This window comes from Catellatospora sp. NPDC049111, from assembly GCF_040648615.1.
In the GTDB taxonomy this organism is placed as follows: Bacteria; Actinomycetota; Actinomycetes; order Mycobacteriales; family Micromonosporaceae; genus Catellatospora; species Catellatospora aurea.
In genome coordinates this window covers 1-57,671 of sequence record NZ_JBEZEB010000014.1, presented here as the reverse complement: position 1 = coordinate 57,671, position 57,671 = coordinate 1, and the positions used below count along the sequence as shown (strand labels likewise).

At 70.5% G+C, this 57,671-nt stretch carries 51 protein-coding genes and 1 pseudogene (1 of these 52 running past the window's edge); 31 read left to right on the top strand and 21 right to left on the bottom strand.

Annotated features, from left to right (window positions below; translation table 11 throughout):
• The 5 genes from AB0B66_RS20835 to AB0B66_RS20815 form a co-directional block, all read right to left on the bottom strand.
• On the bottom strand, positions 1-1,146 hold the 5' portion of the coding sequence (locus AB0B66_RS20835; protein WP_360532057.1) for a right-handed parallel beta-helix repeat-containing protein. Its footprint begins 885 nt before the window's first position; the window shows 1,146 of its 2,031 coding nt (coding positions 1-1,146); it begins with the start codon at positions 1,144-1,146; its stop codon lies off the left edge, out of view.
• A 223-nt stretch (positions 1,147-1,369) separates the two neighbouring features.
• A complete protein-coding gene (locus tag AB0B66_RS20830) occupies positions 1,370-1,924 on the bottom strand; it encodes a DUF624 domain-containing protein (RefSeq protein WP_360532054.1) in 555 nt (184 codons plus the stop codon).
• Positions 1,925-2,068: 144 nt separating this feature from the next.
• A complete protein-coding gene (locus tag AB0B66_RS20825) occupies positions 2,069-3,022 on the bottom strand; it encodes a carbohydrate ABC transporter permease (protein WP_360532051.1) in 954 nt (317 codons plus the stop codon).
• Positions 3,023-3,031: 9 nt separating this feature from the next.
• On the bottom strand, positions 3,032-4,084 hold the full coding sequence (locus AB0B66_RS20820) for an ABC transporter permease subunit (protein ID WP_360532048.1): 1,053 nt from the start codon (positions 4,082-4,084) through the stop codon (positions 3,032-3,034).
• Positions 4,085-4,173: 89 nt separating this feature from the next.
• Entirely contained in the window at positions 4,174-5,868 is a 1,695-nt protein-coding gene (locus AB0B66_RS20815; RefSeq protein WP_360532045.1) for an extracellular solute-binding protein, read from the bottom strand.
• 701 nt (positions 5,869-6,569) lie between these two features.
• Between AB0B66_RS20815 and AB0B66_RS20810 the strand changes: the two genes are divergently transcribed.
• The 5 genes from AB0B66_RS20810 (at position 6,570) to AB0B66_RS20790 (ending at position 12,950) form a co-directional block, all read left to right on the top strand.
• Positions 6,570-7,667 carry a LacI family DNA-binding transcriptional regulator gene (locus tag AB0B66_RS20810; protein ID WP_360532042.1) on the top strand — a complete coding sequence of 366 codons (1,098 nt, stop codon included), beginning with the start codon at positions 6,570-6,572 and terminating at the stop codon, positions 7,665-7,667.
• Between the two features lie 67 nt (positions 7,668-7,734).
• A complete protein-coding gene (locus AB0B66_RS20805) occupies positions 7,735-8,022 on the top strand; it encodes a hypothetical protein (protein WP_360532039.1) in 288 nt (95 codons plus the stop codon).
• Positions 8,023-8,048: 26 nt separating this feature from the next.
• Positions 8,049-9,575: an alpha-L-arabinofuranosidase C-terminal domain-containing protein gene (locus AB0B66_RS20800; protein WP_360532036.1), complete on the top strand. Its 1,527-nt coding sequence runs from the start codon at positions 8,049-8,051 to the stop codon at positions 9,573-9,575.
• Positions 9,575-11,263, top strand: coding sequence for a glycoside hydrolase 43 family protein (locus AB0B66_RS20795; RefSeq protein WP_360532033.1), 1,689 nt, complete (start codon positions 9,575-9,577; stop codon positions 11,261-11,263). Before AB0B66_RS20800 ends, AB0B66_RS20795 begins: the two co-directional genes overlap by 1 nt.
• Positions 11,256-12,950: a hypothetical protein gene (locus AB0B66_RS20790; RefSeq protein ID WP_360532030.1), complete on the top strand. Its 1,695-nt coding sequence runs from the start codon at positions 11,256-11,258 to the stop codon at positions 12,948-12,950. Before AB0B66_RS20795 ends, AB0B66_RS20790 begins: the two co-directional genes overlap by 8 nt.
• A gap of 207 nt (positions 12,951-13,157) precedes the next feature.
• Here the strand turns inward: AB0B66_RS20790 and AB0B66_RS20785 are convergent, their stop codons facing one another.
• Positions 13,158-13,745 carry a hypothetical protein gene (locus tag AB0B66_RS20785; RefSeq protein ID WP_360532027.1) on the bottom strand — a complete coding sequence of 196 codons (588 nt, stop codon included), beginning with the start codon at positions 13,743-13,745 and terminating at the stop codon, positions 13,158-13,160.
• A 645-nt stretch (positions 13,746-14,390) separates the two neighbouring features.
• Here AB0B66_RS20785 and AB0B66_RS20780 point away from each other — a divergent pair.
• Together AB0B66_RS20780 and AB0B66_RS20775 are read left to right on the top strand one after the other, a co-directional pair.
• Positions 14,391-14,657: a hypothetical protein gene (locus AB0B66_RS20780; RefSeq protein WP_360532024.1), complete on the top strand. Its 267-nt coding sequence runs from the start codon at positions 14,391-14,393 to the stop codon at positions 14,655-14,657.
• Positions 14,658-14,865: 208 nt separating this feature from the next.
• Complete coding sequence (locus tag AB0B66_RS20775; protein ID WP_360532021.1) at positions 14,866-15,051, top strand: hypothetical protein; 186 nt, start codon at positions 14,866-14,868, stop codon at positions 15,049-15,051.
• A gap of 434 nt (positions 15,052-15,485) precedes the next feature.
• Here the strand turns inward: AB0B66_RS20775 and AB0B66_RS20770 are convergent, their stop codons facing one another.
• Positions 15,486-15,713: a hypothetical protein gene (locus AB0B66_RS20770; protein ID WP_360532019.1), complete on the bottom strand. Its 228-nt coding sequence runs from the start codon at positions 15,711-15,713 to the stop codon at positions 15,486-15,488.
• A 159-nt stretch (positions 15,714-15,872) separates the two neighbouring features.
• On the opposite strand from AB0B66_RS20770, the gene AB0B66_RS20765 reads away from it, so the two are divergent.
• Genes AB0B66_RS20765 through AB0B66_RS20755 form a run of 3 tightly spaced genes read left to right on the top strand, consistent with a single transcriptional unit; the run spans position 15,873 to position 18,654 of the window.
• Positions 15,873-16,571: a helix-turn-helix transcriptional regulator gene (locus AB0B66_RS20765; protein WP_360532016.1), complete on the top strand. Its 699-nt coding sequence runs from the start codon at positions 15,873-15,875 to the stop codon at positions 16,569-16,571.
• Positions 16,571-17,701, top strand: coding sequence for a DSD1 family PLP-dependent enzyme (locus tag AB0B66_RS20760; protein ID WP_360532013.1), 1,131 nt, complete (start codon positions 16,571-16,573; stop codon positions 17,699-17,701). Before AB0B66_RS20765 ends, AB0B66_RS20760 begins: the two co-directional genes overlap by 1 nt.
• Before the next feature lie 5 nt (positions 17,702-17,706).
• Positions 17,707-18,654, top strand: coding sequence for an ornithine cyclodeaminase family protein (locus AB0B66_RS20755; RefSeq protein WP_360532372.1), 948 nt, complete (start codon positions 17,707-17,709; stop codon positions 18,652-18,654).
• Between the two features lie 84 nt (positions 18,655-18,738).
• Here the strand turns inward: AB0B66_RS20755 and AB0B66_RS20750 are convergent, their stop codons facing one another.
• Together AB0B66_RS20750 and AB0B66_RS20745 are read right to left on the bottom strand one after the other, a co-directional pair.
• Positions 18,739-19,257: a phage tail protein gene (locus AB0B66_RS20750; RefSeq protein WP_360532010.1), complete on the bottom strand. Its 519-nt coding sequence runs from the start codon at positions 19,255-19,257 to the stop codon at positions 18,739-18,741.
• A complete protein-coding gene (locus tag AB0B66_RS20745) occupies positions 19,254-21,167 on the bottom strand; it encodes a putative baseplate assembly protein (RefSeq protein ID WP_360532007.1) in 1,914 nt (637 codons plus the stop codon). The genes AB0B66_RS20750 and AB0B66_RS20745 overlap by 4 nt, the downstream gene beginning before the upstream one ends.
• 108 nt (positions 21,168-21,275) lie before the next feature.
• Between AB0B66_RS20745 and AB0B66_RS20740 the strand changes: the two genes are divergently transcribed.
• The 6 genes from AB0B66_RS20740 (at position 21,276) to AB0B66_RS20715 (ending at position 28,385) form a co-directional block, all read left to right on the top strand.
• Positions 21,276-21,653 (top strand): hypothetical protein, encoded by a 378-nt coding sequence (locus AB0B66_RS20740; protein WP_360532004.1) that lies wholly within the window; start codon positions 21,276-21,278, stop codon positions 21,651-21,653.
• Complete coding sequence (locus AB0B66_RS20735; RefSeq protein ID WP_360532001.1) at positions 21,646-23,070, top strand: caspase family protein; 1,425 nt, start codon at positions 21,646-21,648, stop codon at positions 23,068-23,070. The genes AB0B66_RS20740 and AB0B66_RS20735 overlap by 8 nt, the downstream gene beginning before the upstream one ends.
• A 110-nt stretch (positions 23,071-23,180) precedes the next feature.
• The gene (locus AB0B66_RS20730) at positions 23,181-24,965 is read left to right on the top strand and encodes a hypothetical protein (RefSeq protein WP_360531998.1); all 1,785 of its coding nucleotides are present in this window, start codon (positions 23,181-23,183) and stop codon (positions 24,963-24,965) included.
• Positions 24,962-26,194, top strand: coding sequence for a hypothetical protein (locus tag AB0B66_RS20725; RefSeq protein WP_360531995.1), 1,233 nt, complete (start codon positions 24,962-24,964; stop codon positions 26,192-26,194). The genes AB0B66_RS20730 and AB0B66_RS20725 overlap by 4 nt, the downstream gene beginning before the upstream one ends.
• Positions 26,191-28,014 carry a vWA domain-containing protein gene (locus AB0B66_RS20720; protein WP_360531992.1) on the top strand — a complete coding sequence of 608 codons (1,824 nt, stop codon included), beginning with the start codon at positions 26,191-26,193 and terminating at the stop codon, positions 28,012-28,014. The genes AB0B66_RS20725 and AB0B66_RS20720 overlap by 4 nt, the downstream gene beginning before the upstream one ends.
• 71 nt (positions 28,015-28,085) lie before the next feature.
• Positions 28,086-28,385 carry a hypothetical protein gene (locus AB0B66_RS20715; protein WP_360531989.1) on the top strand — a complete coding sequence of 100 codons (300 nt, stop codon included), beginning with the start codon at positions 28,086-28,088 and terminating at the stop codon, positions 28,383-28,385.
• Between the two features lie 45 nt (positions 28,386-28,430).
• Here AB0B66_RS20715 and AB0B66_RS20710 read toward each other — a convergent pair whose 3' ends face one another.
• On the bottom strand, positions 28,431-29,174 hold the full coding sequence (locus tag AB0B66_RS20710) for an alpha/beta hydrolase (RefSeq protein ID WP_360532369.1): 744 nt from the start codon (positions 29,172-29,174) through the stop codon (positions 28,431-28,433).
• 739 nt (positions 29,175-29,913) lie between these two features.
• Between AB0B66_RS20710 and AB0B66_RS20705 the strand changes: the two genes are divergently transcribed.
• The 4 genes from AB0B66_RS20705 (at position 29,914) to AB0B66_RS20690 (ending at position 32,759) form a co-directional block, all read left to right on the top strand.
• Positions 29,914-30,417: a hemerythrin domain-containing protein gene (locus tag AB0B66_RS20705; protein WP_360531986.1), complete on the top strand. Its 504-nt coding sequence runs from the start codon at positions 29,914-29,916 to the stop codon at positions 30,415-30,417.
• Positions 30,418-30,502: 85 nt separating this feature from the next.
• A complete protein-coding gene (locus AB0B66_RS20700) occupies positions 30,503-30,886 on the top strand; it encodes a VOC family protein (RefSeq protein WP_360531983.1) in 384 nt (127 codons plus the stop codon).
• A 179-nt stretch (positions 30,887-31,065) separates the two neighbouring features.
• Complete coding sequence (locus tag AB0B66_RS20695) at positions 31,066-31,935, top strand: tetrahydrofolate dehydrogenase/cyclohydrolase catalytic domain-containing protein (RefSeq protein WP_360531980.1); 870 nt, start codon at positions 31,066-31,068, stop codon at positions 31,933-31,935.
• Complete coding sequence (locus AB0B66_RS20690; protein WP_360531977.1) at positions 31,932-32,759, top strand: MOSC domain-containing protein; 828 nt, start codon at positions 31,932-31,934, stop codon at positions 32,757-32,759. The genes AB0B66_RS20695 and AB0B66_RS20690 overlap by 4 nt, the downstream gene beginning before the upstream one ends.
• Here the strand turns inward: AB0B66_RS20690 and AB0B66_RS20685 are convergent.
• The gene (locus tag AB0B66_RS20685) at positions 32,756-33,307 is read right to left on the bottom strand and encodes a hypothetical protein (RefSeq protein WP_360531974.1); all 552 of its coding nucleotides are present in this window, start codon (positions 33,305-33,307) and stop codon (positions 32,756-32,758) included. The genes AB0B66_RS20690 and AB0B66_RS20685 overlap by 4 nt on opposite strands.
• Positions 33,308-33,546: 239 nt before the next feature.
• Positions 33,547-34,044, bottom strand: coding sequence for an HIT family protein (locus AB0B66_RS20680; RefSeq protein ID WP_360531971.1), 498 nt, complete (start codon positions 34,042-34,044; stop codon positions 33,547-33,549).
• A gap of 153 nt (positions 34,045-34,197) precedes the next feature.
• Between AB0B66_RS20680 and AB0B66_RS20675 the strand changes: the two genes are divergently transcribed.
• The 8 genes from AB0B66_RS20675 (at position 34,198) to AB0B66_RS20640 (ending at position 42,703) form a co-directional block, all read left to right on the top strand.
• Positions 34,198-34,593: a hypothetical protein gene (locus tag AB0B66_RS20675; protein WP_360531968.1), complete on the top strand. Its 396-nt coding sequence runs from the start codon at positions 34,198-34,200 to the stop codon at positions 34,591-34,593.
• A 29-nt stretch (positions 34,594-34,622) separates the two neighbouring features.
• Entirely contained in the window at positions 34,623-35,294 is a 672-nt protein-coding gene (locus AB0B66_RS20670) for a CHAP domain-containing protein (RefSeq protein WP_360531965.1), read from the top strand.
• Positions 35,295-35,419: 125 nt separating this feature from the next.
• Positions 35,420-36,934, top strand: coding sequence for a BTAD domain-containing putative transcriptional regulator (locus AB0B66_RS20665; RefSeq protein WP_360531962.1), 1,515 nt, complete (start codon positions 35,420-35,422; stop codon positions 36,932-36,934).
• Positions 36,817-38,211 (top strand): tetratricopeptide repeat protein, encoded by a 1,395-nt coding sequence (locus AB0B66_RS20660; protein ID WP_360531959.1) that lies wholly within the window; start codon positions 36,817-36,819, stop codon positions 38,209-38,211. Before AB0B66_RS20665 ends, AB0B66_RS20660 begins: the two co-directional genes overlap by 118 nt.
• Positions 38,212-38,361: 150 nt before the next feature.
• Complete coding sequence (locus AB0B66_RS20655; protein ID WP_360531956.1) at positions 38,362-39,153, top strand: SDR family oxidoreductase; 792 nt, start codon at positions 38,362-38,364, stop codon at positions 39,151-39,153.
• Between the two features lie 70 nt (positions 39,154-39,223).
• Entirely contained in the window at positions 39,224-41,164 is a 1,941-nt protein-coding gene (locus tag AB0B66_RS20650) for a BTAD domain-containing putative transcriptional regulator (protein ID WP_360531953.1), read from the top strand.
• Between the two features lie 87 nt (positions 41,165-41,251).
• Positions 41,252-41,797 (top strand): hypothetical protein, encoded by a 546-nt coding sequence (locus AB0B66_RS20645; protein ID WP_360531950.1) that lies wholly within the window; start codon positions 41,252-41,254, stop codon positions 41,795-41,797.
• Positions 41,798-41,917: 120 nt separating this feature from the next.
• Positions 41,918-42,703, top strand: a complete 786-nt coding sequence (locus AB0B66_RS20640) for a hypothetical protein (protein ID WP_360531947.1) — start codon at positions 41,918-41,920, stop codon at positions 42,701-42,703.
• A 7-nt stretch (positions 42,704-42,710) separates the two neighbouring features.
• On the opposite strand, the gene AB0B66_RS20635 is transcribed toward AB0B66_RS20640, so the two are convergent.
• The gene (locus tag AB0B66_RS20635) at positions 42,711-43,829 is read right to left on the bottom strand and encodes a hypothetical protein (RefSeq protein ID WP_360531944.1); all 1,119 of its coding nucleotides are present in this window, start codon (positions 43,827-43,829) and stop codon (positions 42,711-42,713) included.
• Between the two features lie 296 nt (positions 43,830-44,125).
• On the bottom strand, positions 44,126-44,530 hold the full coding sequence (locus AB0B66_RS20630) for a hypothetical protein (RefSeq protein ID WP_360531941.1): 405 nt from the start codon (positions 44,528-44,530) through the stop codon (positions 44,126-44,128).
• A gap of 314 nt (positions 44,531-44,844) precedes the next feature.
• On the opposite strand from AB0B66_RS20630, the gene AB0B66_RS20625 reads away from it, so the two are divergent.
• A complete protein-coding gene (locus tag AB0B66_RS20625) occupies positions 44,845-45,546 on the top strand; it encodes a hypothetical protein (protein ID WP_360531938.1) in 702 nt (233 codons plus the stop codon).
• A 5-nt stretch (positions 45,547-45,551) separates the two neighbouring features.
• Here AB0B66_RS20625 and AB0B66_RS20620 read toward each other — a convergent pair whose 3' ends face one another.
• The 5 genes from AB0B66_RS20620 to AB0B66_RS20600 form a co-directional block, all read right to left on the bottom strand.
• Positions 45,552-46,343, bottom strand: a complete 792-nt coding sequence (locus AB0B66_RS20620; RefSeq protein WP_360531935.1) for a DUF1295 domain-containing protein — start codon at positions 46,341-46,343, stop codon at positions 45,552-45,554.
• 229 nt (positions 46,344-46,572) lie between these two features.
• Positions 46,573-48,819 (bottom strand): heavy metal translocating P-type ATPase, encoded by a 2,247-nt coding sequence (locus tag AB0B66_RS20615; protein WP_360531932.1) that lies wholly within the window; start codon positions 48,817-48,819, stop codon positions 46,573-46,575.
• Positions 48,819-49,778, bottom strand: coding sequence for a hypothetical protein (locus tag AB0B66_RS20610; protein WP_360531929.1), 960 nt, complete (start codon positions 49,776-49,778; stop codon positions 48,819-48,821). The genes AB0B66_RS20615 and AB0B66_RS20610 overlap by 1 nt, the downstream gene beginning before the upstream one ends.
• Positions 49,775-49,987 carry a cation transporter gene (locus AB0B66_RS20605; RefSeq protein WP_360531926.1) on the bottom strand — a complete coding sequence of 71 codons (213 nt, stop codon included), beginning with the start codon at positions 49,985-49,987 and terminating at the stop codon, positions 49,775-49,777. Before AB0B66_RS20605 ends, AB0B66_RS20610 begins: the two co-directional genes overlap by 4 nt.
• A 179-nt stretch (positions 49,988-50,166) precedes the next feature.
• Positions 50,167-50,490: a metal-sensitive transcriptional regulator gene (locus AB0B66_RS20600; protein ID WP_360531923.1), complete on the bottom strand. Its 324-nt coding sequence runs from the start codon at positions 50,488-50,490 to the stop codon at positions 50,167-50,169.
• A 172-nt stretch (positions 50,491-50,662) separates the two neighbouring features.
• Between AB0B66_RS20600 and AB0B66_RS20595 the strand changes: the two genes are divergently transcribed.
• Positions 50,663-53,179: a copper-translocating P-type ATPase gene (locus AB0B66_RS20595; RefSeq protein WP_360531920.1), complete on the top strand. Its 2,517-nt coding sequence runs from the start codon at positions 50,663-50,665 to the stop codon at positions 53,177-53,179.
• Positions 53,180-53,536: 357 nt separating this feature from the next.
• On the opposite strand, the pseudogene AB0B66_RS20590 reads toward AB0B66_RS20595, so the two are convergent.
• A pseudogene (locus AB0B66_RS20590) lies at positions 53,537-54,493 on the bottom strand (M64 family metallopeptidase); the annotation flags it as partial.
• 197 nt (positions 54,494-54,690) lie between these two features.
• On the opposite strand from AB0B66_RS20590, the gene AB0B66_RS20585 reads away from it, so the two are divergent.
• Positions 54,691-55,644, top strand: a complete 954-nt coding sequence (locus tag AB0B66_RS20585) for a LysR family transcriptional regulator (protein ID WP_360531917.1) — start codon at positions 54,691-54,693, stop codon at positions 55,642-55,644.
• Positions 55,645-55,732: 88 nt separating this feature from the next.
• Here the strand turns inward: AB0B66_RS20585 and AB0B66_RS20580 are convergent, their stop codons facing one another.
• Positions 55,733-57,463 carry a cellulose binding domain-containing protein gene (locus AB0B66_RS20580; RefSeq protein WP_360531914.1) on the bottom strand — a complete coding sequence of 577 codons (1,731 nt, stop codon included), beginning with the start codon at positions 57,461-57,463 and terminating at the stop codon, positions 55,733-55,735.
• Positions 57,464-57,671: the final 208 nt, after the last annotated feature.

The window sequence follows — 57,671 nt, the reverse complement described above, 5'->3', positions numbered from 1 at the left end:
CGTGTGATGGATGGTGTTCCCGCTGATCACGGTGTCGATCGCGGCATGCAGCTTGATGCCGGCCACCTCGGCGCCATGCCACTGACGCTTCACGTGGATGCGGGAGATGTGGTTGTCGCTGATGGTCGAGAACGCCGCCCCCAGGTGCCCGACGATGCCGGCCTGCTCGCAGTCCCGGATCATGTTGCGGCGCACCGTGTGGGAGCCGACGTGATCCCGGTCCCACGGGTGCGGCTCGCCCGCGGCGGGCCCGCGCAGGGCGAGCGCCCGCTGGATCACCTCGCGCTCGCGCTGAGTGCCGCCCTTGGCGCCCTTCGGCCCCGCGGCGGCCTCGTTCTGCCCGGTGCTGGCCTCTTTGCCCAGCGAGACGCCGACGTTCTTCGAGTCGGTGATCGTGTTGTCCTCGATCACCCAGCCCTTTGACCAGTGTGGGCCGATCAGGCCCTCTTGCAGCGCCGTGGGCGGGGCCCACTGCGTGGCGGCCTTCGTCAGGGTGAAGCCGCGCACCGTGATGTAGTCAATGCCCGTGGCGGCGGGCCAGAAGACGAACTTGCGCGCGTTGATCTCGATCTGGTGCTCGGCCGGGTCGGCGTCCCCGAAGTTCGCCCAGATCGTGGTGACGTCGTCGCCTACCTCGCAGTACCAGGTCAGCAGTGAGCCCGCCTGGTCGAACGAGTCCACGGTGACCTCGGGGTGCTCGACGCCGGCCATGGTCGGCGACTCGTACAACGACTTGCCGTCGAGATACACCTCGCCCGTGTGCCAGGTGTTGACCTGGTCGAAGAACCAGTCCCCACCGATGCGCTCGAGGTAGGGGTTGCGCGACCCGAACAGGGAGTTCGGCACGGTCGCCACCCAGACCCGGCCCGCCGAGCCGGCGTGCGGATGCCAGTCGCCGATCACCTCAGCACCCGAGATCGTCACCTTCTCGAACAGGCCATCCGGGCCCAGCGCAGGCTGGTAGGTGATCGGCGCAGCAGCCGTACCGCCGCGCGGCGGGTTCACCCACTCGCGGTACACGCCTTCGTGCACGACGACGGTGTCTCCCGGCTGAGCCAGCGCCGCGGCAGCACCGATCGTGAGCAGGGGGGCTTGCGCGGTTCCGGCGGCGGTGTCGGAACCAGACTTCGCGACGTGCAGCTCCACGCCGGTAATCTCAGCCTCAGGGACGGGGAAAGTAAGAGCGCTGCCGGCCATTGATGATCTCGATTTCTGGAGTTTCTATCGGTACTTGGAGGTCTGCGTCTGAGTGCGATTACCCTGCGACCCACGGTGATCGGCGGTCCACGCCACTGACCGACATCGCCGGGCATGCTCAGCCTTGACGGAGCCTCGCCCCGAGACAACTCAGGTCTACGGCTGGAGAGCGTCAGATCTCCGCCTCCTTCGGCTCCGGTTGCACGTACCCCCGGGCGAGGAAGAACCGCTCGAGCAGGTAGCACCACCACAGGAGGATCAGGCCGGGCGCCACGAACACCGCGGGCATGAAGTTCCAGATGGCGACGCCTCCGAGGACGACGGCGATCCCGAGCAGGAACGTCAGGCTGGGCGTCGTCAGCCCCAACGTGAGCCCGTTGAGCAACTGGCGCCAGGTGGGGTTGGTGAAGCGGGCTGCGAGGGGGAGGCACCAGAAGACCAGGAGCAGGAGGAAGAATCCGACGACAATGAGCGGCACCCAGACCTCGGCCAGCCCGAGAGTGGGCAGGTAGGAGAGCGTGAGGATGCCCACGGCCGCGACCGGGACGGCCAGCAGGCCGATGACGGTCGCCTGCCTCCAGCTCTGCCGCAAAGCCTTCGTGGCGATGGCCCAGAGGCCTGCGTCCTTGCCCAGGACGTACCGGCGGCACACCTCGTAGGCGACCACCGTTCCCGCTCCCGCCGTCACGACGAGGCCGAGGCTGACGAGCCAGAACAGGCTGATCACGATGACGGAGCCGAGCGAGTCCAGGATGCGCCACAGTCGCGACGCGGGGTTGTAGCGGAAGATGGTCGGCGCCTTTCCGTGTGTGGAGTTGCGGGGTCGTGAGGACGGGGTCGGCCTGCCGCGGCGGGCGGGAGCCCGGTGCCGTCAGCCCTTCACGGAGCCGATCACGAGACCGGACACGAAGTGCTTCTGCAGGAACGGGTAGACGAACAGGATGGGGACGGCCGCCACCACGGTGATCGTCGATCGCAGCGCGATCGGTGTGGTGACCTGCCCGCCAGACTGCGCGCTGCCCGTGGCGGCCACGGAGTTCACGCCGGCGTTCATCGAGCTCGCCAGTAGCTTCTGCAACTCGTACTGCAGGGTGGACAACGCCTGATCGCCCGAGTTGTAGAGCAGGGTGTCCAGCCAGGAGTTCCAGCTGGCCACGGCCACGAACAGACCCACCACGGCCAGCGCGGGCTTGCACAGCGGCATCACGATCTGCCACCACATGCGGAACTCGCCCGCGCCGTCGGTCCGTGCCGACTCGATGATCTCGTCGGGGATCGACTTCATGTACGTGCGCAGGACGATCAGGTTGAATGCGCTGATGATCGTCGGCACCCAGTAGGCCTGGAAGCTGTTCAGCATGCCCAGGTCCCTGATGAGCAGGTAGTTGGGGATCAGCCCGGCGTCGAAGTACATCGTCAGCACGAAGATCAGGGTGATCGAGCGGCGGAAGATGAACTCTTTGCGGCTGAGCGCGTAGGCGAGCATCGAGGTGAAGACCAGGTTTGTCGCCACCACCACGACCGTCTTCAGGACGCTCATGACGAACGCCTGGTAGATCGTGGTCATGTTGAACACGACGTTGTAGTTCTGCAGCGAGAAGACCCGAGGCCAGATGCCGATCCCGCCACGGACGGCGTCGTTGCCGTCGTTCAGGGAGATGGCGAGCGTGTTCAGCAGCGGGTAGATCATGAGCGCCGCGAGGGCCAGCAGGAAGGTCGTGTTGAGCGTCGTGAAGATGATCTGCTCGACCGTCCGCTTGCGACGCCGTGACCCGCCTCGTGATGCGCGCCGCGTCAGAGGCTTCGCGACAGTGGTGCCTGACATGAAGTCCTCCTAGACCAGCGTCTCTTGGTTGAGGCGCTTGGCCGCTAGGTTCGCCGAGCCCACCAGGATGACGGCGACGATGGTCTTGAAGATGCCCGCGACGACGGCGAGGCTGTAGTTGCCCAGCTGGTAGCCATAGCGCAGCACGAAGACGTCGATGGTCTCGGACTTTTCGGACACCAGGCCGTTGCCGAGGAAGTACGGCAGCTCGAAGTTCGTGGACAGGATCCAGCCGCTGTTGATGATGAGCAGCACGACGATCGTGGGCCTGATGCTCGGGAGCGTGATGCTGAACATCTTGCGATAGCGGCCCGCTCCGTCGACCTCGGCGGCCTCGTACAGGCCCGGGTCGATCGCAGTGATCGCGGCCAGGTAGAGGATCGTGTTCCAGCCCAGCTCCTTCCACAGGTTCGTCCCGGCGACGATCTCCCAGAAGTAGTTCGGCTGGGTCAGGAACAGGACCGGCTCGTCGACGATGTGCAGGCTCATGAGGCCCTGGTTGATGAACCCGCCGGAGGAGGGCAGCGAGAGCGCCACCGATGCCAGGCTCGCCACGATCACCCAGCTGAGGAAGTGGGGCATGTACGTGATGTTCTGCATGATCCGCTTGAACGGCAGGTTCTTGACCTCGTTCAGCAGCAGCGCCAGGACGATGGCCCCGAAGGTCCCGACGATCAGGGTCAGGACCGACTGTCCCATCGTGTTGACCACGACCTGGCGGAACCGCTCACCGTTGACACCGGTGAACAGGTTGTAGAAGTTTTCGAGGCCCACCCACTGCTGGTTCCAGATGCTGCCGCGACCCGGCTTGTAGTGCTGGAAGGCGATCGCCCAGCCGTAGACCGGGACGTACTTGAACAGGATCTGGTACAGCAGCAGCGGGACGGACATCGCGAGCAGGGCTCGCTGCGCCCAGACCCTGTCCCAGGTGATCTTGCGCTTGGGATCCTTCGCTGCGTTCTTTCGGGCCCTGCGCTGCTGGGCACGCGAGCTGCTCGCGGGCTCCGGGGCCGGTTCGGCCCCGGAGGCGGGCACAGGGGTGCTGACCGTGGTGTCCGACATCTGTCCAACCTCGTCAGGAGCAGTGGGCGGTAATCGAGAACGCGTCGTGGTGGGGGCGCATGCCGCCCACCACGACTGCTCGCAGACTGTTACCAGTTGGCCAGACGGTTCTTGATGCCGGCGTTGACGGCGTCCTCGTACGCCTTGACGTCGACCTTGTGGATGGAGTCGACGTAGGCCTGCCAGTTCTTGTCGAAGTCGGCGGGATTGCCGGCGATGATCTTCGGCAGGTTCTGCACGCTGGTGTCGGTCAGCTGCTGGTTGACCTGGTTGGCGTCGTCGGAGAGCTTGATGTTCCAGGCCGGGTAGTACTTGGGGTTTTCCGGCGCCTTGTTCATGAAGTCAAGCCAGGTCTTCTTGTTGCCGTACTTGGCCATGAAGTTCTTGTCGTAGTCGCTCAGCGTCGCGTAGAACTCGGCGGGCTGGTCGTCGGGGCTGTAGGCGTTGCCGTCGGAGAACTTGCCCTGGTGCTTGGGCAGCATGTCGAGCAGCGCGTCGAGACGGTTGTGGGAACGCCAGGTGATGTCCTTGTAGTTCTTGCGCTGCTCGTCCGTGCGGGAGAAGACGCCGTCGGCGCCGACCTGGTAGTCCTCGCCGGCGATGCCCCAGGAGAGCGTCTTCTGCCACTCCTCGCTGAGCATGGTGTCGAGGAACTTCAGTGCCTTCTTCGGCTGCTTGCTGGAGACCGAGACGCCGAACCCCTGGTTGATGTTCATGACGGCGCGGTCGGCGTACCAGGGCGTCACCCCGTCGTAGACGGGCATGAGGGGCACATAGGTGTTCTCGTCCTTGCCGGCGCTCTGCAGCGACTGGGTGGCGGTCCCGAAGTTCCAGCCCTGGTCGTGCATGCCGAGGACGGCGCCGGTGGCCAGCTTCGCGGTGTACTGGTCGAACGTCAGGGTGAAGGACTCGCGGTCGACGAGACCCGCGTTGTACTGCTGGTTGAGGACCTTGTAGAAGTTTTTCGCGACGTCCTTGTCGGCGTAGATCGACGCGTTGTTGTTGCCGTCGACGATGACGCCACCGTTGTTCGGGGAGCCTGCCAGCAGCGCCGGCGGGTTGGTCATGCCCCACTCACGGCCCTTGGACGCCAGAATCTCGAAGCCGACGGTCGGGGCGCCGTTGGTCTGGGGGTGCTTGGCCTTGTAGTCCGAGATGAGCTGGAAGTAGCGGTCGAGCGTCATGTTGCTGAGGTCTGGGTAGCCGGCGTCGGCGAGCACACGCTTCTGGATCCAGAACGCGGGACCGTAGTAGGTGCCGCCGGTGATGTCGCCGTAGAAGCGGTTGTAGTTCGGGAAGATGTACAGGCCCTTGTCCACCTCGTCGCCCGAGTAGCTCATCTTCTTGATGTCGTCCTTGACGTGCGCGGCGAGGTCGGGGTAGGTCCCAGTCTTCAGCATGTCGTCCAGGCGCCGCAGAGCGCCGCCCTCCAGGAAACGCTGCTTCAGGTCGCCGGTGCCGATGAGGTCGGGGTACTGACCGCCCGCGAGCATGACACCGATCTTCTGGTCCTCGTTGTCCGGCGTGACGATCTCGTACGTGAGGGTGACACCGAGCTTGTCCTTGAGCAGCTTGGTGATCTTGTTGTCGGGTGCCGGGGCCTGCTGGGCCGACGTGATCCAGACCGAGAGCGTCGTCGGGTTGCTGGGGCTTAGCGTTTCCGAGTCGTCCGCGCTTTCGTCCGACGTGCAGGCAGGCAGGGCGATCAGTGCCATGGCCGTGGCGGCCACGGCGAGCTGCCGCCCGGCCCGGCGCAGGCCGCCGAGTCTAAGGGTGCGCTTCATGTCTCTCCTTTCGGGAACGGTCCGGACGTCTCTGCTGTGAGAAAACTGTCCGGGCGATGTTGACCGGAAGCTGTGCGCCGCGGACGCGAATTCGGGCTCGCGTCTTAACCGCGGCGTGATTTTAGCGATAAAGTAGAGAGGCGATCGAGTTCCGTCAAGCCCCGCGCACGAACCGAGACTCCGCCGTGACGTCCCGGTCCACACGCGAGGAGCCGCATGCGCCGCACCCTGCAGAACGACGCCCCGTCGGCGTACAGGTTGGCGTGGACGGGTAGGTACGGCTGAACGTACCCAGCTCGCCGTACGCGATCGATCTCGCAGCGTGGCTGCCCGTTCACTTCGGCCACTTCGGACCTGACAGCTGCCCGGCGCGGCGTGCGCGAAGCGGCCGGCCGGCCGCGCTGGTTCGAGCCCGCCGCCCGACTCTTCCGGCGGACGACGAGCTACCCAACGCCGACAAGCGGCATGCCCCACCCATCGTCACGGCAGTCGACTCTGGATCCTGCAGAAGCCGGGTACGGTCAGCCGTACCCGGCTGGGTGCCTTCGCTCGTACGCCGACATCGTCACCATCTGCTGGCATTGCCCGCCGGATGGACACCGGGAAAGGCACGCGCACCGTGTGTCCGGGGCGGTGACACCGTCGATCTCGAGCCGTCAGGCGCGGTGGACTCACTTGCCAAGCCGTATTTTATCGATAATATGACGGCACCCCGCGGTATGGCCGAGCCGCGAGCCTCTCGTCAGAGATTGCTGGGGTGGCAGAACGTCGCGCACAGGAGGATACACATGGCGAGGGTGACGATGGCGGACGTCGCCCGTGAGGCGGGCGTGTCGGCCATGACCGTGTCGAACGTCCTCAACGAGCGCCTCCCGGTCAACGAGCCGACGCGTGCCCGCGTCATGGCCGCCGTCGCGGCTCTGGGGTACGAGGTCAACCTGACCGCGCGACACCTGCGCGCGGGACGGACCGACACCGTCGCCTTCATCGTGCCCAGCTTCCACGACTACTTCGGTGAGATCGCCGACAAGATCGCGCCGCTGATCGAGGCCGACGGGCGGCACCTCGTCCTCGAGCGGACGAGCGCCAGCCCGGAGCATGAGATGGCGGCGGTGAGCGTCGCGCGACTGCAGTACTACGACGGCGTCCTGCTGTCCGTCGCCGGCCTCGACCGCGACCAGCTGGACCGCGTGCGCACGCCCAAGCCGATCGTGCTGCTCGGCGAGCGTGACGTGCCCGACCGCTTCAACCACGTGCGGCTGGCGAACGAAGAGGGCGCCCGCCTCGCGACGGCGCACATGATCGAGCACGGCTCGCGACGCATCCTTGCGCTGGGCTGCACATTCGACACCGCGCACATGATGTCGTCGGACCGCCGCGCTGGCTGGGAGCGCGCACTTCGCGATGCCGGCCTCGATGTCGACGCACGCCATGTGGTGCCCGTCTCCACCTACACGTCGGCGGCCGGACGCGAGGCCCTGCTCGACGTCATCGCGTCCGGTCTGCCCTTCGACGGCGTCTTCGCCGTCACCGACGTCATCGCACTCGGCGCGATCGCGGCCCTGGCAGAGAGCGGGCTTCGGGTGCCCGTCGACGTCCAGCTCGCCGGGTTCGACAACCTCGACATGGCGAGGTTCGTCCCGCCCGGCCTCACCTCCGTCGACGCGGACCATGAAGGTGTCGCCGAGACCGCAGTGGGTCTGCTGCGCCGGCAGATGGCGGGCTGGACCGGCCCGGCCGAGCACGTCGTCGCGCCCGTCAGTCTCGTGGTGCGTGGCTCCACCCGCGGTGGCGCGTAGGGCCGTGCACTCACGCGCGGAACGCCGCGCGCCCCTCTAGCCCGGTTCGGTCGAAGGGAACCAAGCTGTGAGCACCTCTGCGCGCACGTCCGCCTTACGCGCCGTGCCCGCATCCCCGCTCGCGGGGACGCGGCACCGGCCGCTGCCGATCCCGTCCGTACGCCTTGTCGGCGGTCCGCCGGCAGCCTGGCAGCAGGGCAACGACGCCGCGGACGGCCGCTACGGCCCCGACACCGCCACCGAGCTCGGCGACGAGCGAACGGTGACAGCGATCCCGTTGTCGACCTGGGGCGACCGTGCCCTCGGCCCGATGCGGGTCTGGCCTCCGCGAGCTCCTCGCTGCGGCCTGCAATGACGGACCACGCACCTGATGGGAATACGATGACGACGAGCACGATCGCAGTGATCGACCTCGACCTGCCCGGCGCCACGATCAGCCGGCACGTGTACGGGCACTTCGCCGAGCACCTGGGGCGGTGCATCTACGGCGGGTTCTGGGTGGGCGAGGACTCGCCGGTCGCGAACGTGCGGGGCATCCGCTCGGACGTGGTCGAGGCGTTGCGGGCGATCTCGATCCCGAACCTGCGCTGGCCGGGCGGCTGCTTCGCCGACGACTACCACTGGCGTGACGGCGTCGGCCCGCGCGAGAGCCGCCCGCGGATGGTCAACTCGCACTGGGGCGACGTGGTGGAGGACAACGCGTTCGGCACGCACGAGTTCATGGACCTGTGCGAGCTGCTCGGTGCGGACCCGTACGTGTCGGGGAACGTGGGGTCCGGGTCGGTGGCGGAGATGTCGGAGTGGGTGGAGTACCTGACCCGGGCGGACGACTCACCGATGGCGGCGCTGCGGTGGGCCAACGGGCGCGAGCAGCCGTGGCGGGTGCCGTTCTGGGGACTGGGCAACGAGGCGTGGGGCTGCGGCGGCAACCTGCGCGCCGAACAGTTCGCGTCGCTGGCCCGGCAGTACGCCACCTACTGCCGCAACCACGGCGGCAACCTGCTGTACCGGATCGCGGCGGGCGCGAACGAGGCCGACCTGCACTGGACCGAGACGCTCATGCGCTCGTTCGACGACCTGGCAGCGGACCGAGCCGGTTCGGCGGGCCCGTTCCAGGCCGTGTCGCTGCACTACTACACGATGGCCGGGCCGTGGTCGGACAAGGGCGACGCCACCGGGTTCAGCACGGACCAGTGGTACGTGACCATGGCCCGCGCCCGGCGCATGGAAGAGCTGCTCACCCGGCACTCCACGGTCATGGACCGCTACGACCCGCACCGCAAGGTCGGCCTGGTCGTGGACGAGTGGGGCACGTGGTGGAACGTGGAGAAGGGCACCAACCCCGGGTTCCTGTACCAGCAGAACACGCTGCGCGACGCCCTGGTCGCCGCCGTGCACTTCGACGCGTTCCACCGTCACGCCGAGCGCGTGGTCATGGCGAACATCGCCCAGACCGTCAACGTGCTGCAGGCCATGATCCTCACCGACCCCGACAGCGGGGCGCTCGTGCTCACCCCGACGTACCACGTGTTCGCCATGAACACCGGCCACCACGACGCCGCCGCCCTCGCGGTGCATCTGCGCGGCGTCGAGACTCGCGCCGTCGGGGCGACCGAGCTGCCGCTCGTCTCGGCGTCCGCGTCGGTCAAGGGCGACACCGCCCTGGTCTCGCTGTCCAACCTCGACGCCGAGACGGACCGCACCCTCGTCCTGGACCTGCGCGGCCGCGATGTCGTCGGGCACAGCGCGCGGGTGCTGACCGCCAAGGCGCTCGACGCGCACAACACTCCCGAACAGCTCGACGCCGTCGCCCCTACCGACCATGCCGGCGTGCACCCCCACCCCCGGGGGCTCGAGGTCGAGCTGCCTGCCCACTCCTACGTCACCGTGGCGCTCGAGCTGCGCTGATGGACCGACCGGAGGTGAACATCCGCGACGGCGGGGCGCGGGCGGGCGTCACCGACCCCGTCATCTTCGCGGACGTGCCCGACCCGGACGTCATCTTCGACGGCCGGTACTACTACATGGTCAGCACGACCATGTACTTCGCGCCGAGCGTTCCGATCATGCGCTCGGGCGACCTGGTGCACTGGTCCATCGCCGGGTACACCGCGGCGATCCTCGACGACACGGACGCGCTGGCGCTGCGCAACGGCCAGGACGCGTACGGCCAGGGCAGTTGGGCAGCGAGCATCAGGTTCCATGACGGGACCTACCACGTGTCGGTCGGCAGCCTCACCACGCAGCAGACGTACGTCTACTCGACTCCCGACATCGAGCACGGGCCGTGGACCAGGTCGGTGCTCGACGGGTACGCCCACGATCAGTCGCTGCTGTTCGACGGCGACGACGTCTGGCTTGTCTACGGTGGCGGGTCGATCGACCTGCGCAGGCTGCGGCGGCACGACGACGGGACCCTTGCCTGGGACGGCCCGGCGACCCGGCTCGTGCAGGACGCCAACGTCGACCAGACCAGCGGACTGAACGCCGAGGGCGCGCACGCGTACAAGATCGGGGACTACTACTACGTCTTCATGATCGAGTGGCCGTCGGGTGGCATCCGCCAGGAGGTGCTGTGGCGGTCGACGTCGCTGACGCCGCAGTCGGCCGGCGGCGTGTGGGAGGGCCGGGTCGTGCTCAGCCAGGGCGTGACGGTCGGGGGCCGACCCGGAACCGGCGTCGCCCAGGGAGGAGTCGTCCAGACATCCGACGGACAGTGGTACGCCATGCTGTTCCAGGACGAGGGCCCGCTGGGTCGTGCGCCTCAGCTCGTCGGCGTGACCTGGGACGACGACGGGTGGCCGGTGTTCGCTCTCCATCGGCAAGCGCCCGCGGCGGCCGCACGGACGGCCGGTGACGGGGCCGCCGTCGTCGCCTCGGACGACTTCGACAACCTCCTCGAGCGCGCGGGCCACTGGAACACGACCAACGCGGACCACCTGGCAGAGTCCGCCGAGAACGCATGGAACGGGTCGGACCTGGGGCTCCAGTGGCAGTGGAACCACAACCCGGACAACCGGTTCTGGTCGCTCACCGAGCGGCCCGGACACCTGCGGCTGACCACGGGCAGCGTCGCGTCGAGCATCCTCGATGCGCGCAACACGCTCACCCAACGCACGCTCGGACCCGCGAGCTCCGGCGCCATCTCGCTGGACGTCTCGCACATGAAGGACGGGGACGTCGCAGGCATCTCCGCCTACCAGCGCAAGTACGGATACATCGCCGTGACGATGGAGGGCGCGACCAAGAGCCTGGTGATGCGCCGGGCGGGCGGCGACGGCGTCATCGCCTTCACCAGCGCACCGGTGCCGCTGCGGGCGGACGTCGTCTACCTGCGCGCTGACGTCGACTTCCGGGATGGCGTCGATACGGCGTCGTTCGCGTACTCGTACGACGGCAGCGACTGGACGTGGCTGGGCGACACCCTGCGGATGCAATACGACCTCGCGCACTTCACCGGGTACCGGTTCGCCCTCTTCAACTACGCCACTGCCGAGCCCGGAGGCTACGTCGACGTGGACTGGTTCCGGGTCAGCGACCCCACCGCGCTCGCAAGCCCTGCTCACCGACGGAGCGAAGGAGCTGCTCATGACTGAGCAGGCGACGTCAGCCCTGCTGATCGACGGACAGGAACCCGCCGAGGTGCGGCTGCATCATGTGTGGAACGAGTGCGTCGGTGCCGGCCGCGCGAATGAGGCGTTGCGGGCGGACTGGCAGGCGCACTTCCGCGAGGCCGTCCAGGTGCTGGGCGCCCGGCACGTGCGCTTCCACGGCCTGTTCCACGACGACATGTTCGTCTACCGGACGGACAACGGCGGCGGCTTCGGCCCGAACCAGCCGCTGCCCGAGCCGGTCTACACGTTCGCATATGTCGACAAGGTGTTCGACGCGATCCTCGACGCGGGCGCCCGCCCGTTCGTGGAGCTCGGGTTCATGCCGCGCGAGCTCGCCACCCGGACCGAGACGCTGTTCTGGTGGAAGGCGCACTGCAGCCCGCCCAAGGAGATGGGCCAATGGGTCGCGCTGGTCGACGCCACCGTGCGGCACTGGATCGAGCGGTACGGCATCGACGAGGTGCGGCAGTGGCCGTTCGAGGTGTGGAACGAGCCGAACCTCGTGCCCAACTTCTGGACCGGGACGCGCACCGAGTACTTCGAGCTGTACGAGGCCACGGCGCGCGCGATCAAAGCCATCGACCCCCGGCTGCGGGTCGGCGGCCCGTCGACGAGCGTGTTCGTCCCCGACGCCCGTTACTCCGGAGAGACCCACGACCCGTCGCTAGAGGTCGAGACCGCGGTGGCCACCGACCCCGACGAGCTCGACTGGCAGCCGGTGTGGATCCACGAGCTGATCGAGTACTGCGCGCAGCGCGGGCTGCCGATCGACTTCCTCTCCACCCATCTGTATCCGACCGACTACGCGGCGGACTCCCTGGGCGACCTCAAAGCGATCACGCGCCAGAAGGACGCCACGTACGTCGACCTGCAGGTCCTGCGCACGATCATCGAGAACAGCCCGTACCCGGATGCCGAGCTGCACATCACCGAGTGGTCGACCTCGCCGTCGAGCCGCGACGCGATCCACGACACGCTCTTCGCCGCCGCGTACATCGTCCGGGCGTTCCTCAAGGGCGCGCCGCTGGCCGACTCGATCTCCTACTGGACCTTCACCGACGTGTTCGAGGAGGGCGGCGGCGGCATCGGCCCCTTCCACGGAGGCTTCGGATTCGTCAACGAGAACGGCCTGCACAAGCCGACGTTCCACGCGATGGCCATGCTCCACCGCCTCGGCGACCGCCTCCTGGCCGAGCTGCCCGACGGCGCCATCACCCGCTCGTCCGCGACGGGTGACGTGTCGGCCATCTTCTACAACTACCCCGCCGACATGGGCACGACGGGGCTCGCGTCCCGCAACGGCTACGCCGAGACGCGAGCCCTCGCCGAGATGGGCCCCGAGCGCCGCGTCCGGCACCGGGTCGAGGGACTGCGCCCGGGCACCGAGCTCACCGTGGAGATCCTCGACTGGGAGCACGGGAACGTCGCCGAGGCCTGGTACCAGATGGGCGCCCCGCTCAACATCACGCGGGAACAGACCGCCGAGCTGCGCCACGTCGCCGACGGCCTCCACCGCAGCACGCTGACCGTCGGCGACGACGGCGTTCTCGACATCGACCTCACGCTGCCCGCCTGGGCGGTCGCCTCGGTCGCGCCGACGCTCGCCCGCGCCGCTGCCTGCCGCATTCCAGGAGCTCTTCGACCACGAGGAGGGTCTGTTCGGCACTGAGGACGCGTAGATGTGCGAGTACACCGACGACGGTGCCTACGGGTGCGGATTGGACATGCCGCACGTCACCCCTGTGTGGATGCGTGTCCAAGACGATGGCATCGTGGTGCCCCGCCAGCCGTCCGGCAGCTCAAGGCAGACAGCCCGCCGAGTGCGGTGGGCAGATCGGTATCCGGATCTGCGGTCGCGCCGACACTGCCGGCGGTCTCAGAGTGCCGGCAGGCGGTCACCGAGGGCGGGACCGGCACCGTTGTCGAGGAAGTACAGGTATGCCCGCAGGTGGCTGGCGAGGTCGCCGTCGAGGTAGGCAACGTAGTCCGTGAGCCCGTTCGCGGCCTCCCGCTCGTCGGCGCGGTCCGAGGCGCTCCACTGGCGGTACTTCGCCGTGATCCAGTCGCGAAGGCGACCGCGCTCGCGCCACCACTCCCGCACAAAGCTCGGGGTCCACCGGGCGTCACCGTCGCACGCCCAACCGGCCCAGGGATCGTCCTGCATGGCGACGATCACGTCCCGGAGCTCCTGAACGGTTCGCGGCTGCCGGTACAAGAACTCCTGCTCGTACTCGATGTCGTCGCCGTACAGCACGTGTCGGGGTGCGTGAAGCCGGCCAACCCAGTAGTTGTCCGTCATGGCTCCGTAGAAGGGTCCAGGTGGGTTGCGCCAGTTGCGTTCCTCCCACTTGCCTTGAAAGATCTCGTCGCGCGTAGCTCGCAGGCCGTGTTGTGGCAACGACCGGACGACTGCGTCGACATGCGGCATCGGATCCCAGTACGTCACCGCGCGTTCGCTGCTCACTGAGGCATCGTAGAGGTCGATCTCTGTAGCCAACGTCCGCGACGAGGGATCAGGTATATCTGCCGCGAGTCCCGGTCATGCCCGGGACGCCGGTGAAGGGGACTGGGGACCACACATCATGCATGTCGCTCCCGGACCAGCCCGGGAGTGAAGACGACAGCCGCCGCGGCGATCGACCCGGCAACGGACGTGCAACTTGCATCGCAGGTCCCCTCCTGCGCTCGAGCGACACCGCGTGCAGACTATTGCGGCTCAGCCACGGTGCGGGCACGAACCCGATCACGGTCCACCCGTGGACCGATCTCGGCGAGCGTCGCGGTGTGCCTTCTCCGTGCTGCCGATGAACTGCGTCCATACGGCCGGCTCAGCGCGCATCCTCCGATGTGATCGTGTCCAGCTTCGGTGCCCGGTCGGTCGTCAGGACGTCCCACCGGACGCCGCTGGCCTGATCGCCTCGGCCCGGGCGCTTGCGGCGCTGGAGCCACACGTGCACGGACCCGTCGTGCCAGCGGGCGAGCTGCCAGGAGCGCTCGACTCGAACCCCGCCGGCCGGTACCTCCTCCTCGTAGAGCCGGACCGGCCGGCGCGGGTCGAGGAGCACACTGCGCGGGCCGATCGGCGTACCGGCCGGGACCGATCCGGCCCGTGGCCCAGGCGGCCTTCGCCGACACACTCACAGCCGCCGGCGTGGTGCGCGCGCGCCCGGGCCTGCATCGGGCCCTGACCGCAGGACGGATCGAGCTCGCCGACCGAATCGTGGCGTTTCCTGCGGAGTGCCAGCTGGCGGTGGCGGCGCTGCTGTCGGGCGAGCCGGTGCGCGTCGCCGATCTTCCCGGCTTGGATGAGCAGTCACAGCTGGTGCTCGTGCGGCGGTTGCTACGTGAGGCCATCGTGATGCCCGCGGGTCTCTGACGCAGGTAACGGTGCGCTGGCCGAGTCCAGCAGATCCTGCGTCTGCTGCAGCTTCCGCCGTTCCTGGTCGGTCAACCTGCCTACACGGACAGGGTTCGGTCACCTTGCCTCCAGCTGTCGGATCGGATGCCGGGCTACATCCAATCGCGACAGCCGCCAACCCGGCGAACCTTCTCGATCACAGCACTTGTCGCGTACCATGCCTGTCATGGCCAACAAGGCAGATCTTGGCAGTGACGGCGCGGGCGGCGTATGCATCGCCTTCGGTTTTGTCGGGATGGTCTTTGGCGTTCTGGATGGCAAGAGCAATTTGGTGATCGCGGGCGGCTTCCTCCTTGTCGTGGGTGCGCTGTTGCGCATCGACGCTGCGATCCGGCGGCAGAAGGCTGACTGACGCAGGCGGCTGGCAGAAGGTGAAGACCGGCCGACCGTCGCCGGCGGTCTGCCGCTCCACAAGCTGATCCCTCAACTGGGTTAACCACTTTCCACCCGGTCGGAATTCGCGAGTATTCCGCAGGTGCGAGGTCTTTTGCTGTGGAAAGCCAATCTTGACCGACGCTGCCAAAGACTCCCTCTCCGATTCGGAGTAGTGGTCCCTGCCAGATTGCGTTCGTGCAGCGGCTGCGCATCCACTGCGCCACCACCTGGCGAGGGCCCGCGGACACCTTGCCATCCGCCAACTTCGCTGAGTTCCACCGATCGGCCTCGGAAGAACTCCATGCGCCCCCTAGTCTTGACCACCCGCCGAAGCCGAATACCTCGGGGCTCAACGCGCTCGTGAACGCCCACAGCGGGGTGGCCCGGATACCACCTCGGCCCGCGCAAACCTCATTGAGCCGCGATGACGCGTTCCATGCAGGCGCAGTGGGACGCGATCGTCTCGTTGAACGCGCGAATGTGTTCGCTGAGCGGCTGGTCGGGACTGGTGCGGCGTTCGGGGACCATCAGGCCGGTGCCGGCGGTGTCGGCGAACCCGCCGGGTCCGCCGTCGGCGTGCATCCGGCCGGCGAAGAGCTCGGCCAGGCCGGACTCGCGAAACGCGCGGCCGTCGTGCATCGCGCCGGGGCTGTGGCCTTCCAGTCATGACCAGGTGGCCGTGCCAGGACGCGATGAACTGGACATTGAACCCACAGAGGTACGAAATTCCTCGAACCACCTGCTGGACTTTTCATCTAGCGGCTGGACGTTTAGTATAGGTTCTGTTGGTGTCGGCGAGTGGAAAGGCGAACCAGGGTGACTGACACGGGTGCGGACGCGATCCTGTCTGCGCTGCTGCCGGTGATTGACGGGCTGGCGGCGACGTTCGGGCCGACGTGTGAGGTCGTGCTGCACGACTATCGCCGCGGTGAGCAGTCCGTCGTGGCTGTGTCGGGCGCGGTGACCGGCCGCAAGGTGGGCGGCGCGCTGAGCGAGATCGGCTTGGCGGTGCTGGCGCGGGGCGACACGGCGGCGAACGACATCAACTACGTGACCCGGACACCGGATGGACGGATCGTCAAGTCGTCGACCTTGCCGCTGCGGGACAGCATGGGCCACGTGTTCGGCGCCCTGTGCGTCAACGTCGACGTCACCGCTCTGCGCCAGGCCGGCGACCTGTTGACCGCGCTGGCCGGGGCGCCGGCCGCGCAGTTGCCGGTGACCACGTTCAGCGATGACTTCCACGATGTGGTCGACTCGTTGATCCGCGCCGAGGAGATGGCCCGCGGTAAGCCGGTCGGGACGTTGACCCGGCCCGAGCGGCTGGCCCTGCTGCGCGTCCTGGACCAGCGCGGTGTCTTCACCGTCCGCAACGCGGTGCCGCCCATCGCGCAACGGCTGGGCGTGTCCCGTTCTGCCGTCTACGCCGATCTCGCCGACAGCCGCAAAGACACATCCGCCGAGCATGACCAGGTCGGCATTAAGGAAAAACCGTGATGAATCTCGAAGACGTGGAGACACCGTTCCTCACCGTCGACCGCAGCGTCGTGCAGGCGAACATCGGCCGGTTGCGCGCCCGTCTGGACGGCCTCGGTGTCGGCCTGCGGCCGCACGTCAAGACTGCCAAGTCCGTCGAGGTGGCGAGGCTGCTCCACGACGGGACGCCGGGGCCGATCACGGTGTCCACACTGGCCGAGGCGGAGGCGTTCGCCGACGCCGGCCACCGGGACATCCTGTACGCGGTGGGGATCGCACCGCACAAGCTGGCTCGGGTGGTGGCTCTGCGCCGGCGGGGCGTGGACCTGATCGTCCTGTTGGACAGCGTCGAGCAGGCGGCGGCGCTCGCCGCGGACCGAACCGGCATGGCCGGGATTCGGGCGCTGATCGAGGTCGACTGCGACGGCCACCGCGGCGGCGTCGCGCCGAACGACCCGATCCTGCTCACGATCGCTCAGACGCTGCGCGACGGGGGCGCCGACCTGCGCGGGGTCCTGACACATGCCGGAGAGTCGTACTTCGCCGACGGCGACGACGCACTGCGCGCGGCCGCGGAAAACGAACGCCGCTGCGCCGTGCTGGCGGCCGAGACCCTGCGGGCGGCCGGACACACTGTGCCGGTGGTGAGTGTCGGATCGACGCCGACGGCGCACTTCGCTACCGACCTGACCGGGGTGAGCGAAGTCCGGGCCGGCAACTTCGTCTTCTTCGACCTGGTGATGGCAGGCATCGGCGTGTGCACCGTCGATGATCTCGCGATGAGTGTCGTGACCACGGTGATCGGGCGGCGGCCGGACAAGGGCTGGATCCTCACCGACGGCGGATGGATGGCGACCTCCCGCGACCGCGGCACCGCCCGGCAGCGGGTCGACCAGGCGTACGGGCTGGTCGCCGACCTCGACGGCGTCCGCTACGACGACCTGCTGATGAGCGACGCGAGCCAGGAACACGGCATCCTGTCGATCCGGCCCGGCAGCACCGCACCGTTGCCCGACCTCCCGATCGGCGCTCGGGTACGGATCCTGCCCGTCCACGCCTGCGCCACCGCCGCCCAGCACGACCGCTACCACATGATCGAACCCGGATCCCGGACCGTGCAGGACATCTGGACCCGGATCACGGGCTGGTGAACGACATGCGCTACCTGGCCGAGGCGGACTCCGCCGCCCTCATCACCGAGGACCTCGCCTACACCGCCGCCCGCGACGCGCTCATCGCCGCCACCCGCCCTCAGTCCGAGGTCTTCCCCGCGGTCTTGGGCCACGGGTCCGACCCCCGCAACCGGTTCACCGTCAAGTCCGGCGCCTCCCAGCAGCTCGCGGGCGTCAAGATCGGAAGCTACTGGCCCGGCAACGCCGACCTCGGCGTGCCCCGGCACAATTCGGTGATCCTGCTGCTCGACCAGGCCCTCGGCCGCATCGATGCGGTGGTCGAGGCCGGCGTCGTCAACGCCTACCGCACGGCGGCCGCAGACGCGGTCGCTGCCGACGTGCTGGCCCGCGAGGACGCCTCGACCCTGACCATCTTCGGTACCGGCCATCAGGCCCTGCACGAATGCGCCGCGGTCACCCGCGTGCGACCGATCGACGCGATCCACGTCGTCGCCCGCACCCCGGAGCACGGCGAGACGTTCCTGCAACGCCTGGCCGCACGCGGGCTCACCGGCCGGCTCACCGCGCCGGAACAGGCGTGCCGTGCCGCCGACATCATCGTCACGGCCACCACCGCCACCGCGCCGCTGTTCGACGCCGCCTGGGTGCGCCCCGGCACCCACGTCGCCAGCATGGGCTCCGACGCCCACGGCAAGCAGGAGCTACCCCGCGAACTGCTCCAGGCAGCGCGGCTGTTCTGCGACCTGCCGGAACAAGCGGTGCGTATCGGGGAAGCCCAGCACATCGCCGACCTGATCGCCGACAGCACCCTCACGCTGACCGCGGTCGGCGATGTTCTGGACGGGCGAGCCGATGGCCGCCGCAGCGAGCAGGACATCACCGTGTTCGACAGCTCCGGCATCGCTTTGCAGGACCTCTTCATCGCCGACGCCCTCCTGCGCGCCGCCGCCGACGCGGGAGCCACCCCATGACCGCGCCGTCATCTACTGCCTTAACAACCGGATGCATCATCGGGGTGGGGTGTGTTCGTCCCGGCCCCGCCGTGAGCCGCCGGATCAAGGCCGGTATTCGACCTGGTAGCGGAGTTGAGGAGGGATCGCTGAACTGATCACGTCAGCTAGCCCCGGCAGTGGCGTGTGCTCCGCGACCCCGTCGATGCGGATCCGTACCAGCCGCTCATGATCGTAAGGTGGGGCCGTGCCGGGCGACTGCGACCAGGATGTCCCGCCGCTGTCGGTCACCTGCGCGGTGACCCCGTAGCGCAGCTCAAGCAGCAGGGCGAGCCCTCGCGCGGTGCCACGCCACTGGTACGCGGTCATGATCTGGCCAACGAGGTTGCGGCCCTGCGTGCTCAGCAGGGTGTCGTCACCGCTCGTCCCCAACGCCGCCCGCATCCAGCGCAGCACGCCCGACGGGGCGGTGGCCGGGTTGAACGACGGCTGCAGGTCGCGCACGGCCGCTTGCAGCGGGCTGACCAAATCGTCGATCGCCTGGGCGAGCAGCGCCGCCGTGGCGTCGTTGGCGACGATCTCATCCGGCACCTGCTCGGTGACCGGGCCGGGCCTCGCGGTCACGCCGTGCTCACCTGGACGTGGTGGTCCACCGAGAGCAGCAGCGCGGTGGGCACCAGTTCGATCATGGAGATGGCCGGGTCCTGCGCCCCGCTGGCAAGGTCGACAGCGTACAGCTCGACGTCGTGGACCTCCGTCACGCCGTCCACCCGATGCAGCACTCCCATGAGCTCGCTGGCGCTCACCGGATGTCCCAGCGGCCACCCGCTGCCGTCCCGGCCGCCCGTCAGCGGATGCAGGTACGCGTACAGCGCGTCGACGGCGTGTTCGGTGACCGCCGCGGGATCTGCGCCACGACCGGCGCTGATCCGCGCGAGCACCGATATGCCCTGGTAGTGAGGGGGTTCCACGACGAGGTGGACACCCATCACCCGGCGCGGTTCGAGATGGTCGGCGATGGCGGCCAGCATGTCCGCCGAGGGCTGCAGCTGTTCCGGGGCGGGCCTGGCCTGCTGTTCCTCGGTCAGCGCGGGGATGACCAGCAGCCGCAGCTCGCCGCTGGTCGCGGCGACGCAGTGCACCCGGGCGGCGTGCGGTGCCGCCGTACGGGCCAGGTATTCGTAGTCGGAGCCGGTGACCGCACGACCGCCGGCCTGCACCGCCAACGGCGCGCGCACCCACAGGTCCTGCTCGGTCTCGGCCTGCGTGCCGCCGGTCGCCGGGTACAGATTCTCCACTAGGACGCCGGGGATCGGCAGTGGGGTGCGCAGTCGGCGCAGGGCGCCGCGATCGACGTTGCCCTCAACGCCGCCGCCGACCCAGTAGCCACGAATGCGCACCAGCGCGCCGGTCGGCGCGGCGGCACCGTAGCGCCTGGTCCGGCCGTCGACTTCGCGAACTGCCGGGCCGAAGCGCAACTCGCCGGCCAACTGGTCGAGGACCACATGGCGATCCTCCGGCCCGCTGTCGGCGAAGTCGGCCACGACCGTCCACGGCAGCCAGCCGTCACCGGCGTCGGTCTCCACCACGGTCGCCTGGCCGGGAATGTCGACGACGACCGGCGGGTGGCGCAGCCTCAGCCGCTGTTCGGGCTCGCCGTCCAGCACACCCAGCGGCTCGTCGGCGATCCGGCGGGCGTGCACGGCGCCGACCGTCGCCCCCACGGCTGCGGCGGTGATCCCGTGCAACGGCGGCAGGCTCGCCGCGACCGCTGCTCGGGCGGGCTGCCAGCGCAGCCAGGCCGCCCGCCGCCCGGCGATCGTGCTCACCACATGCCGGGTCGGGATGTCCAGCAGCAGCGTGCTGCCACGCTCGGGCAGCCACTGCGAGCCGGGGCGGACGAAACATCGCCGCCAGCCCGCGCCGTCCCAGCACTGCCATCGCGTCTCCTGCCGCAGTGCCGCCGGCACCGCCCCGCCTGACCAGGTCATACTCAGCGCCACCACCGCGCCGGGGGCCGGCTCGGCCAGGCCGACGAGCAACGCCGCCCCGCTACTCGAGTGCCCGAAGGGGCGTGCCGGATTCTCGTCGCTGATCTGGGGGATGAGGCTCTGGCCACCGTCGCCGTCGAGTGCTGTCGCAACGATGCGCGCAGGATTGACACGCAGCGCACCGGTGGTGGTGAAACTGACGCCGGAGTCCGTGGCGATCTGGACGCCTCGCGGGATGTCCAATGGTTGGGACAGTGGTTCGGGAAACCAGAAGCGAACATGCGTACGGGCCACCCCCGCGGGCCGCGGGCGTAATCCGAGCAGGTGCAGCATCGGGCCGCGCAGCTGCTCGCCGACGCGGTTGAGTCGGTGGACCAGCTCGTCGACGACCAGCGCGCAGGCGGTAAGGACGGCGTCCTCGGCCGCGTTCGGGTCGCGGCGCGCGGCACCGAGCTCGTCCAGCCGTTCGGCGAACCTCCGGCGTGCCTGGTCGGCCAACTCCGAAAAGGTGCGATCGTCGAACATGGGCGTCTGATCGGTCATCGCCGCCTCATCTCCGGCCACCTGCGCAGCCCGTCTGACGCATTTGCCTCTCTCGTTCCTACCTGGACAATAGTGGGGAAGTCATCTCCGAGGGCGACGGCGGTGTGCGTGAGCGACAACGAGGTAGAGATCGTGCTGGTCCCGGCAGACGGGGATTTCGACCCCACTGACGTCGGCTGGCAGAGACAGACGCATGCGCTGTACCAGGAACTGCGCGAGTACGTCGAGGTGCGCACGGTGACCAAGCCCGGCCAGGGGCAGAAGGGCGGTGTCGTCGAAGTCATCATCGCGCTGGGCGCGTCGGGAGCGATCACCGCGGTGCTGACGGTGCTGCGGCAGTGGCTCAACCAGCGCAGCAGCCGCAGCGTCACGCTCACGATCACGGGGGAGCGTCCGGTCACGGTCACGCTGGACACGGTCGGCGCGAGCGACGAGTCGCTGCAGGCGGCGATCGTTGCGGCGGTCGAGCACGCAGGGAATGGCTGAGCGCCGCTACCGGGCCCTTCTGTTCGCGAACTGGGAGTTCCCGCAGGACCCGGCCGAGCTGCAGACGTTGCACGGCCCGCCCACCGACGTGACGCTGCTACGGGAGGCGCTGACAGACCCGGACCTGGGCCTGCACCTGCCCACCGAGGTGGACGTGATGGAGAACGCGAACCGGGCCGAGATGCACATGCGCCTGGAGGATTTCCTCATGTCGGGCCGTGGCGACGAGCAGTTGCTGGTCTACTACAGCGGTCACGGTAAGCGAACGCTCGCGATGGACCTGCGCTTTTGCGCGCGCGACACCGATACCAAGCGGCTGTCCGCCACCTCACTCAGCGCCCGCGAGGTCGACCAGCTGCTGGAGAGCTCCCCAGCCGGAGCCAAGGTGCTCATTCTGGACTGCTGCTTCGCGGGCAGCTTCCGGACCAAGGGTCGGCAAGACCTATCCGACTCGTTTCCTGGTCGCGGCTTCGGCCTGCTGGCGGGCACCCAGCGCGGCACGCCGGCACCGGACGCGGACCTGCCAGGCGAGCCGAGCCCATTCACCCGTTACCTGGTGGAGGCGCTGCGGGGCGGAGCCGCCGACAGCGACGGCGACGGGTTCGTCAGCTTCGATGACGTGTACAACTACGTCTTCGAGCGGACTCGCGGGCCGGTGCGACCCAGCCGTGACTTCCAGGGCACGGGCGTCCTCAAGCTGGCCCGTTCCCGGGCTCGGCCAGGTGGCGCCACCGGCCGGGCCGAGTCGGCCGCCCCCCGCGGCGCGGCGCTCAACGTCCAGGCGGCCGCGACGCTCGTCCTCGAGAGCCTGCGGCACGAGCGGGCCGGACAGCACTGGGCCGCACGTGAGCCGCTGCGCAGGGTCGCCGACGGCGAGCCAGGAGACTGGGGCGCGCTGGCCGCGCTGCGGCTGGCCGCGCTGTCGCTGGCCGACGACGATCAGCAGGCCGCCACGGACGCCCTGTCGCGGGTCGTCGCGGCCGGGCATCCGCAGTGGTCGCCCGAGGCCGGCTACCGGCTGGGACTGTGTCTGAGCCGGGTCGGGGACGAACCGGGCGCCGAGCGGGCGCTGCGCACGGCGCTCGGCTACGACCACCCGCACTGGTCACCGCTGGCGGCCTGGGCGCTGGCGGGCATGCTACGCGGGCGCGGCAACGTTGAGGCGGCGCTGCGCTGCTACCGGCAGGCGGTGTCCTCGCCGGGGCCACCGGCGGTCGCGGCGGCGCTGGAGTTCGGTGACTTCCTCGTGCAGGAGGGCAACCTGCAGGTGGCAAGGTCGGTGTACCGGCGGGCCGCCCTGGCTGGTGATCCGGACCTGTCCCATGTCGCCGTGCAGCGGCTGCGTGCGCTGCTGAGCCGGCTGGGCTGCCACACCGCTGCCGCCGGGGTACCGAACACCGAGGCCGGGACGAGGTAGGACTTGTCGAAAATCTGACAGTTTGCGGAGCGATAGCCTGATTGTGTCGGCAAGGCGGGCCACGGTTCGATGGTCCATACCGGATCGAGTGTTCTGCGCGCGGAGGCCCCATGCTCGTCAGCCTGTATCGCACCGGGCCGTTGCGGCACCGCATCCGGAAAGGCTTCGTCGTCGCGGGCCCCGACCGAATCGTCGAGGCGATCGCAGCCACGCCGCCCGAGCTGCCGCGTATCACCGGGCGACGGCTGACCGTGCAGCACAGCGACCGCGCCGCGGGCGTGGTGTGGCTCGACACCGGAATGCTGTGGTTGCCCGACCCGGATGTCCGGGCGGAACTGGTCCGCGGCCTTGCCGAGGGCGCCGCCGTGCTGGCGGCGGCGGTGCGGGCCCGGGGCGGGCAGTTGTTGCCGGGCGGCTGGCTGGGTGCGCGTGGCGGTCCGGCTTGGCTGTGCGGTGACCTGCATTCGGTCGAGATCGTCAGCGAGACTCAGCGCGAGCTGTGCACCAACCTGTTCCGGCGGTATGTCCCCGAGCTGATCGCGCTGAGTGGTCGGGCCGCGTTCAGCGGTGCGCGGGTGGACCGCACCGGTTCGCAACGGCTCGCCGACGCCACCGATCACCTGTCGACCCGCTACCTGGCCTCGGCCAGCCGCGAGCACCTCGACCGGGTCAAGGACAGCCTGCGCAGGGACGAAGGGGTGTCACGGCTGGAACACATGGACATCAACCCACTCGGCCTGCCCGACGAAGTCGCCAACGTGACGGTGCGCTGCGTCGACGCACAGCTGTTCATGACGGACGTGCTGGCCCAGGCCATGTTGGTGCAGGCGATAGCGATGCAGGCCAGGCAGCTCGAGCGCGACGGCAGGCGAGTGCCGGCGATGCACCAGCAGCTGCTGGACCGCAACCGCTCCCGCGCGATCTCCGCCGGACTCGCCGGCCAGTTCGAGGAGGAGTCCGGTAACCGGGGCGAGCGCGGCAGGCCCGCCCGTGGCCCGCAGTCGGCGAAGAACACCGCGACCAGCGCCCGGGAACGCGTACTGCGCCTGGTGGAGAGCCATGTCCGCGAGTTCCAGGCCATGCGCGCGACCCCTGCGGAGCTGGCGCCCATCACCGTCGGGTTGACCATCGCCGGATCCCATCCGCTCGCTGTGCGCAACGAGAACGACCTGCTCGGCAGTTGGGCCCGTACCCCGTCGACGCTCCCTGCGCTGGACCGCCCCCAACAGCTGCTCGACGATCCCGGCCCGCTGTGCCGTGACCATCTGACGGAGGCGAATACCGCCCGGTATCCCGGTGCGACCGCGCTGGCGCAGGTGTACTGGGCCCAGCGGCTGAAGCCACGCCCGCCCCGGCCGAAAGCCTCCCGCCTGGACGCGAAGCAGGCGGCGTCGCCGGCGCGCCAGCGTCCCAAGCACAGCGCCCCGCCCGCGCGCCCCGACCGGTCCGTGGCCCTGTTCACCGCGCTTGAGCAGGAGGGCGTCTCCGCGGCGATGGCGACCGAGGCGTTGCTGGCCTATGTCAGTGACGGCGGGCAGCCCAATCTGATTCCGGCCCTGCGCAGGGTGCCGCCGGAGCGGGCCAAGCAGTTGCGCCGCGTGCTGCGCCCGGCTCGGGCGCTGACGCGGGAGACCAGCAGCGTCGCGTTCACCTGGGACGAGGGACCCGCTGGCGAAGCCTTCCGCCTCGCCGGGCGGGAAGGCCGGGCGATGCTCAGCCTGCGGGTGCCCGCGCAGTCGAGGGAGGAGGCCGCGGCGGCCGTACGCGGGCAGCTGGTGCAGCCACCGCCCGGCGTCCGGTTGCTGCTCATCAACGACGCCATGTTCCGTGGCGAGTCGGGGGAGCAACGGGCGGTCCTGGAAGTCGTCATCGTCGGCATGGGAGGTTCGTCATGACACCCGAGGTGCTGGTGATGCTCGACCTGCGGGCGTTCCGGGAGCCCCCTGCCGGCCCGGACGGCTACCGGGTGCTGTGGAGCGAGCTCGAGCCCAGGCTGACCGGGCTGGACCTCAGGCGCCAGGACAGGCTCGAATGGGATCACCAGGGCCGCGGCCGGGTCGGGGTATGGGTGATCAATGTGGATCGCTGCCCCGAGCGCGTCGACGCCTCCACCAGGTTCGCCGTCTGCGGCATCATGGAACCACCGAAGATCGCCTACCGCTGCGCCACGTGCGCGGGGGCGGGGGTGACCCGATACGGGCCATTCATCTGCGGCAGTTGCGGCTCGGCTGATCCGGCGCAGCGAGTGTGCGATGAGCACGCGGTGATCCTGAACCTCAACTTCCAGCAGGTCAGTTGCCCGAGGCACGTGCCGTCCTGCTCATGCGGGCGCACCGCCACGGTCTGGTGCGCCGGGCCGCAGTGCCATCTCCGCAAGGCGTGGTGTGACCTGCACGTTCGCGCACACCCAGGCGACCCGCTGACCTTCTACTGCGGGCCCTGTTACACGGCCCGCTTCCCCGCCTGCGCCACCGCCGGCTGCGCCAGCACGGGCAGCCTGCAGTGCGAGTTCACCGGCGACGGGCATGCCTGCGCTCGGCGGGCATGCCCGCGGCACGCGTACCGCTGGCAGGTTTACGGCCCGCACCGGCGCGGATTGGTGTTGTGCGCAGACCACTATCGGCGGTTGCCGACCCTGCCGCAGGATGAGCTGATCTACCAGATCCTCGCCGGCACGGCCCGCCGCCGCTCGACTCAGCGCAGCCTGAAGCTGCCTCGGCTGACCACCGTGCGTCACATCTTCATCAACGTACGCAGGGAGCTCCTCACGATCGCGGTCTTGTTGGAACTGGTCGAGCGGACCGCAGCCAGGCACAGCGGACAACCAGGCCTCACCGAACTGGTGGCCGAGCACCGTGGCAACTGGCGGGCCGACGTCGACGTGGAGCGGGAACGCGACGCGCAGGGCCTGCGGCACTTCGCCCAGCTCAAGCAGATTCTGACCGACACCGGGCGGCATGACCTCGCTGCACGGATCACGTTCTCCGAGTTCAAGCCGCATCTGAAAGCCATCTACGTTCGCGTCCCGGGCGAGCTGACCGCGCTGTTCATCGGCAGGCAGGGGGCCACGATCAAGGAACTGCAGCGCCGGCTCGGCCTGGACATCAAGCTGGAGAAGCTATGAGCGCGCAGTGGTCCGGTGACCGCCACCGGCTGGTCGTAGTGCCCGAAGCCGGTCTCATCGGCGCCGATCGCGTCGGCGTGTCGCGCGAAGAACTGCTCCAGCACGACTGCGGCATGCTGTCGTTGACGTCCACGCTACGACTGGGTGTCCGACTGTATCCCCTGGCCGAACTGCCCCGGGGCGTGGTCGCGATCGGTGCCGACCTGGCCGCCGATCATGACATCGACCCCGGTTCGGCCGGCTGGCAGCTCGCGCCGCAGCACGCGGTGACCGCCGCTAGCATCGTGCTGGAGCCCATGGCCGACGGCTCGCTGCAGGACTCGGCGAAGGCGCTGCTGGGCTCGGCTGAACTGCGCGGCCGGGTGCTGTGCCTCACCTCCGACGCGGGAGTCTGGACCACAGTCAACGGGGTGCCGTTCCGGGTCCGCTCGGCCGCGGACCAGTACGGTCGGGCGATCGACGGCCTGCTGCGCATCGGTGGCGAAACCCAGTTGCTGCTGTACGGGCAGAGCGGGCGCACTGGCGTCGACATCGTGATCCTCGCCGACTGCAGCGGATCGATGAGCATTCAGGATGTCCCCACCGCGGGAACGGAGGACCTGGCCAGCTGGCGTGCCGGTCAGCCGAACATCGATAGGGGCGAGGCCCTGCGGCGGGCGCTCACGCGGATGCTGGATGCACGCCTGACCACCGCGGGCCGGATCTCGCGGATCGCCCTGGTCCGGTTCACGTCCCGATGCGAGGTGACGTTTCCTCGCGAGGGTGGAATGGCCGAGATGAGCGCCGACAGTGATCCGGCGGTCGGTGAGGCGTTCCGCCGGGCGGTGCTGCAGGTGCGACCGGAGAACGACAGCACCGACATCGGCGGCGCGCTGCACTTCGCGTCGGAGCTGCTGCACCGACACGGAGTGCCAGGAAACGACCAGCTCATCGTGCTGGTCAGCGACGGTGCCGAGTGGAATCCGAAGGGTGAGGACGCCACCGGCGAGGCGATCGCGGCGACGACCGACGCGGTCTCGCTCATGGACGAGCTCTACCGAGCCGTCGGGATCCGGCTGCACGCCATCGGCATCTCCGACGAGGCCTCGTTCCAGCGATGGTGGCGCGAGCAGCGGACGGGCAAGCCCCAGCAGCCGTGGATGGTGCCCGACCACCGACTGCTGTCGGACCTGGTCCGGGTCGGTGGCGGAGACCCGAGCCGCATCGGCGGCCTCGATGTGCTCGTGGACTACTTCGGCGGGTTGGGCAGCGGCATCACGACCCGCATCGGCACCCCGGCGCGGGAGTCGTCCCCTCCACCGGTGCAGCATGACCTTGCCGCGTTCGTGCGGCGCGCGATGGGACTGGCCCCGTCGCAGCGGGCCGAGCTGGCCCGCCTGGCCGATGAGGCGCGGCAGTTGTATGCGGCCTGCCTCAACGCCGCCGGTGCGCGCGCCGAGCTGGGCCTGCTGGTCAGGCGGGGCGGTGCGGACGAGTTTGCCACGCTCGGCACCGCGGCTCAGTCGCGCGCCGAACTCAAGGAGTGGATCACCAACACGCAGAAGATGTTCGCCGAGCGGAGCCATGGCCTTGACGGACGGCTGGCAGCCCTGGCCACGGACGGAAGGTTGGAGCGGCTGCGGCAGGTGCGCGACGACGCGCAGCCTCCGTACGCCGACGACGACGCGCACGGGTGGTTCGGTCTGCAGCAGATGCTGCTGCGATCGGTGCTGGACGTGCTCGGCGACGCGTCGCAGATGATCGCAGAGATCGTCGAGTCGGGCCAGGACCAGCCGATCGACGAACGCCAGTACTACATCGACGAGGTCGGCTGGGACTGAGTTGGTCTCCGGCAATGCGCTGCGCGACTGCATGTGTGCCGGTGGCCGTGAGGATGCCCGCCGGACGCGCAGTGGAGCCCTGGCGGCTGCTGGATCCCGATCCGGACGGCCGGCTTCCCGGTGGCGACGTGGCGCGGCTGCAACTGCATCGCACCTTGACGACGGCTGACGGCCGCCACGAGTGGGGTCTCTACGCCCGCACCTGTTATCTGGACGACGGCCTCGGTGAGGTCTTGGCCATCCTCGAGCTGGTGGCACCGCACGTGTCCGAAGTCAGCGGCTCCTACGGAGGGTTCATCCGGGAGACGCTCAACGAGGACAAACCTTCCGTCATCACCTTCACTGGCGGCACCTATGCGATCGGTTGCTGATGGTTGTCGCCGCGCGTCACCGCCGGTGTTCGGATCTGCACGCGGTCAGCCGACCGTGTTGGCGGCGTTCTGGATGACCTTCGCCACCTGGTCCGGGTGGGACACCATGACCACGTGTGACGCGCCGTCGACGGCGACGGTCTCTTTGGAGCCGGCCCGCTGTGCCATGAACGCGTGCGCCTGCGGCGGAATGATCTTGTCTGCGGCTCCGTAGACGAACCAGGACGGAACGTTCTTCCAGGCCGCACCGGGCGATGCCTCGTTCAGCGCGGCCTCCGTGACCGGGCGCTGGCCGGCTGCCATCAACGCGGCCTGGGCCTGCGGCACGTCCGCGGCGAACTCCGCGTGGAACTTGGCGGGATCGATGTAGAGGTCCTTGCCTCCCGGCGCGGTCACCGGCGGGGACAGCGACGTGCCGACCGTGCTGCCCGGGAACTGCGAAGTGAGCTTGGCCGCCGATTCGCCCGCGTCCGGCGCGTAGGCGGCCACGTACACCAGTGCCTTCACGTTGGGGTTGCCCTCCGCGGCGTTGGTGATCACGCTGCCGCCGTAGGAGTGGCCGACCAGCACGACTGGTCCGTCGATGGACTTGAGCAGGGCGGACAGGTCGGCGGCATCGCTGGTCACGCCGCGCAGCGGGTTCGCGTCGGCGATCACGCGGTACCCCTGGGACTGCAGTAGCGGGATGACGCCGTTCCAGCTGGAGGAGTCGGCGAACGCGCCATGTACTAGAACGATTGTCGGTTTTGTCTGTTTTTCTGCGGCGGCTGCGGATGCGGCGGCAGGCACGGCCGGCACCAGCGTCGTGACAAGGCACAATAGGCCGACGAAACCTCGGCGGGTGAACATGGATCCGGCTCCCTTCCCGATGTCGCGGACTCGGGGGTTCGACCGCCTGTCTGACGCCAGCGTACTTCGAGCCGATGAAGCGGATGGCCATGATCGAGTTTCGCGGCGGCGTACCGCGCCGTGCGCTGGCGGCACTTCGCGAGGTATCGGCATCGACCGCGGATCTTCGGCCGCCCGGATCGCGATGCGCGCCACGGTCGGCGTCGGCCCCAGCACACCGGGCCTGCGGTGCAACCGTGATGTAGGCGTCGAGTAACCCGCCTGACGCAGGCTGTCGCGACATTCATCCCTTCGCGACAGTGGGAGCGGGGCGCCATGATGCGTCGACTGTTCTTGTGCACCTGCACCTGCGCCGCGGCGCTGCTGCTGCCGCCCGCGCCACCGGCCGCCTGCGCCGAGCAGCCGACCGCACCGCAGGCGGCGCAGGCGGCCGCGCTCGCCGCCTCCTGCGACCGCCCGGTCGAGATCGAAGCGGCGCGCACCGAGTACACCCAGGTGTACGCCGAACGATGGCCCAGAAGCGCGGCGAGCCGCCACAGGAGGCACGCGCCCTGCTCGCACCACGTACGGCGTCCCGCCCTGTCCGGGCGGGACCGGCACGCCGCTGCGTGCATGCTTCGAGGCCGGGCAGTTGGCCGACCTCGGTTTTGTGCGCCCTGCGGTGCGGTAAGACGAGTGCATGGACGACATCACGGCGCTGATTCTCGACGATCATGCATCCTTTCGCCGCGCCTTCGCGCGTCTCGACGACGCCAAAGACCCGCAGCAGATGCGCAGCATCTGGGAGCCCCTCGCCCTGCACCTGGAGATACATGCCGAGGCGGAGGAGCGCATCCTGTATCCGCATCTGATCAGGCGTGGTGGGGAAGACGCCGAGGACGAAAGTCTCGACGCGATCCGCGACCACAACAAGATCCGTGACGCGATCGCCGAGTCCCGCAAGCACGAGGTCGGCACCGACAGGTGGTGGACTGCGGTTTGGGCCGCCCGCAGGGAGAACACCGAGCCTCTCGCAGAGGAGGAGGACGAGGGCCTGCCTGACTTCCGCCGGCACGCGGGAGACGAGTTGCGGGCCGGGCTCGGAGCCGACTGGCTGGCCTTCTACGCCGAGCACCCCTCCGGCAAGGGGCTGACCTTCCGGGACAAGGACCCGGAGCGCTACGTCGCCAAGTACTCGCAGTAGACAGAGTGCCGTCCCTTTAAACCGCTCCGGCCGACACCATGTTCGCAGCCTGCGGGCCTGCCAGTCAGGGCGTATCGTGCGGGTCGTGACCGCTATCTCTTTGATGCTCGCGGTGCCGGACGCTCCTGCGGCATCCGCCTGGTATCAACGCGCCCTCGGCGCCACCGAGCTGTGGAACCTCGGCTCGGTGATCGGCCTGGAGGTCGGCGGGGCGCCGTTCTTTCTGGCCCAACCGGAGGGCAACCGCTGGGAGAGCCCGATTGAGCTGGGCACCACGACGGTTCGCGTCGAGGTCTTCGTTGACGACCCGGACTCGTTCGCCGGCGGCGCCGCAGCTGCCGGGGCGCACTACCACGATCCGGTACGAGACCACGAAGCGCCCTGGGGAACACATCGCCAAGGGGGTTTCTTCGATCCGTACGGGCATCTCTGGCTCGTGGGCGACAAGTCGCCGCTACAACGCCGTTGAGACACCGAGCCACGGGCCGACTGACCCGGTGCGCCGATGCCGACGCCCTCGACCGGGCAGCCGGGTCATGAGGCATGCTGTGTAGCGAAATTTGCGACCGGCGGCAAGAGGATGGGAACGACCATCGGGGAGCCACGCCGCGGAAGCCGACCGCCTGGGCGACCGCGTGAAGGAGCCGCATGTCCGCGACCACCACCGCCCGGCTGCTGCCTGGCAAACCCGTCGCCGACCAGGTCCTCGCCGACGTCGCCGCCCGCTCGGCCGCCCTGCGCGCCCGCGGTGTCACCGCGAGCCTGGCCACGCTGCTGGTCGGCGACGACGACGCCAGCGCCGGCTACATCCGCATCAAGCAGCAGCAGGCAGCCGCGCTGGGCTTCGCGTCCCCGCACGAGCACCTGCCCGCCACCGCGTCCCAGGCCGACGTGCAGCGGGTCATCACCGCCTGGAACGACGACCCGGCCGTGCACGGCATGCTCGTGCAGTACCCGATCCCGGGGCACCTCGACTACAACGCCGCGCTGCAGGCCATGGACCCCGACAAGGACGTCGACGGCATGCACCCGGTCAACATGGGCCGGCTCGCCCTCGGCATCCCCGGCCCGCTGCCCTGCACTCCCGCCGGCATCGAGGCGCTGCTCGCCCACTACGACATCGGCGTCGCCGGCCGGGAGGTCGTCATCCTCGGCCGCGGCGCGACCCTGGGCCGGCCCCTGGCGATGCTGCTGGCGCAGAAGCGCCCCACCGCCGACGCCGCGGTCACCGTCGTGCACACCGGCGTCAAGGACTGGGCCCGCTACACCCGCCGCGCCGACATCCTCATCGCCGCCGCCGGTGTGCCCGGCATCATCCAGCCTGAGCACGTCAAGCCCGGTGCGGTCGTCGTCGGCGGCGGGGTGCGCTACGAGGGCCGCCGTATCCTGCCCGACGTCGACGAGTCGGTCGCCACCGTCGCCGGGGCGATCACCCCCCGTGTCGGCGGCGTCGGCCCGACCACCGTGGCGATGCTGTTCCGCAACGTCGTCGCGGCCGCCGAGCGGGCCCACCCGTGACCGCGGCGAGGGCGCAGGTCGCCGCGCTGCACCGCTACCCGGTCAAGTCCCTGCTCGGCGAGCAGCTCGCCGTAGCCGACGTGTCCGAGACCGGCGTGGCCGGCGACCGCGCCCTCGCCGTGATCGACCTCGGCACCGGCCGCGTTGCCAGCGCCAAACATCCCCGGCTCTGGCAGCGGCTGCTGACCCTCACCGCCGCGACGGACTCTGACGGCGTGCGGATCACCGGCCGCGGCCTCGACGTGCACAGCACTGACCCGGCCGCCGCCGAAACCATGTCGGCGCTGCTCGGACGCGACGTCGCCCTCACCGCGAACCCGCCGGAGCAGGCCCAGCTCGACCGCGCCGACCCCGACGCCGTCCTGCGCGACGGCGTCACCGCGGCCGTGCCACTGGTCACCAGCACCCTGGGCGGCGCGGCCCCGGGCACCTTCTTCGACTTCGCGCCCGTTCACCTGCTCACCACGGCGACCCTGCGCGCCATCGCCGCGCTGCATCCGGCCCGACGCGCCGACGCGCGCCGCTACCGGCCGAACATCGTCGTCGACCTGCCCGGCGACGGCTTCGCCGAGGACGACTGGGTCGGCCACGACCTGCGCATCGGCGACGACCTGGTGCTGCGGGTCATCGTCGCGACGCCCCGCTGCGCGGTGCCGTCCCTGGCCCACGGCGACCTGCCCCACGACCCCGACGCGCTGCGGGTGCTGGTCCGACACCACCGGGTCGTGCCGCTGCCCGCCCTCGGCCCGCAGCCCTGCGCCGGCGTCTACGCACAGGTCCTGCACCCCGGCCGGGTCCGACCCGGCGACGCCGTCGAGGTCTAACGCGTCACCTGCTGAAGCAGTCCGTGCACGAACAGCAGCCGGTGCACGATGTCGCCGTCGGTCACGTCGACACCCCACCGGGCCGGCACCTCCGGGTCACGCTGACGAGCTTGGGGGAACCGGGCCAGCACGTCGTCGACGACACAGGACCACGGGGCCAGCCCGGCGACCGGGCCCAGCGCCGGCACCGGTGCCCCCGCCGCCCGCACCAGCCACCCGTGCAGCACGAAGTCCTCCGTGCCCACCAGCGCCTCCCAGCGCAGCTCCGGCCACAGCCCCGCGAGCCGCCAGCGGTGCGCCGTCAGCACCACGTCGCCGTAGGGCACCTGCTGCCGCTCGTCGGCCGGGCCCAGCACCGCCTCGTACAGCGGCAGCCCTTTGGGCGCCGACCGCGACCGCAGCATCGTCTGCCACCGGTTGTGCGCTGTCATGTACTCGCTGTGCGAAGCCGACAGCTCGGCGCACGCGGCCTCCACCAGTTCCGGCTGGAAGTCGGACATCCGCCGCAGCAGCATCAGCTGGAACTCCCGCCGAGCGAACCCCTTCACGCCGCGAGCGTAGGGGACAGGCACATCCCACCAGCCCGATATGACGAAACACGCCTCAGGATGAAGATCGGCGGTGCAAGGCTCCGCGAGCCGGCACAGGGCTGGTGCTCACGCTGCTCGCGATGCCACCGGACGACCACGACCCAGGCCTGGCCGACACGGCTTGCGAACCCGTCATGCGCGCCATCGTCAGCGACCCACCCGACGCGCGCGGTGGGGACTGAAGGAGCCGCAGGAGTTCAGCCGAGTGCGGTGCGGATCCGCGCCGCCATGTCGGAGATCTGCTCCGGGCCGTGGTTCAGGATGCCGTTCTCGGCCATCAGCGCGTGGTATTGCTGCTTCTCGTATGGCACACCGGGCGGCAGCGGCACAACATGCCAGTGGACGTGCGCGTTTGCCTGCATGCTCCCCAGCGACAGCAGATAGGTGCGTTCCGGCTGCGTCACCTCGCCCACCGCGCGAGCGATCCGATGCACCACGGCCTGCAACGCCAGATACTCGTCCGCCGTGAGGTCGCGGACCACGTCCTCGACGTGACGACGTGGAACGACCAGCGTGTAGCCGGGCTGTGTCGGGTAGCGGCTGAGGAACGCGGCATGAGTGTCATCGTCGTAGACCAGTTCGTGCTCGTAGCCGGGCTCGCCGGCGAGGAACGCGCAGATGAAGCACTTTCCAGAGCGGGTCCGGCGCTCGTAGGCCGCGAGGTCCATCGGTATCCGATCGGAATCATCGCTCACGCGCGCATCGTAGCGGCGAGTCGCGTCGTCCACTGTCCTGCGACGCCCGCCGCCAGGCGGCCCTGGCCGGGGCGGTGATCCAAGGTTCGTCCAAGGTCGGCCCAAGGCCGCGTGCCGACAGTGGTCCTCACCCACCTCCGAAAAGGAGAGAATGTGAAGACGATCCTCAGGCGCGGCGCGCTGACCGCCGTCGCCACCGCCTTGGCCGGCAGTGCGCTGGCCGTGGCACCCGCGCCGGCGTACGCGGCCACCTGCCGCGACGGCATCGCCAGCATCAACGGCGCCCGGCTCGAGTTCGAGATCTGTGTCGACGCGATCGGCACCGGCCTGCGCTACTTCCTGGAGGACACCGACAAGGACGGCCGCCGGGCCGAGGTGTACCTCATCACCCCGGCCACGTCGGCGTTCGGCGTCGAGCTCGACGAGGCCGCCCGCGGCGTCGGCGACTGGGCCGACGGCGAGTGGTACGGGCTGTTCAAGTCCGGTGTCTACCTGAAGTTGTGCACCAGCGACGCCAACACCGACCGCCGCTGCGGCTCGCGGCTCTGACCCATCCCCAACCCCCAGAGGAGATCACCATGAAATCGATCCGCATGATGCTCGTGACGGCGGTCGCCGTGACGGCGGCGGCGTTCGGCGCGGCCACCCCCGCCAGCGCCGCGGACACCGCGCTCGGCATCGACGTCGGCAACATCGCCTGGGAGCAGTGGACCTCGACGAACGCCGACGTCAAGGCCCGGCTGTCCGAGACGTCCACCGAGGACTGCAACTTCTATACCGGGTTCTGGGCCGACCCGAACAACGACCGCTTCGACGGCACGACCTACGCCGGCAAGTGCGGCAAGACCACCAACGGGTACATGTACCGCGACGGCACCAAGTCCTGGGGTGCGGTCAACTGGCGGGCCCGCGCCTGGTGCGCCGACTTCGCCAAGTTCGCCTTCTACTGGGGCGGGGCCAAGTACACCGGCCTGACCGCGGCCGCGTCGAGCTTCAAGACCTACGGGCAGAACAACGGCACCTGGCACACCAGCCGCAGCTACGTCCCGCGCAAGGGTGACGCCGCGGTCTACGACTGGGACGGCAACGGCACCATCGACCACGTCGCCATCGTGACGTCGTACGAGGACACCAGCACGGACGGCAACCGCTACGTGGTCGGCGGCAACCAGTCCGACGGCGTGACCCACGTGCTCCAGAACAACTGGGGCGGCGGCGTCGTCGGGTACACCTCGCCCGCACCCAAGTAAGCAGCCCTACCGGTCACGGCCCTGGCGTTCACCGCCAGGGCCGTGCCCCTGTGGTATCTATCACGACCCACCACTGTGGACAGAGCCCGTCGCGTCATGCGCTGAAGACGGGCTCGGATCGACAGGTGGGGGTCTCGGTGACGGTGGAGTTCGTAGTGCTCGGCGAAGTCGCGGCGCGCCACGACGGCCGGACACTGCGCCTGGGCCACGCCCGCCAGCGCAGCGTCCTGGCGGTGCTGCTGCTGCAGGCCGGCCGGACCGTGTCGGCCGACCAGCTCATCGACCGGGTCTGGGCCGAGCAGCCGCCCCGCCGCGCGCACAGCACCCTCTACGGCTACCTGTCCCGGCTGCGCCAGGCCCTGACCGCCACCGGCGTCACCGTCGCCCGCGAGCACGGCGGATACCAGCTCACCGCGCACCCGGCCACCGTGGACGCGCACCGCTTCGCGCAACTCGTCGGGCAGGCTCGGGACACGACCCCCGGACCGGCCCGCCTCGCCCTGCTCGACCAGGCCCTGGCCCTGTGGCAGGGCGACGCGCTCGCAGGCCTGGACACCCCCTGGCTGACAGCCCAACGTGACGTGCTGGAACGTGACCGGCACGCCGCCGAACTCGACCGCACCGATCTCGCGCTGGGCCTGGGCCGCCACGACGAGCTGCTGACCCCGCTGGCGGTGCGCGCCGCCGCACACCCGCTGGACGAGCGAGTGGCCGGCCAGCTCATGATCGCCCTCTACCGCGCCGGACGCCCCGCCGACGCACTGACGCACTACCAGGCCACGCGGCTGCGGCTGGCCGACGAACTGGGCACCGACCCCGGCGCCCCGCTGCGGCGGCTGCACCAGCAGATCCTCACCGACGACCCCTGCCTGGCAGCGCCGGAACCGCCGCCTTCGACCGGTCACGGCGGTCCCCACCCGGTCCCGCGGCAGCTGCCGATGCCGCCGCGGCTGTTCACCGCGCGCACCGAGGAGCTCGGGCAGCTCGACGCCGCCGCCGAAGCCGCGCCGCACGCACCGGTGATCGCCGCGATCACCGGGGCCGGGGGCGTCGGCAAGTCCTGGCTGGCGCTGCACTGGGCGCACGGCGCCGCCGACCGCTTCCCGGACGGGCAGCTGTACGTCGACCTGCGCGGCTTCGACCCCACCCAACCTCCGGTCGACGCGACCGCGGCCCTGCGCGGCTTCCTCGACGCGCTGGGCGTGCCCGCCGCGGCCATCCCCGCCGACCCGCACGCGCAGGCGGCGCTGTTCCGCAGCACGGTGGCCGGCCGGCGGCTGCTGATCGTGCTCGACGACGCCCGCGACAACGCCCACGTGCTGCCGCTGCTGCCCGGCAGCGCCACCTGCGCGGTGCTGGTCACCAGCCGCAACCGGCTCACCGGTCTGGCCACGGCCCACGGCGCCCGGCTGCTCGACCTGAACCTGCTCACCGATATCGAAGCCCGCCGGCTGCTGGGCGCCCACCTCGGCCGCGAACGGACCGCCGCCGAACCCGTCGCCGTCGCGGCGCTGCTGCGCTGGTGCGCCGGCCTGCCGCTGGCACTGGGCATCGTCGCGGCCCGCGCCGCCGCCCGCCCCGACTTCGCCCTCAGCGCGACGCCGCCACCCGCCTGGACGCCCTGGACACCGCCGACCTGACCACCGACCTGCGTGCCGTGTTCGCCGCCTCGTACGGCGCGCTGCCACCGCAGGCCGCCCACCTGTTCCGCCTGCTCGGCACCGCCCCCGGTCCCGACATCAGCCTGCCCGCGGCAGCCGCCCTCGCCGGGCTCGCGACCGCGCAGGCCCGACCGCTGCTGCGCCTGCTCGACGCTGCCCACCTGGTACGCGAACACCAGCCCGGCCGATACCGCATGCACGACCTGCTCCGGCTGTACGCCGCCGAACGGTGCCGCGACGTCGACGGCGAACCGGCGCTCGCCGCCGCCGTGCAGCGGCTGCTCGACTTCTGCCTGCGCACCGCATACACCGGGGACCGCCTGCTCGACCCGCAGCGGCCGGCGGACCCCGGGCCGCAGCCGGCGCCCGGCCCCGCCCACCCGCTCACCGACGCGGCCGCCGCACTGGCCTGGTTCGACGCCGAACACAGCTGCCTGCTCGCCGTCCAGCGCCGGGCCGAAGAACACGGCTGGCACCTGCGGGTGTGGCAGCTGGCCTGGGCCACCAGCAGCTACCACTGGCAGCGCGGGCACCTGCAGGCCGGATTCCACACCTGGCAGGCCGGGCTCGCCGCGGCCGAACGACTCGACGACCCGGCGGCGCTGGCCATCGCCCACCGGCTCCTGGCCCGTTCCCTCACCCCGCTGGGCCGCCACCCCGACGCCGTCACCCACCTCGAACAGGCCCTGGCCCTGTTCGAACAGGGCGGAGCGGCCACCGACCAGGCCCACACCCACCAGACCCTGGCCTGGGTCTGGGGCCAGCACGGCGACGACCGGCGGGCCCTGGCCCACGCCACCAGAGCCCTGAGCCTGCACCGCGAACTCGGCAACACCACCTGGGAAGCCGACGCGCTCAACCTCGCCGGCTGGTACAGCGCCAAGCTCGGCGACCACGGTCAGGCGCGCACGCTGTCCTTGCAGGCGCTGGTCCTCTACCGCCGGCACGGCAACCGCAACGGCGAGGCCGCGACCCTCGACAGCCTCGGCTACGTCGCGTTCCTCAGCGCCGCCCACCCCACCGCCCTGCGCCACTACCGCCAGGCCCTCGCGCTGTTCCGTGAGCTGGGCAACGCCGCCTACGCCGCCGACACCCTGGCCCACCTGGGCGAGACGCACGAAGCACTCGGTGAGCACGCCGCCGCCGAGGACGCCTGGCGCCAGGCGCTGGACCTGTACCGGCAGCAGCAACGCACCCGCGAGGCCCGGTGCGTCGAGCAGCAGCTGGCCGCGCTGCGCACTCCTGCGATCAGGTGAGCCGTCCCGGGCCGCTGTCCGCGAGACGGGCGGGCAGCTGCTCATCGAATGCTCATTCGTCCGCGGCAACCTCGTAACCGACCGCTGCCGGACCGTCCGGCAGGGGTGCGAGGCCCCGGCCCCGGCCGGCGGCGCTCACGAGGAGGACGAATGGACCTGCAGCTCACTGGCAAGACCGCTTTCATCAGCGGATCGACCCGAGGCATCGGTTACGCGACCGCGAAGGCCCTGGCCGCCGAGGGCGCCGCCGTGATCCTCAACGGCCGTGATCCGCAGAAGCTGACCGAGGCCGTCGACGCGCTGCGGCGCGAGGTGCCGGGTGCGTCGGTCAGCGGTCTGCCCGCCGACTTCGCGGTCACCGAGGACGTCGACCGGCTGTGCGATCAGATCCCGAGCGTGGACATCCTGGTCAACAACGTAGGGCTGTTCGAGCTCAAGCCGTTCGAGAAGATCTCCGACGACGACTGGCGGCTCTACTTCGAGGTCAACGTGCTCAGCGGCGTCCGGCTGGCGCGCCGGCTCATGCCGGCCATGCTCGATCGAGGGTGGGGCCGGATCGTGTTCGTCAGCAGCGAGTCGGGCGTCGACATCCCCGCCGACATGATCCATTACGGCACGTCCAAGACGGCGATGCTCGCGGTGGGCAACGGCCTGGCGAAGCTCACGAAGGGCACCGCGGTGACCGTCAACTCGGTGCTGGGCGGCCCGACGTACTCCGACGGCGTCGCCGCGACGGTCAGGATGCTGGCCGGCGCGCAGTCTCTGCCCGAGGAGCAGCTGAAGGCGGCGATCATCAGCGCCAACCGGACGACCCTGCTGGGCCGCTTCATCGAACCCGGCGAGATCGCGAACGCGGTCACCTTCATCGCCAGCCCGCTCGCGTCCGCCATCAACGGAACGGCCGTACGCGTCGACGGCGGTGTGCTGACGACGGTGCTGTGAACCGGCCCGGACGGAAGCCGGCAGGACGCTGCTGACCGACTGAGCGGGGGATCCGCGATAGCGTGGCGGGATGCACGGCGGGCGGATCACTTTCGGCGTCCTCGGGCCGGTGACCGCCGAGGACGCGCAGCGTCGGCCGGTCGCGCTGAAAGGTCCGATGCATCGCGCGGTGCTGGGCCGGCTCCTGGTGGCGCGCGGCCGGACCGTACCCGTGAATGATCTCATCGATGACCTGTGGGTCGCGCCGCCCGAGGGCGCGGTGGCCGCGGTGCGGACGTTCGTGGCGGCGCTGCGCAAGGCCGTCGAGCCGGACCGCCCGCCGCGGGCACCGGCTACGTTACTGGTCACCCAGGGCCTGGGGTACGCGCTGAAGTGCGCACCCGATCAGGTGGACGCCTGGCGGTTCGAGCAGGCCGTGGCCGAGGCCGCGACGGCGGACCCGGTCACGGCGCCGGCACTGCTGGACGAGGCGCTGTCCTGGTGGCGCGGTCCCGCGTACGCGGACTTCCCGGACGCCGCCTGGCCGCGCGCCGACCGGTCCCGCCTTTCCGAATTGCGCCTGCAAGCCGTCGAACGACGCGCACAAGCCCAACTCGACCTCGGACAGGCCGACCGGGCCGTGGCGGACCTGGACGGGCACGTCACCGCACATCCGTGGCGCGAGCACGGGTGGGGGCTGCTGGCCCTGGCCCTGTACCGGTCGGGTCGCCAGGGTGATGCCCTCGCGGTGCTGCGCCGGGCCCGTGAGCTGCTCGCCGGCCACCTCGGCGTCGAGCCCGGCCCGGCGCTGCGCACCCTGGAGACCGACATCCTGCGGCAGGAGCCGAGCCTGGACGGCCCCGGCCGGCCGGACCCGGCCGCCGAGGTGCTGACCCGGGTCACCTCCGCCTACGAACGGGTCGGCGGCGGAGCCCGGATGCGGCTGGAGTCGGCGGTCGGCATGCTGCGCAACCTCGCGGTCACCGGCGCCGGCGGCCTTGAGGTGGCCCGTGAGCAGCGGGCCGCAGCGGTCGCGGCCGCCGAGCAGCTCGGCGACCCGGAACTGACCGCGCGGGTGATCGGCGCCTACGACGTACCGGCGATCTGGCCCCGTGCCGATGACGCGCAGCAGGCGGCCGCCATCGTCGCCGCGGCGGAACGGGCCCTGGCGATCCTCCCGCCGACCCGGCCGGACCCGGTCCGGGCCCGGCTGCTGGCCACCATCGCGATCGAATCGCGGGGCACCCGCGACCCACGGCCGGCGCAGTGCGCCCGGCAGGCCGAGGCGATCGCCCGCGCCAGCAACGACCCCGCGCTGCTGGCGTTCGCGTTGAACGGCGTGTTCATGCAGAGCTTCGCCAGCACCGGCGGATCGGCGGCCCGGGACCGGATCGGCGCCGAACTGGTCGGCCTGGCGAGCCGGCACGACCTGGCCAGCGTCGAGGTGCTCGGTCACCTGATCAGGCTGCAGTCGAGTTGCGCCGTGGCCGCGTTCGACCGGGCCGACCAGCACGCGCACGCCGCCGACGACCTGGCCGCCCGGCACGAGCGGCCGCTGGTCGCCGTGTTCACCCGCTGGTACCGGGCGCTGCGGGCCGACCTGGCCGGTGACGACCGGGCCGAGCTGCTCTACCGGGAGGCGGGTGCTCGGCTGGACGATGCGGGGATGCCCGGTATGCGCGACGGGCTGCTGCCGCTGGCACTGCTCGGGATGCGGCTGCGCCGGGGACTGCCACCGGAGGCCGGCGATGAGGACTGGGGGCCGTACGAGCCGTGGGCGCGTCCCCCGGCCCGGCTCGCCGACGTGCCGGATCCGCCCGCGGACCTGCTCGCTGAAGCGCTGTGGTGCCTGCTGGGCCGCGCCGCCATCGCCGCCGGCGATCCGGAAACCATGGAGCGGGTCAGGCGGGCGCTGCTCCCGGCGGCGGCGGAGTGGGCCGGCGCGGCCAGCGGAGCACTGACGGTCGGCCGGGTCGCAGACCATCTCGCAGCGCTGGACGCCGCGCTGCGCACAGCTCGCGCACGACCCTGATGCTCGCCGGTTCGGGCTCGATAAGATCGAATTTGCGGCGGGTACGCCCGCCGAAATGCTGCAGGCGCTGAACCGGGGCAGGGGCTCATGGAATTGATAGTGGTTCCACGCCTGCTGGCCGAACTGCTCGGCCGCCTCGACGACCGGCAGCGCTCCGAACTGGCGTTCGCGTACGCCGAGCACGTCCTCGGCGTATGCGGTGAGGCGCTGAGTGAAACGGAGCGTGCCGCCGCGTCGAAGTACCTGGGTGCGGCGCACGATTTGCTCACCAGGGGCGGCTCTATCGAGCGGCTGGCTGAGGCGCACCACGTCTTCTTCGCCACGCGTGGCGACGGCTCGAGCCAGGCGGACCGCGTCATGTGGATCGCCAAGCTCGCGGTCGACGCGACCTGCCAGCGAGCGCTGGAGGAGCACGGCGTCCGAGCCAGGCAGCACTACCAGCCTGGAGTGCTCGACGTGGCCCGGGAGGGCCGACAGTTGGTCGCGGCCTGGACGGCGCGAAGTGCGGACTCCGGCGATGCCGCGGGCCTGCGGCGTACAGCCTCCTGGGAAGAAGCGCGCTGGCAGCTGATACGACTGCTGGCGGCGATTCCTGTCCCAGACGCCACAGCGGCGGGGCATGACCGCGAGTAGTGGAGCCGGTGAATCGACCGTGGCGGTCCTCGTAGCCGCACCAGGTGCCGGTCGCGTCGAACAGCGACGTGGTCGCGCCACTTCCCGGCTGATGTATTCGCGTTGCAGAAAGGAGACCAGATGGGCTCCACCCGCGTCACAGTGTGCCTTCCCGCGCACCGGCGAAACGAGGTCGACGCCGCCCTCGCGGACGCGCTCGCACCGTTCGAGGCGATGCAGGGTCATCCGGACGAACGAGATGTCTGGGACTCGTGGACGATCCGCGGCGGCAGCGACGGCAGCGGATTCTGGATCCGCCCCGGCGCCGAGGACGACCCGTGGCTGGTGCACGATGCGCCGCGGTACGACGGCATGCCGCTCCCGAGCAGGGCGGGCCTGTGCGCCGGCGGCCCGGTCGGGTCGCTCGAACTAGCCGGGGCACGTGACCACATGGTCGGTCTGGCGGCCGACATGTGTGATCTCTGGCAACAGCTGTCGGCGCGGTACGCCCCGCCGCGGCCCCTGGAGACCTTCGGTGAGATCAGTCTGATCAACCTGTTCGACGACATCGCGACGCGGCGGCACGGCTATGAGGTCCAGCCGCTGGTCAAGGAGTTCCTGGCCGTCCACCCGTGGGATCAGCTGGAAACGGTGCTCGGCTACGGGGAGGACCTGACCCGGCTGTTCGCCGCCGGTCGCGACGAGCTCCTGGCCACCGCAGCCCGGCTCGCGGCGCATCGGACCGACCTGCTCACCCTGGACGGCTGGTGGGTGCAGCAGGACGGCCAGGCGACGCACGGCAGCTGCGACACCTGGGAGAGTTGCCCGCATCGAGCAGACATGCCCACCCATCCGGGCGACCTGCTGCCCATGCTGGCCGAACTCCCCGATGACGTGATCGTCGTCTGCGTGAAGTGCCACACCTGACAGCCGCTCATGGGCCCAGACGGCGGGACCCGGTCCTGCCGTCGAGGTTCCAGCGCAGGTCGAGGCGGCAGCCCGGGGCCGCCTGGAACTGCGCGACGCCCTGCAGGTGCGCGCCGGCGAACCGCTCCTGCTCCGGGGTCAGGTCCACCTGCGGCGGTTTCAGGTCGTCGCCGACCCGGGTGCGGCCCAGCGGCACCGGCAGGTGCGTGGACAGGAACAGCGCGACCAGGTCCGCCATCGCCCCGCCGACCAGCGGACACGGGCCGCGCAGGGCCGAGCCCGTGTCGGCGGCGCGCAGGTAGTCGAAGTGCTCGCCCTGGTACACGGCCGCGTAGCGGGGCTGGGGCAGGCCGTCCCAGACCTTCGTCGGCCGGTCCAGGTCCTCGAAGGCCAGGCCGAGACCGTCGCCGTCGGCCCAGGCGAAGAACGTCGGCCGGCCGATCGCCGTGAGCACCGCCTGCCGGTCGTTCAGTTCCGCGTACGGCGCGCCGAGGCTGGCGAACGCGGCGAACGCCGGGTTGGCCGCCATCACCCGTGAGCCCAGCACCCCGCCGTAGGAGTGTCCGACCACGGCGGTCGACTCCGGCCGCGTGTCGACCCAGCGCCGGTGCTCCCACTGGTTGCGCACCCACGCCAGGTCCGCGGCCGCCGCCGCGATGGCGGGGTCGTCGGCACCCTGCGACAGCACCGCGGTGTGGCTGGGCACCACCACCACGTACCCGCATCGGGCCAGCACCGCCGCGAACCGCTCCCAGCGCACGTGGTAGCCGGTGTTCGACACGCCCTGCGGCGGCTGCCCGTGCAGGAACAGCACCACCGGCCACTTCGTCAGGCACAGCTTGAGCATGGGGGCGTTCGCGGTCGCGCCGTCGTAGCTCGGGTAGTACACGCGCACGTCGCGCGGCGTGCCGTGGACGGCCGCGGTCAGGTCCTGCACCCCCCAGAACACGGGGCGGCCGATGTCGGGGTTCCACGTGACGCCCCCGGACTCGGCCGGATCCTCCGGGCAGCTGCCGGCCGCGGCCTCGATCGCCTCCCGGCAGCCCGGCAGCAGCGTCAACGCCGCGAGCCCGCCCAGGCCCGCCAGTGCCCGTCGCCGGGACAGCCCGGCCGCAGTGTCCGCCATCGACCGAGCATGCGGCCCGGGTAGCCGCCGCACTATGCGATGGGCGACTGCCGCCGGTTCGGCTATCCGACACTCAGCCGGTGATCGATCAAGCGTGCGTCGATGCTCGGTCACCCGTCCTGGGGTCGAGGGTTCGTCGGTTCGAAACCGGCCGGCCTGACCGGTTCAGTGGGCACATCCCATCGCCGGACGTGCCCACTGTCATCACGTGTCGAACACGCGCCACAGCTGGCTTCGGGCCATTCCCAACCCCACCGTTCAGGCGCGAACGGGCCGCTGATGCGCGACCTCGGCTGTCAGTCGCGGTAGAACCAGGACGAGCCGTCGGAACCGCTGTGTGTCACGTCGACGACCTCGACATCGATTTCCCGAATGCCACCGGTGTAGCTGCCGCCGTCGAGCGTGAAGTCCGGAATGTCATGCCACTTGCCTTGGGCCGTGGACACAGGAGAGCACTCGAGGCCGTCGGCCTCAGTGTTCTTCAAATCCGCCATGGTGCTTCCCGCCCACCCTTTGAAGAGAGCCCGTCCGCACTCCCCGCTCTTGACGAACAGCTTGACTCCGGTAAGCGTCACCGAGCGATTGTGCCAGGTGATGCCGCCGGTCACACGAACAGCCAAGGCGCCGCTGCCATGGTAGTAGTCGTCCATGAAACTGGTGTCGGTCGCTTTAGCCGGTGATGTGATCAGGGTGGTGGCCACGGTAATCGCCCCAGCGATCACGACGGGGGCGATACGCCTGATGGTACGAGAAGGCATAGCGGTGTCCTTCCTGGATGGACAGTCTGCCAATCGGAGCGATCATCGCGGCTCACCGTAGCTTAAGAATGCGGCCACGTGGGGGCACGGCTGAGCGCCCGACCTCGATCTCGAATCTGGATAACGGTTGGCAGGCACCGGCCAAGCGGTGGTGACGGCCGAATGCGTACTCTCCCGTTCATGGCACTCTCCGCGGAACGGGTTCGCCCGCGGCGTCGGGCGGCCACGGTCATCGCCGACAGGACTTTGGAGTACAGGTGAACCCATCTGCTGGTGCCGCGCTGGAGCTGCTGGGTCGGGCCATCAGCAGTGGTGGGGGATGCGCGACCTTCCTCCTGGCCGACGCCGGCGAGGTCGGCGACTGGGCGGGTGACACCAACGCGACGTCATCGGACCCGTACGACTCGGAGGGCTCGGACTGGCATCGCGTGCTGCTCGAATCCCTGGACGACGACGTGGTCGAGGTCGACCTCGGTGCCGGGCGCCGGGGCCTCGGCGTCACCATGGGAGAAACCGGCCGGCACACGGTCTTCCGCACGCCGACCGGACTTCTCCTGGCGACTCGCCAGGGCGGTCCCGCCGGCGACGCCGACTACCCGACGGCCGCTGGTTCCACCGAGCGTCTCCTCAGCTCCGACGCCTTCTGGGACTTCGTCTCCGCGCCGCTGACCAAGCCCTTCCTCGGTGGCACCCTGCGCACACCGAGCGGCTGGCTGATGATCATGTCGGCAATGGTGCCGGCCAGTGGACTGCACCGCGACGACTCACCGGTCGAGCTGCCCGCCCTGCTCGACGCCGAGCAGTCCGGCACGGACGCCGTCGAGCTCAGCGACGGGTACGGCGGCCGGGCGTTGCTGGTCCGGGTCGGACCGACGGCACTGTCCGTGTGGTTCGAACACCAACACAGCGACCCGGCGCTGGGCACCGTCGACCGGTGCGAACTGCGATTCGAACGGTAGCGATGTCACGGTGAGCGCGGTGGTAGCGGGATGAACCCACTGGTGCGGTCGACATAGTCGGCGTATCCGGGCCGCCGCTGCAGCAGGCTCGCCTCCAGCAGCGGTTTTCCGGTCTTGGCGGCCAGGAACCAGGTCATCAGCAGCGGGGACAGGATCGTGGCGGCGCCCGCCCAGCCACTGGTGGCGGCGAGCAGGTACAGGCCCCACCAGACGCAGGCGTCACCGAAGTAGTTCGGGTGGCGGGTGTAGCGCCACAGGCCCGTGTCGAGAACCTGCCCGGCGTTGGCAGGGTCGCGGGTGAACCGCAGCAGCTGCGCGTCGCCGACGGTCTCGAACCCGAAACCGACCAGCCATACGACCACGCCCACGGCCAGCCACGCGTCGGCGGGGTCCGATGAGTACTGCGCTACCTGCACGGGCAGGGAGATGAACCAGATCAGCGCGCCTTGCAGCAGGTAGACCACGCCCAGGGCGTAGATGTGCCGGTTGCCCGGGGCGCGGGCCAGCAGCCGTTCGTAGCGGCGGTCCTCGCCATGCCCCCAGCCGCGCCAGGCGATGTGCGCCGCCAGTCGCAGTCCCCACACCACGGTCAGCGCGGTGACCACGGCGCGGCGCACCGGGTCACCGTCACCGGCCGACAGCAGGTACGTGGTCACGGCCACCGCGGCGAAGCCGAGTCCCCACGCGATGTCGACGCCCCGGTGACGGCCCAGCACCACCCCGAACGCGAACGCCACCAGCACCACCGCCAGCGCCGCGCAGGCGCTGACCGCCAGGTTCACCGCGAGCGCGCTCATCGGCCCGCCGAGGGCGTCTGCGGGCCGCCGTCAGACTCCTCATCGCTGGGACGTACCGCCAGGACCCGGTCCACGTCCATCCTCCGCTCCTCGAACGCCGGCCCCCCGCCGGCCGGGCTGAGCCGCCGCACCCGCGCGGCCGGCTCCCCGTGCTCCCATTGTCCCCGGCATCCTCCTGCGCGGCATGAGCCGGTGGCGTCACCGTACGGCGGCGCCACCGGCAGGAGCATCAGCGTGCGGTGACGGTGGTGAAGCCGCGCAGCCGCAGGCTGTTGGACACGACGAACACCGACGACAGCGCCATCGCCGCACCGGCGATCATCGGGTTGAGCAGCCCCAGCGCCGCCAGCGGCAGCGCTGCGACGTTGTAGGCGAACGCCCAGAACAGGTTCGTCCTGATCGTCGCCAGGGTGCGGCGCGACAGCCGGATCGCGTCGACGGAGGCCATCAGGTCACCGCGGACCAGGGTCAGGTCCGCGGCCTCGATCGCGGCGTCGGTGCCGGTGCCCATCGCCAGGCCGAGGTCGGCCTGGGCGAGGGCAGCCGCGTCGTTGACACCGTCACCGACCATCGCCACGACCTTGCCCTGTGCCTGCAGCCGTTTGACGACGGCCACCTTCTCCGCCGGAAGGACCTCGGCGATCACCTCGTCGATACCGACTTCGGCGGCGATCGCCGTGGCGACGGTGGTGTTGTCGCCGGTCAGCAGCACCGGGGCCAGTCCCAGCGCGCGCAGCCCGGCCACCGCCTGCGCGCTGGTCGGTTTTACCACGTCGGCGACGGCGAACACCGCCCGCGCCGCGCCGTCCCAGCCGGCCAGCACCGCCGTGTGCCCGGCGCGTTCGGCGGCCTGCCGCGCCGCTTCGAGTTCGGCGGGCACGGCCAGGCCGTGCTCGGCCAGCAGCGCTGCCCGGCCCACGACCACGGCGACGCCGTCGACGGTTCCCGTGACGCCCAGGCCCTGGGTGTTGGCGAACCCCGACACCGCCGGCAGGTCGCCTGCCGTCGCCGCGGCCGCGGCGACAGCCTGCGCGATCGGATGCTCGGAGGCGGCCTCGGCGGCCCCGGCCAGCCGTAGCGCTGTCGCGCGGTCAGTGCCTTCGGTGGTGACGACGTCGACGAGAGTCATCCGGCCCGTGGTCACGGTGCCGGTCTTGTCGAGGACCACCGTGTCGACGCGGCGGGTGGACTCCAAGACCTCCGGCCCTTTGATCAGGATGCCGAGCTGTGCGCCGCGGCCGGTGCCGACCAGCAGCGCGGTCGGGGTGGCCAGGCCCAACGCGCACGGGCACGCGATGATCAGCACGGCTACCGCGGCGGTGAACGCCGCCGCGACGCCGTCGCCGGTCCCGAGCCAGTACCCCAGGGTCGCCACCGCGAGGGCGATGACGATCGGGACGAACACCGCCGAGATCCGGTCCGCGAGGCGCTGCGCGGCGGCCTTGCCGGTCTGGGCCTGCTCGACCAGCCGCGCCATCTGCGCCAGCTGCGTGTCGGCCCCGACCCGGGCCGCCCGCACGACCAACCGCCCGCCGACGTTGACGGTCGCGCCGACCACCTGATCACCGGGGCCGACCTCGACCGGCACCGACTCGCCGGTCAGCATCGACGCGTCGACGGCCGAGCTGCCGTCGGTGACGACACCGTCGGTGGCGATCTTCTCCCCGGGCCGGACCACGAACAGGTCCCCGACGGCCAGCTGAGCGACCGGGATGCGCTGCGCGCGGCCGTCGCGCAGCACGGTGACGTCCTTTGCGCCCAGTTCCAGCAGCGCCCGCAGGGCCGCACCCGCGCGGCGCTTGGACCGGGCCTCGAAGAACCGCCCGGCCAGGATGAACACCGTGACCGCGGCGGCGACCTCCAGGTAGATGTTGCCACCGCCGTCGCTGCGCGAGATCGACAGGCTGAACGGATGCGTCATACCCGGCCGGCCGGCGGTCCCGAAGAACAGCGCCCACAGCGACCACCCGAACGCGGCCAGGGTCCCGACCGAGATCAGGGTGTCCATGGTCGCGGCGCCGTGACGCAGGTTGACCCATGCGGCGCGGTGGAACGGCGCTCCGCCGTACACCACGACCGGTGCGGCCATGGTCAGCGACAGCCACTGCCAGTTCGTGAACTGCCACGCCGGCACCATCGCCAGCAGCACGACCGGCACCGCGAGCACTGCCGAGACCCACAGCCGCTGCCGCAGCCTCGCCAGCTCGTCGACCGGCTCGCCTGCCTCGCCCGGTTCGGTGGCCGGGACGGCGGCGGAGTAGCCGGTCGCCTCGACCGTGGCGATCAGGTCATCGGCCGACAGCGTGTCGGGGAAGGTGACCGACGCCTTCTCGGTGGCGTAGTTGACGCTCGCGGTGACCCCGTCCATGCGGTTGAGCTTCTTCTCGATCCGCGCGGCGCAGGAGGCGCAGGTCATGCCGCCGATGGACAGCTCGATCCGCCGGGTGGCGTAGGTGAGCTGCGTGCTCTGGCTCATCAGTGGCCTCCTTCGTGTCCGTGCGGCGATGCGCTGGGCGCGGGCGCCGAAGCGGTCGTGGCGGGCGGGGTCTGCCCGGCGGCTGCGGTGAACGCCGCGGTCCGTACGACGCCCGCATGCCGGAAGTCCAGGAACAGCCGGTAGGCCCCGTCGGAGGGGACGTCGGCGTGGAAGACGATCTGCGGCCCGGCCGCGGTGTGTCCGTCGCCGGGTTCACCGTCGGGGTGCACGTGCAGGTAGGCCAGGTCACCGTCGCGCAGCGCCACCAGGTGGCCGTACGCGGCAAGGTAGGGCTGCAGGTCGGTGACGGGTTTGCCGTCCCTGGCCACGGTCAGGGTCAGCTTTGACGACGTCCCGGCGACGAGGTCGCCGTCGAGGGTCACGGTGTAGCCGTCGACGGTCGCCGTGCGGCCGGGCGCGGGCAGCGGCTGCGGCCGGTAGTCACCCGCGGCGGGCAGGTCCACGCCCAGGGTCAGCGGCCGGTCGCGGCCCGCCGGCTGGAAGTCGGCGAACAGACGGTACTGCCCGGCAGCGGGTGCCTTCAGGTCGATCTGCCATACGCCGTCGGTGCCCAGTGTCGGGTGGACGTGCTGGAAACCGGTCAGGTCCCGGCGGACGGCGATCAGGTGCAGGTCCTTGTCGTGCGTCGGGGTGTAGGCGGTCACCGGTTTGCCGTCCGGGCCCAGGACCGCCAGCCGCAGCGGGGCGGGCGAGCCGGTGGACAGGGCCGTGGTCAGCGGCTGCAGCCGGTAGCCGTCCTGAGTGGTCTGCAGCCCTCCGGGAATCGCGGGTGCGGTGGTGGCCGGTGCCGCGTCGTGGCCGCCGTGTGCCGTGGCCGCGGCGTGGGTGTCGCCCGCGGCGGCGGGGGAGGGGCCGGCCAGATGACCGGCCCCGTACGACGCTGCGAACACCGCGGCCAGGCCGAGCCCGAACAGGCTCAGCTTGAGCGGGGTGTTCATGACTGTGCTCCGATCAGTTCGTAGCCCGCCTCGTCGACCGCGGCGGCGACCGCGGCCCGGGCGAGGGGTTCGGTGCTGGTCACGGCGACCGCACCGGTCGTCAGGTCGATTCGCACACCGGTCACGCCGTCGATCCTGCCGACCTCGGCGCTGACCGAGCTGACGCAGTGTCCGCAGGTCATGCCCTTGACGGTGTATACGGTCTCCATCGCCACTCCCTTCGGCTGTATACCCCAGGGGGGTATATCGAGGTCACCCTATCATACCCCCGGGGGGTGTCTATGGGCGAGACCATGAAGGCCGTCACACCCGGCCGGTGGTTCCGGTAAGCGGCACGCGGCGGGCGCCCGTGATCGGGCGCCCGCCGCGCGACGACGCGATGGCCGGCTCAGCCGCGCTTCATCAGCCGTCCGACCGCGGCCATCATCTCGGTGGCCATCTCGTCGGCGCGTCCCTGCTCGGCGCCTTCGTGCATGCAGTGGCGGGCGTGTCCGTCGAGCAGGCCGAGCCCGACCTTGTCCAACGCGGCCTGGATCGCCGAGATCTGGGTGAGCACGTCGATGCAGTACCGGTCCTCTTCGACCATCTTCTCGATGCCGCGGACCTGGCCCTCGATCCGGCGGATGCGGGTCAGCAGCTGGTCCTTGCTGGCGGTGTAACCGCGGGTGGGCCTCGGGGCGGCAGGCTCGGCGGGGTGCGTCTGCGTCGTCATGGCACCACTATAGCGAAACCCCCCGGGGGTATGTTAGTGTTCGGGCAGCGCTCAGATACCCCTTGGGGGTATAGCCACCGGCGGCTCACGAACGATCAGAACCACGGGTGGGCCCTACCCCAACGGGGTATGTTCCGAAGTGGATCTAGAGAAGACGGTATGGGGGACCGACATGAACGACCACACCGGCCACCACGACCGCGGCTCCGAACAGGGCACCCGGGTCGCCGAGGTCGCGCTGGATTTCTGCTTCTGCGCCACCGAACTGGCCGCCCTCGAGCGGTTCCTCACCGCGCAACCTGCGATCACCGCGGCCCACGCCGACCGCACCCGTGCCGTCGTGCACGTGACCTACCACCCGCACCGCACCGACCCGGCCACGATCCGGCAGTTACTGAGCAGCCACGGGTACGGCTGCCAGTGCGTCGACTGCGACGCCTCCTGCTGCCAGCCGGGCCACCCGGCCGCCGGAACGCCAGACGAGCCGCACGCCCACAGCCACCACCCCAGCCACACCGCCGCAGCAGCCGCCGAGTCCCACACCGCACACCACGACGTCGGGCACAGCGCCGACCCCGGCACCGTAGCCGCAGCGCGTGCCGACACCGGCCACGGCGAACACGCCATGGACCACGACGACGCCCAGCACGGCGGCCATGCCGAGCACGACGGACACGACGAGCACGCCGGTCACGGCGCCGACATGGTCAACTCGATGCTGCGCCGCTTCGTCATCAGCGCGATCCTCACCATCCCGATCGTCGCGTTCTCGCCGATCGGCGAGGTGGCCGGCCTGCCGTCGCAGCCGCCGTTCGGACTGTCGATGGGCTGGTTCGGGCTGATCCTGGCCACCCCGGTCGTGTGGTGGGGCGGCTGGCCGTTCATCTCCTCGGCCGCCCGCTCGCTGCGCTACGGCGAGGTCACCATGATGACCCTGATCGCCGTCGGCATCCTCGTCGCCTACCTGTACTCGGTCGGCGCGACCCTGGCCGGCGGGCACGAGGTGTTCTTCGAGGCCGCCGCGATGCTGACCACGCTGAGCCTGCTCGGACACTGGCTGGAGATGCGCTCACGCTTCGCCACCGGCCGCGCCGTCGAAGCGCTGCTGTCGCTGGCGCCGCCGACGGCGATCGTGCGCCGCGACGGCCACGAGACCGAGATCCCGCTCGACCAGGTTGTCACCGGTGACGTCATCGTCGTCAAGCCTGGTGCGAAGATCCCCGTCGACGGCACCGTCGCCGACGGGTCGTCCTACGTGGACGAGTCGATGATCACCGGCGAGCCGGTGCCGGTCGCCAAGCAGGCAGGCGACACCGTCGTCGGCGGCACCATCAACACCACCGGCGCGTTCACGTTCACCGCGACCGCCGTCGGTGCCGACACCGCCCTGGCCCGCATCGTCGCCATGGTCCAGAACGCGCAGGCGTCCAAGGCCCCCGCGCAGCGCCTGGCCGACACCGCCGGCAAGTACCTGGTCTACGTCGCGCTCGGCGCCGGTGCGCTGACCTTCGCCGCCTGGATGCTGTGGGGCGCCCACGGCGTCGGGTTCGCGCTCACCGCGGCGGTGTCGGCGATCGTCATCGCCTGCCCCGACGCGCTGGCCCTGGCCACCCCGACCGCGATCACCGTCGGCGTCGGGCAGGGGGCCCGCGGAGGGGTGCTGTTCAAGAACGCCACCGCGCTGGAGGCCACCGCCGGCATCGACACCGTCGTGTTCGACAAGACCGGCACCCTCACCCAGGGCAAACCGGCCGTCACCGACCTGGTGCCCGCGGCGGGGTTCACCGACGAGGACCTGCTGCGCCTGGCCGCCGGTGCCGACCAGCCCTCACAGCACCCCCTCGCCGCGGCGATCGTCGACGCGGCCGGGCAGCGCGGCTTCGACCTCACCCCGCCGGAGGCGTTCGACTCGATCCCCGGCCACGGCGTAGCGGCCACCGTCACCGGACGCCAGGTCCTGATCGGCAACGCCCGGCTCATGCGGCGCGACGGCGTCGACGTCGCCCGGCTGCAGCCGCAGGCGGCCGCGCTGGCAGCCGACGGCAAGACCGCGATGTACGTCGCCGCCGACGGAAGGCCGGCCGGCGTCGTCGCCGTCGCCGACCCCATCCGCGACCAGGCCCGTACCGCGATCACCGAACTGCACCGGGCCGGGGTCCGCACCGTGATGCTCACCGGCGATCAGCGCTCCACCGCCGAAGCCGTCGCCCGCCGGCTGGGCATCGAGACCGTCATCGCCGAGGTCCTGCCCGCCGACAAGGCCGGTCACATCACCGCGCTGCAGCAGTCCGGAGCGAAGGTCGCCATGGTCGGCGACGGCGTCAACGACGCCCCCGCCCTTGCCCAGGCCGACATCGGCGTCGCCATCGGCGCCGGCACCGACGTCGCGGTGGAGACCGCCGACGTCGTGCTCATCCGCGACAACCCCGCCGACGTCGGCTACGCCCTGTCCACCGCCCGCGCCGTCCGGAAGAAGATCAAGCAGAACCTGTTCTGGGCCGCGATCTACAACCTGCTCGCGATTCCGGTCGCCGCAGGCGTGCTGTACCCGAGCCTGGGCATCCTGCTGCAACCGCAGTGGGCGGCCCTGCTGATGAGCGCCTCCACCATCATCGTCACCTTCAACGCCCTGCTGCTGCGCCGCCGCAGGCCACCGGCCCGGCGGGCCAGGGCCGCCACGGCCGGCTGAACGCACCGCGTTGCGGGGGCGCCCGGCGGCGCCCCCGACCGGTCACGGTGCGCTGTAGGCGAAGGTGTACGAACCGGAGCCCGACACCGACTGCAGCAGGTACGTGTAGTACCCGGCGGTGCCGCTGTAGGTCAGCACCTCGTCGGGGCCGCCGGTCGCGGCACTGGCCACGACGGTCCACGCAGAGCCGTTCCACTTCTGCAACTGCAGGTTGAACTCGGCTCCGGTGGGACCGTCCAGGCAGGCACGGTGGGTGCCCGACGCCGCGGTGTAGTAGTAGGTGCCGTCGGGCTGGTACGCCGAACCGCCGCCGGACAGGCTGCCGGTCCGGGTGTTCTGATATCCGGTGCACCCGCCGCCACCGCCGATCTTCGCGCGGATGGCCCGGTCCATCGCATCCAGGCCGACCAGGTTGAACGGCTTGCCCAGCGTACGCATCAGCGAGTCCTGCGAGGGCCGGTAGATCCCGTTGGCGTACTGGTGCCCGCCCTGGTGGCAGCCGATGACCCCGCCGTCCGGGGTGGCTCGGCCCAGGTACGCCGACCACTTCGCGCAGCCCGACGACTTGGTGACATTGGGTTCGCGCGGCTCGGCGCCGGTGTAGGTGGTGCCGGCGGTCCAGTACTCGTCGGCGAGCCCGCCCACCGAATGGCCCAGCTCGTGGATCGCGATCTGCCCCGACCGCGCGTTGCCGCCGGACACCGTCGCCAGACTCGGATACCCCGCCCCGCCGTACTTGGTGGTGTTGCCGACCGCGATGATCGCGTCGACGGCGGGGGCCTGGGCGGCGTACTGCTTGGCCTTGGTCTCGTTCAGGCACAGCAGCCGCTCGATGCCGCCGCACCAGAAGTACATGTCGAGCGCGGTGTTGCGGCTGATCCCCTGGGTAGGGTCGTTGTCCACACCGGACTGGGCCGACACGACCTCGACGAGCCACACGTTGACCGAGGCCCGGTGCGTGCTCCAGGGCGCGGTCGCGGCGATCTCGTCCCATTTGGCCTGCGCGTGCTGGCGCAGCAGGCCCATCTCCGACGAGGTGTACCCGTCGCCGACGATGACCAGGTCGAAGCGCTCGCTCGGCGGCCCGGTGTCCTGGATCGCCACCGTGGCGGCAGCGGCGGCCGCGGCGCGGCTGTCGGGGCTGGTCGTGGTGGTGCGTTCGGCGGGCAGCAGCATGGTGGCGATGGTCCCGTCGGACGAGAACACCTCCCGCCACTGCCGGTCCTGCGGCGCGGCGGCGGCGGGCGCGGCGGTGAGGGTCAGGATCGCCGACAGCAGCGCGGTCGCGGCGAGGGGCAGGGGACTTCGGCGCATCGGCGCCTCCTTCGAGGGCTGGTACGGAAACGCCCGCCGTCGCCGACCCTGAGACATCGATGACGGTGCGTGGATGGTGTCTCACTGTGCCGCCCGGCAGCCCAGCACCGGCAATCCCGAGGTGCCATAACCGCCGCGTGATGGCTGCGCCCCGCGCGGCCTTCCCCACCGGCCCGGCTTGGCATAACGTGCCGCTCGTGGAGCTCGAATTGCGCCATTTGCATTCGCTGTGTGTGATCGCCGACTCCGGCAGCCTGACCAAGGCCGCGACCCTGCTCGGCGTCTCACAGCCCGCGCTCACCGCGCAGCTGCAGCGGGTGGAGCGCGAACTCGGCGCGCAGATCTTCCTGCGCGGCCGCCGCGGCGTGACCCCGACTCCGCTGGGCCAGTACCTGCTCACCCGCGCCCGCGGGGTGCTGCTGGCCATGGACGAGCTACGCAGCGGCGTCCGCCGGCACCCGTCGACGCAGCGGCCGGTCGTGCGGCTCGGCGGGATCGCCGGCGCGGTGTCGGTCGGCCTGGCCGACCGCCTCAGCGACCTGCTGCCCGAAGCCGAGGTCCGGCTGACCACCGAATACTCGCCCCGCCTGCTGTGGGAGCTGCTGCTGGCCGGACGGCTGGACGCCGTCGCCACGGTCGACTACCCGGGGTTTCCGCTGCGCCAGCCGGTCTCGGTGCTGGCGGAGGTCGTCGCGGTGGAACCGGTGTTCGTCGCGATGTCGCACCAGCACCGCCTGGCCGGCCTCGACCGGGTGGACCTGGCCGCACTGGCCGATGAGCCCTGGGCGCTGAGCCCGCCGGACGGCTCCGGCTGGCCCGACTGCTTCCTCGTGGCCTGCGAGCAGGCCGGGTTCCGCCCGCGCGTGCTGTACACCGTCGCCGACGCGCAACCGCTGCGCGAGCTGATCGCCACGCGGCGTGCGATCGCCGCCTGCCAGGCGGTCTTCGACAGCACCGACGGCGTCGCGGTCAGGCCGCTGGCCGGTGATCCCGTCAAGATGCGGCACCTGCTGGTCTGCCGCGACGAGGGCCCGCTGGCGCACATGTTCGACGGGCTGGTGCGCCTGGCCCGCGAGGCGTACTGGGCCTATGCCGGCCGTCGTCCGCACTACCAGGCCTGGCTGCACGCCAACGGGCAGTCCGGCGGATAGTTCCGCGAGCCGATCGATTCGGCAGCGGCACCGTCGGGTGGACGGACCGAAGCCCACCCACCCGACGGATGCGATCCGCGCGGGAACCTCAGAGGGTCAGCACGACGGTCGAGATGCTGCGGGCGCCGACGGTCACGGTGACCCGACCTCCGTTGACGGTCACCGGCTGGCCGGCCGCATTGGCGTTCTGGGACGTGAGGTAGTGCGCCGCCGTCGCGACCTGCGCGGGCGCCTGGATCACCGCGTTGCTGACGGTGCTGGACGACCGGTTGAGGATCACCAGGGTGATCTTTCCGTCGCCCTGGTAGGCGGTCACCTCCAGCGGCGCGGCCTTGGCGCTCTTGGTCAGGGCGATGCGCTGGTAGCCGGGTCGGACATATTTGGCGTACTGGGAGAACGCGTAACCGCGCTTGAGCGGAGCCCCGGCCGTGGTGCCGTACGCGGACTCGCCGTCGCCGATGAACGAGTAGTAGCGCTTGCCGTACCACCAGATGTAGGCGCTCCAGTTCGACTCCATCGACTTGTGCACCGTGCGCATGATGTCGTCGAGCGTCTCGTTCCAGACCGCCAGGTTGGCCGGGTTGCCCCAGATGTTCGAGCCGCTGCCGTCGGCCTCGTGGAAGTTCCACTCGGTCATCCACACCGGCTTGCCGTACTGGGCGGCCCGCGCGTACGGCGCCAGCCGCCCCGAGGACTCGGTGCCGTACAGGTGGCCGCCGATGTAACCGATGTTGTTGCGGGCGCACGAGTCGTTCAGCGTCGGATCGGTGTAGCCGTAGTTGAGGTTCACCGCCTCGGCGACCATCAGCCTGGTGTTCTGCACTCTCGCGCCCTGGGCGCAGACGAAGGTCTGCAGTTCCGTGCCGCTCCAGTCCATGGAGTCGTAGTCGGGGTGCCAGTCCGGTTCGTTCTGTACGGAGGTGACGTCGATCGGCACACCCTGGCCCCGCATGTACTGGACGTAGCTGTTGAGGTGGTTGGCGTAGTCGTCGTAGTAGTCGGTCCTCAGTTTGCCGCCGTTGACCCGGCTGTTGTTGGTCTTCCACGCCGCGGGCGCGGTCCACGGCGACGCGAGGATCTTCACCCCGGACCCGTACGACTTCGCGGTCTTCAGGGCGTTCACGTGCGTCGACCACTCGCTGGAGACCGGTGAGACGCCGGTCCGCACGATCGACAGGCCGAGCTGGTTCTGGCCCAGGCCGACCAGCGTCTGCGTCTCGGCGGTCGACCAGGCTCCGCCCCAGATCGACGTCGCGGCCCCGAATCCGTCGATCGTCTGGTACCTGCCGGCGGTGTCCACAGTGATGTCCGGGGTGGTGGTCGGTGAGCTGCTCGGGGCGGCGCTGGGTGAGGCGCTGGGTGACGCGCTCGCGGTCGCCGTGGGCGAGGCGGTCGGCACCACGCCGCCGGTGCAGGCCGTCCCGTTGAGCACGAACCCCGTCGGGGCGGGATTGCTGCCGGTCCACGAGCCGTTGAAGCCGAACGACACGGTGCCGTTGGTCGCGACGGAGCCGTTGTAGTCGACGTTTCTGGCGGTGACCGCGGCGCCGCTCTGGGTCAATGTCGTGTTCCACGCCTGCGTGACCGTCTGGCCGGCGCTGAACGACCAGGTCAGCGTCCAACCGGTCACGGGGTCCCCGAGGTTGGTGACGGTGACGGCGGCGCCGAACCCACCCGCCCACTGCGACGACACGGCGTAGTTCACCGCGCAGCCCGCCGCTGCGGCCGACACCGGCACCGCCACGGCGACCGCGGCTGACGCCAGCAGCACCGCGCCGACCGTCACGAGCCCGGCGTGGTTGGTTCTGCGTCTGTTCATGAGTCCCTCCTCGAACATGATCAGCCGGTGCTGATGGGGTGCCCTGCCGGTCCGGTCCGGCAGGGCACGACTCGCGATGTCAGCGCTGCAGGGTGAGCAGGCCCGGTCGGTAGGGCAGCAGCCCGTAGTCGCCGCCGGAGTTCGGCGAGCGGCCCTGGTAGAGCAGCTGCAGGTTGCAGGGGTCGATGGTCATGGTCTGGTCGGCGTT

Excerpts from the sequence above, each read along its gene's own strand:
- AB0B66_RS20825 (WP_360532051.1), bottom strand. The coding sequence starts at position 3,022 with ATGTCAGGCACCACTGTCGCGAAGCCTCTGACGCGGCGCGCATCACGA.
- AB0B66_RS20820 (WP_360532048.1), bottom strand. The coding sequence starts at position 4,084 with ATGTCGGACACCACGGTCAGCACCCCTGTGCCCGCCTCCGGGGCCGAA.
- AB0B66_RS20815 (WP_360532045.1), bottom strand. The coding sequence starts at position 5,868 with ATGAAGCGCACCCTTAGACTCGGCGGCCTGCGCCGGGCCGGGCGGCAG.
- AB0B66_RS20810 (WP_360532042.1), top strand. The coding sequence starts at position 6,570 with ATGACGGCACCCCGCGGTATGGCCGAGCCGCGAGCCTCTCGTCAGAGA.
- AB0B66_RS20800 (WP_360532036.1), top strand. The coding sequence starts at position 8,049 with ATGACGACGAGCACGATCGCAGTGATCGACCTCGACCTGCCCGGCGCC.
- AB0B66_RS20795 (WP_360532033.1), top strand. The coding sequence starts at position 9,575 with ATGGACCGACCGGAGGTGAACATCCGCGACGGCGGGGCGCGGGCGGGC.
- AB0B66_RS20790 (WP_360532030.1), top strand. The coding sequence starts at position 11,256 with ATGACTGAGCAGGCGACGTCAGCCCTGCTGATCGACGGACAGGAACCC.
- AB0B66_RS20775 (WP_360532021.1), top strand. The coding sequence starts at position 14,866 with ATGGCCAACAAGGCAGATCTTGGCAGTGACGGCGCGGGCGGCGTATGC.
- AB0B66_RS20770 (WP_360532019.1), bottom strand. The coding sequence starts at position 15,713 with ATGCACGACGGCCGCGCGTTTCGCGAGTCCGGCCTGGCCGAGCTCTTC.
- AB0B66_RS20760 (WP_360532013.1), top strand. The coding sequence starts at position 16,571 with ATGAATCTCGAAGACGTGGAGACACCGTTCCTCACCGTCGACCGCAGC.
- AB0B66_RS20755 (WP_360532372.1), top strand. The coding sequence starts at position 17,707 with ATGCGCTACCTGGCCGAGGCGGACTCCGCCGCCCTCATCACCGAGGAC.
- AB0B66_RS20745 (WP_360532007.1), bottom strand. The coding sequence starts at position 21,167 with ATGACCGATCAGACGCCCATGTTCGACGATCGCACCTTTTCGGAGTTG.
- AB0B66_RS20735 (WP_360532001.1), top strand. The coding sequence starts at position 21,646 with ATGGCTGAGCGCCGCTACCGGGCCCTTCTGTTCGCGAACTGGGAGTTC.
- AB0B66_RS20730 (WP_360531998.1), top strand. The coding sequence starts at position 23,181 with ATGCTCGTCAGCCTGTATCGCACCGGGCCGTTGCGGCACCGCATCCGG.
- AB0B66_RS20725 (WP_360531995.1), top strand. The coding sequence starts at position 24,962 with ATGACACCCGAGGTGCTGGTGATGCTCGACCTGCGGGCGTTCCGGGAG.
- AB0B66_RS20720 (WP_360531992.1), top strand. The coding sequence starts at position 26,191 with ATGAGCGCGCAGTGGTCCGGTGACCGCCACCGGCTGGTCGTAGTGCCC.
- AB0B66_RS20705 (WP_360531986.1), top strand. The coding sequence starts at position 29,914 with ATGGACGACATCACGGCGCTGATTCTCGACGATCATGCATCCTTTCGC.
- AB0B66_RS20695 (WP_360531980.1), top strand. The coding sequence starts at position 31,066 with ATGTCCGCGACCACCACCGCCCGGCTGCTGCCTGGCAAACCCGTCGCC.
- AB0B66_RS20670 (WP_360531965.1), top strand. The coding sequence starts at position 34,623 with ATGAAATCGATCCGCATGATGCTCGTGACGGCGGTCGCCGTGACGGCG.
- AB0B66_RS20655 (WP_360531956.1), top strand. The coding sequence starts at position 38,362 with ATGGACCTGCAGCTCACTGGCAAGACCGCTTTCATCAGCGGATCGACC.
- AB0B66_RS20650 (WP_360531953.1), top strand. The coding sequence starts at position 39,224 with ATGCACGGCGGGCGGATCACTTTCGGCGTCCTCGGGCCGGTGACCGCC.
- AB0B66_RS20645 (WP_360531950.1), top strand. The coding sequence starts at position 41,252 with ATGGAATTGATAGTGGTTCCACGCCTGCTGGCCGAACTGCTCGGCCGC.
- AB0B66_RS20640 (WP_360531947.1), top strand. The coding sequence starts at position 41,918 with ATGGGCTCCACCCGCGTCACAGTGTGCCTTCCCGCGCACCGGCGAAAC.
- AB0B66_RS20635 (WP_360531944.1), bottom strand. The coding sequence starts at position 43,829 with ATGGCGGACACTGCGGCCGGGCTGTCCCGGCGACGGGCACTGGCGGGC.
- AB0B66_RS20620 (WP_360531935.1), bottom strand. The coding sequence starts at position 46,343 with ATGAGCGCGCTCGCGGTGAACCTGGCGGTCAGCGCCTGCGCGGCGCTG.
- AB0B66_RS20615 (WP_360531932.1), bottom strand. The coding sequence starts at position 48,819 with ATGAGCCAGAGCACGCAGCTCACCTACGCCACCCGGCGGATCGAGCTG.
- AB0B66_RS20610 (WP_360531929.1), bottom strand. The coding sequence starts at position 49,778 with ATGAACACCCCGCTCAAGCTGAGCCTGTTCGGGCTCGGCCTGGCCGCG.
- AB0B66_RS20605 (WP_360531926.1), bottom strand. The coding sequence starts at position 49,987 with ATGGAGACCGTATACACCGTCAAGGGCATGACCTGCGGACACTGCGTC.
- AB0B66_RS20600 (WP_360531923.1), bottom strand. The coding sequence starts at position 50,490 with ATGACGACGCAGACGCACCCCGCCGAGCCTGCCGCCCCGAGGCCCACC.
- AB0B66_RS20595 (WP_360531920.1), top strand. The coding sequence starts at position 50,663 with ATGAACGACCACACCGGCCACCACGACCGCGGCTCCGAACAGGGCACC.
- AB0B66_RS20580 (WP_360531914.1), bottom strand. The coding sequence starts at position 57,463 with ATGAACAGACGCAGAACCAACCACGCCGGGCTCGTGACGGTCGGCGCG.